Below are 57671 nucleotides of genomic sequence, written 5' to 3'. Positions count from 1 at the left end.
CGGGGTGAGGCGCAGTTCGGGATACGACGTGGACAGGAGCTGCCCGATCCGGTCGAGCCGGAAGCCGTCGACCTTCTCGGTCGACATACGGCCGCCCACAAAGGCGGCGGCCTCCAGAACTGCCGTGGTCACTCCTGCACTGGTCAGCCGGTGGGCAGCCGCGAGGCCCGCGACCCCGGCCCCCACGATGACGACGTCCGCCTGATACACGGGCTCTAACACGTGCCCCTCCTCGAGGTTGTGCGGCCGGTGGAGACGTCATGCCCCCAACGGGCGTCCGGAATACCCGAGTTCGGGTCGAGGGTAGGTCCGCGACCGGTCAAGTGAAGTCGAGCATCGCCAGAGCACGGTCGCACGACGGTCGCATGTGGTCGAAGGCGAAGGTCCCGTGCCGCGGTCCGGCCTCTCGGCTACTGCCGGAGCGCCGCCCGCAACGCGTCCTCGATCCCCGGGAAGGCGAAGGAGAACCCGGACTCCAGCAGCCGCGTGGGCACCACCCGGACACTGCCGAGCACGTCCCCGGCCATCTCGCCGAGCGCGACGCGCAGAGCCGACGCGGGTGCCGTGAAGAGCGTGGGCCGGTGCAGCACGCGCCCCATCGCAGCCGTGATCTCACGGTTGGTCAGCGGCTGCGGTGCCGTCAGATTGAACGGCCCCGACAGGTCCTCACGGTCGATGAGATGACGGATCGCCGCCACCTCGTCGTGCAGCGAGATGAACGACCAGTACTGGTCACCGTCGCCCATCCGCCCGCCGAGCCCCGCCTTGAACAGCGGGAACAGCCGCCCCCAGGCCCCGCCCTCGCGGGCCACGACCAGTCCCGTACGAGCGAACACCGTGCGGACGCCCGCCTCCTGGGCAGGGGCCGTGGCCTCCTCCCACTCCACGCACATCGAGGACAGGAAGCCGTCCCCGGGCGGCGCCTTCTCGTCCACCTCCCGGTCCCCGGTCTCGCCGTAGTAGCCGATCGCACTGCCGCTGACGAAGACGCGCGGCGGCTCGGGCAGGGACGCGACGGCCTCCGCCAGCGCCGCGGTGCCGAGCACCCGGCTGTCCCGCAGCGTCTTCTTGTACGCGTCCGTCCAGCGGTGGTCGCCCACGCCGGCCCCGGCGAGGTTCACCACGGCGTCGCACCCGAGAAGCCCCGTCGCGTCGACGTACTGCCCTTCGGGATCCCAGCAGACCTCGTTCTCCCCATGGGCCCCGCGGCGCACCAGACGCACCACCTCGTGCCCGTCGGCGGCCAGCGATCGCGTCAGGGCGCTGCCGATGAGACCGGACGCACCGGCGACGGCGATTCGGGAACGTTCCATGCGCCCATCCTGCCCGGTACCCGGCCGCAAAACCGGACGGCTCCTCGTACCCCGGCCCTACAGTGATCCTCATGCCCGTTCCGTACATACGCCAGGCCACGCCCGGCGACGAGGAGACACTCGGCCGGCTCGACCGGGACACCTGGTCCCCGCTGCACGCGGTGCAGCCGCGCCCGCAGCCGCCGTACGAGCCCTTCTACAACAAGCGTTTCGGGCCGCGGGACCATCTGGTCGCCGAACTCGACGGTACCGTCGTCGGCTACATCCGGCTGGGCTACCCGACGCCGCTCGAGTGCAACTCCCACGTCCGGCAGATCCAGGGGCTCGCGGTCGCCGACGAGGCACGCGGCGCGGGGGTCGGCCGGGCCCTGCTGCGGGCCGTGCAGGACGAGGCGCGGCGGCGCGGGGCGCGCCGCATCACGCTACGGGTCCTCGGCCACAACACCCCGGCCCGGGGGCTCTACGAGTCCGAGGGGTTCGTGGTGGAGGGGATCCTGCCCGAGGAGTTCCTGCTCGAGGGCGAGTATGTCGACGACATCCTCATGGGGCGCTCCCTGTGAGCGCCCGCACCGGCGCCGCGCGGCTCACGATCTGATGAGGTCGCCCGTGTCCACCGCCGCCGTGGCCCGCGCGGCACGCTGGGCGTCGCCCGCGACCTCGTCCGCCGTCAGCACGTACCCCGTCTCCTGGTCCGAGGTGGAGCGGGCGAAGACGACGCCGTAGACCCGGCCGTCGGTGGTCAGCAGCGGGCCGCCGGAGTTGCCCGGCAGGACCGTCGAGCGGATCGAGTAGATCTCCCGGGTCACGGTGGCGGTGCTGTAGATGTTCTGGCCCGTGGCCTGGATCCGGTTCGCGACCGTGGCTGCCCGCAGCGTCAGGTCGCCGTCCTGCGGGTAACCCGCGACGACGGCCGCGTCGCCGCGCTTCGCGCCGTCGTCGAAGCGCAGGACCGGTGCGTGCAGATCCGGTACATAGAGGACGGCCACGTCCCGGTCGGGGTCGAAGAACACTACGCGCGCCGCGTACGACGGGCCGACACCGCCGATCCGGACGGACGGGTGGTCGATGCCCGCCACCACATGGGCGTTCGTCATCACGTGCCGTGCCGCGTACACGAAACCGCTGCCCTCACGGCCCTCGGTGCCCGAGGCGCCCTCGATCTTCACCGTGCTGAGCTTGGCCGCGTTCGTCGCGCTCGCCGTGACGCTGTCCCCGGACGGCTCGGCGACGCCGGCCGTGGGCTCGTTCTCGAACGGGTTGAAGACCTGCGGAAAACCCGCCTGGGTGAGCGTGGACGTGGCGCGGGAGAACCAGGTGGGGGTGGTGTCCGGCATCGCGCTCTGCACGGCGCCCAGCAGTCTGGAGTCGCGTATCGCCCCGGTGACCAGCGGTGACGAGGAGGCGCCGAGGACGCTCGCGGCCACCCATGCCACGATCAGCACGGCCACCGTGTTGGCCGCCGCCCCACCGATCCCGTCGGCCACCCGCAGGGGCCCGCGGTCCAGCTCGCGCCGCAGCTTGAGCGCGAGACGTCCCGCCAGCTCGTGACCCACCGCCGCCGGGAGCAGCACCGTGAACACCGCGGTCACCGTCGCGGCGGAGGTGCCTCGCGTCACCAGGTTCATCACCCACGGCAGGATCCACACGCCGATCACGGCACCGCCGACGAAGCCGGCCAGGGAGACACAGCCGGCCACCAGACCGCGCCGGTAGCCGGACGCCGCATAGGCCAGGATCACCAGGATGATCAGGATGTCGAGCAGGTCCACAGAGCCGCCTTTCTCTCGGACCCCTTAGTACGCGCCGTGGAAGCACAGTGATCAGTCACTCGTGGGGATGCCCGCACACCGGCCATCCACGCGTCGAACAGTAAAAACGTCGCGGACCCGGACGATGGTTCCACCAGGTGGCACACCACACATCGCGGAGTGGACGGAGGTGACGGAAAGTGACTCCATGCCTGTCTTGCGAAGAACCCGGGAGCCGCAGAACGGGCCTGCGGCGCGGGTACGTGGTGTGGCGCGTCCGCTGGTGGGGCGTGCGGCGCGGATGCGTGGTGTGGCGCGTCCGCTGGTGGGGCGTGCGGCGCGGATGCGTGGTGTGGCGCGTCCGCTGGTGGGGCGTGCGGCGCGGGTACGTGGTGCGGCACGTCCGCTCATGGGGCGTGCGACGAAATTGCGTGGTGTCGCACTTCCGCTGCTCGGCTGTGTGCCCGGTGTCGCCGCCGTCCTCGCACTGGTGCTGTGCGCCTCCGGGGTGGAGCGGCCGGCGGTGGCACCCGCCCCGCGGCCGGTCGAGGTCAAGTCCACCGTCGTCCTGCACCTGGCGCCCAAGCCGCGCATCGTGCCGAGATCGGTGTGGGCGGACGTCAGCACCGACGGCCAGCCGCCGCCGCGCTACGACGACAAGGTCATCGCCGTCTTCGTGCACCACACCGACTCGCCGAACGGCTATAACTGCGCCAACACCCCGCGCATCATCCGCTACCTCTACTCGGGCCAGACCGGCAACCGCCACTGGGACGACATCGGCTACAACTTCCTCGTCGACCGCTGCGGCCACATCTACGAGGGCCGCGCGGGCGGCGTCGACCGTCCCGTCACCGGCGCCCACACCCAGGGCTTCAACCACCGCACCGCCGGCATCGCCGCCGTCGGCACCTTCACCGCGGGTGTGCCCGTGCCCAAGGCGATGACCGACGCGATCGCCGCCCTCGCCGCCTGGAAGCTGGGCCTCGCCAACATCGACCCGCGCAGCAAGGTCCGGCTCATCTCCAGCAACGGCCTCAGCCGCTACAAGGCGGGCACCGGCGCCCTGCTGCCCGCCCTCGCGGGCCACAACGACGGCTACATGACGAGTTGCCCGGGCGCGGCGCTCAGTGCCCTGCTCCCGTCGATCAGGGAGAAGGCGGCGCATCTGCAGGGAAGGCGGTGACGCCTCTCCCCGAGCGGTCCGCCGCCGTGCGATCCCGGCCGCCGGCGCGTGGCACGAGCGGCGGCGCGGCGCGCGCCTCAGCCCTTGAAGCGGTCCCACAGCGCGGGATAGCGGTCGGCGAGCAGGGTCTCGTTCTCCAGGTCGAACGAGCTGCCCTCGGGCTCGGAGGCGGCGGGCGCTATGCCCAGGTCGGGTGCCACGGTTCCGGTGAGCTGCTCGTACGCCTCGTCCGCCGCGTAGCCGAGCTCCTCACCGTCGCCGTCGACCTCCTCGTCGAAGTCCACCAGGAGGTCGGCGAGTGTGTCGGGGTCGTGCAGGGCTCCCTCGTAGACCTCCCGGCCCTGGCCGATCAGCCAGCACCGGAAGAAGTCGAACGCGTCGTCGCTCGCGCCGTCGAGCAGCACCCAGGCGGCGCCCCACAGGTCCCAGCGGTAGGCGCGGTTGTAGCGGGACTCGAAGTGCCGGGCGAAGTCCAGGACCGCGTCGGGATCCAGCCGCACCAGCCGCTCCACGAGCTGATCGGCCTGCTCGTCGGGGTCGCCCTCGGCGGCCGCACGACTCGCGTCCACCAGCTCCCAGAACTCCGTCTCGTCCATCACTGGACCAGCATCGGCCCTCGCCGGGTGCGACGCACGTGGAGTGCGGCGGATCGTTATCGGGCGTAGAGCGCCGCGAGACGTATCGCGTCCTCGGCGAAACGCGCGCGCAGCCCCTCGGGCGACAGCACCTCGACCTCCGGCCCCAGCGCGGTCAGTTGCGCGTACGCCACCTCCTCGGACTCCACCGGCAGGCACACCGTCACCCAGCCCCGCTCGTCCGGGGCGCCCGCGGCCGTGAGCGCCCGGCGGGCCGCGGCGGGATCGACGGCGTAGGGCAGTGTGCGTACGCCGGCCTCGGACAGCCGCACCAGGACCTCGGCCCGCAGGATGGACCGCGCGAACTGCTCCGCCTGCTCCGCCCAGAAGGCGGGCAGATCGAACTCCTCGTCGCGCCCGAACCGTTCCTCGCCGAGAGCCACGGCCGTGACGCGGTCGATGCGGTACACCCGGAACGACCCCTGCCGTGCCTCGCGCGCGCACAGGTACCAGACCCCCGCCTTGAGGACGAGCCCGTACGGCTCCAGCTTCCGCTCCACCTCGTCCTGGCCGCGCCGGTAGCGCACGGTGATCCGGCGGTCGTCCCACACCGCGTCCGCGACCGCCGGCAGCAGCGGCGGAGTGGTGGGCTCGGTGAACCAGGCGGGCGCGTCCAGATGAAACCGCTGCGCCGCCGTGCGGGAGGCGTCGCGCAGGGAGGGCAGCAGGGCCGCGGACACCTTGAGCCGGGCCGCACCGGCCGCGTCCTCGAGCCCCATCTCGCGCAGCGCTCCCGGAACCCCGCTGAGGAACAGCGCTTCGGCCTCACCGCGGGCGAGCCCCGTCAGCCGGGTGCGATAGCCGCCGACGAGCCGGTAGCCACCGCTTCGCCCCCGGTCCGCGTACACCGGGATGCCCGCCTCGGACAGTGCCTGGGCATCCCTGGTGACCGTCCGCTCGGACACCTCCAGCTCACGGGCCAGTTCGGCGGCGGTCATGGAGGACCGGGACTGGAGCAGCAGCACCATTTTGATGAGACGAGCGGCACGCATGCGTTCATGATGCCGGGCGGCACTGACAGGACACCGCTGTCGGCCCGCCCGTTCCGGCGGAGCCCGCGCCTGCCGCTACCGCGCCTCGGACCGCGTGATCAGCGACAGGTGGCCGCCCTGCGGGTCCGAGACGACCGCGAAGCGGCCCGGCGGGATCGTGGTGGGCTGGACGCGCACGGAGCCGCCCAGTTCGGTGACCCGCGCCGCGGCGGCATCGCAGTCCTCGACCGCCACGTACATCGTCCAGTGCGCCGGAAGCTCCGACGGGAAGTCCTCGTTCATGCGCTTCATGCCGCCGAACGTCTCGCCGCCGAGCTCCCACTCGGTGTACTCGGACGGGCCGAAGGGGTGGGTCTCGCCGTCCCAGCCGAGGACAGCGCGGTAGAAGTCCTTGGCCTTCTCCGGCTCCCTGGCCATCAACTCGAACCAGCACACGCTGTTCGGCCGGCCCACCACACCGAAGCCGCGGTGCTCGCGGGGCTGCCAGACGCCGAACACCGCGCCCTCGGGGTCGCTGAAGACGGCGAGCCGACCCGCGTCGAAGACGTCCATGGGCGGGGCGACCACCGCGCCTCCGTTGCCGGTGACGGCCATCGCGGTGGCATCGGCGTCCTCCACCTGGAAGTAGACCAGCCAGGACACCGGCTGCCCCTGTGCGGTACAGGGGCCGTACCCCGCGGCGTACGCACCGTCCAGGAGGAACATCCCGTACCCGCCCGCCTCCGGGTCGGGCATGTCGGCGCCGGTCCAGCCGAACAGCCGGCCGTAGAAATCCCTGGCGCCAGGGACGTCGGTGGTCGACAGATCGGCCCAGGTGGGTGCGGAGGGACGGTTGAAGATCTTCATGGTCGGCTCCGGGACTGCCGCGAGGGAATGGGACGCAGGGGTCGCCTACGGCCGCCCATTCATTCACAGGGGCACCGCCCCGGCAATCGACCGGCCGCCCCCTCACCGCATGCGTACAAATGTGCCCCGCTCCGGCGGGGCGGCCGGGGCGGGGCACACGGGTCAGGGCGTCAGAGGCCGTAGCGCTCCCGGGCCTCCTTCACGGCCGTGGCCTTGACCTCACCGCGCCGCGCGAGCTGGGCCAGGGCCGCGACGACGATGGACGGGGCGTCCACGCCGAAGTGGCGGCGGGCCGCCGCACGGGTGTCGGAGAGGCCGAAGCCGTCGGCGCCCAGCGAGGAGTAGTCCTGCTCGACCCACTGTGCGATCTGGTCCGGGACCTGGCGCATGTAGTCGGAGACCGCGAGCACCGGGCCCTCGGCGCCCTGCAGGGCCCGACGCAGATACGGAATGCGCTCCTCGCCCCGCAGCAGTGCCGCGTCCGCCTCCATGGCATCGCGCCGCAGCTCGCCCCACGAGGTCGCCGACCACACGTCCGCGGCGACGCCCCACTCCTCGGCGAGCAGCTTCTGCGCCTCGAGCGCCCAGTGGATCGCCGTGCCGGAGCCCAGCAGCTGGATGCGCGGGGCGTTCGCCGCCGGGGAAAGCCCCGCCGACTCCGCCGTGTTGAAGCGGTACAGGCCCTTGACGATGCCCTCGTCGATGCCGGTGACCGACGGCTTCACGGGCTGCGGCAGCGGCTCGTTGTAGACGGTCAGGTAGTAGAAGACGTTCTGGTCCTCACCTGGGGCCGCCTGGCCGTACATACGGCGCAGACCGTCCTTCACGATGACCGCGATCTCGTACGCGAACGCCGGGTCGTAGCTCAGCGCGGCCGGGTTGGTCGCGGCGATGACGGGGGAGTGGCCGTCGGCGTGCTGCAGGCCCTCACCGGTCAGCGTGGTGCGGCCCGCAGTGGCGCCGACCAGGAAGCCGCGGCCCAGCTGGTCGCCGAGCTGCCACATCTGGTCGGCCGTGCGCTGCCAGCCGAACATCGAGTAGAAGATGTAGAACGGGATCATCGCCTCGCCGTGCGTCGCGTACGACGTCGAAGCGGCGATGAAGTCGGCCATCGAACCGGCCTCGGTGATCCCCTCGTTGAGGATCTGGCCGTTCTTGGCCTCCTTGTAGTACATCAGCTGGTCGCGGTCGACCGGCTCGTACGTCTGGCCCTTCGGCGAGTAGATGCCGAGGGACGGGAAGAGCGACTCCATACCGAAGGTGCGCGCCTCGTCCGGGACGATCGGCACCCAGCGCCGGCCCGTCTCCTTGTCGCGGACCAGGTCCTTGACCAGGCGGACGAAGGCCATGGTAGTCGCCAGGTTCTGCGAGCCGGAGCCCTTGTCGAAGGCGGCGAAGGCCTTGTCGGCGGGCGTGGGCAGCGGCGCGAGCGGGTGGACGCGGCGCGCCGGGGCCGGACCGCCGAGGGCGGCACGGCGCTCCTGGAGGTAGCGGACCTCGGGGGAGTCGGCGCCGGGGTGGCCGTAGGGGACCTGGCCGTCGGCGAACCGGCTGTCCGGGATGGGCAGTTCGAGCAGGTCGCGCATCGTCCTGAACTCGTCCACCGTCAGCTTCTTCATCTGGTGGTTGGCGTTCTTCGACGCGAAGCCCTGGCCGAGCGTGAAGCCCTTGACCGTCTGGGCCAGGATGACCGTCGGCCCGCCCTTGTGCTCCAGGGCGGCCTTGTAGGCGGCGTAGACCTTGCGGGCCTCGTGGCCGCCGCGGGAGAGGTGGAAGCACTCGAGGATCTTGTCGTCGCTCAGCAGCTTCGCCATCTCGACGAGCGCCGGGTCCTTGCCGAAGAAGTCCTCGCGGATGTAGGCGACGTCGCGCGTCTGGTACGTCTGCACCTGCGCGTCCGGGACCTCACGCAGCCGGCGTACGAGCGCGCCGGTGGTGTCGAGCGCGAACAGCTCGTCCCAGGCCGTGCCCCACAGGGTCTTGATCACGTTCCAGCCGGCACCGCGGAACTGGGCCTCCAGCTCCTGCACGATCTTGAAGTTGGCGCGGACCGGGCCGTCGAGGCGCTGCAGGTTGCAGTTGATGACGAAGGTGAGGTTGTCCAGCTCCTCACGGGCGGCCAGCGCGAGGGCCGCCGTCGCCTCGGGCTCGTCCATCTCGCCGTCACCGAGGAACGCCCACACGTGCGAGGACGAGACGTCCTTGATGCCGCGGTTGGTGAGGTAGCGGTTGAAGCGCGCCTGGTAGATGGCCGAGAGCGGACCGAGGCCCATGGAGACCGTGGGGAACTCCCACAGCCAGGGCAGGCGGCGCGGGTGCGGGTAGGACGGCAGACCGTTGCCACCGGCCTCCTGGCGGAAGTTGTCCAGGTGGGCCTCGGTGAGGCGGCCGTCGAGGAAGGCGCGGGCGTAGATACCGGGGGAGGCGTGGCCCTGGACGTACAGCTGGTCGCCGGAGCCGTCGCTTTCCTTGCCCTTGAAGAAGTGGTTGAAGCCGGTCTCGTAGAGCCAGGCCGCGGAGGCGAAGGTGGCGATGTGGCCGCCCACGCCGTACTTGCTGCCGCGGGTCACCATCGCGGCCGCGTTCCAGCGGTTCCACGCGGTGATCCGGGCCTCCATCGCCTCGTCACCGGCCACGGTGGGCTCGGCGGCGGTCGGGATGGTGTTGACGTAGTCCGTCTCGAGGAGCTTGGGCAGCGCGACGCCGGCGCCCTCGGCACGTTCCAGGGTGCGCCGCATCAGGTACGCGGCACGGTGCGGCCCGGCCGCCTTGGCGACGGCGTCCAGGGAGGCCTGCCATTCGGCGGTCTCCTCCGGGTCGCGGTCCGGGAGCTGATCGAGCTCGCTCGGCTGGATGGCGTTGGGGTCGGTCATTACGCCGCCTTCCTCAGTCGAAGGGGGTTCCCTCATCGGTAAGGGTTCGGGGTGCCCTTGGTCTTTGGCAGGACAGGGCGAGGGCTTCGGTAGAGGCCCGACGGCGACTGTAACTCCCTGATCGATGATCGATCAAAGGTTTGAGGGTCAAAACCTCTCGATCACGAGAAAGTCGGCACGGGGTGCCTCCCGAGGAGACACCGGGTGCCGCTGAATCCAGGGGTTTTCGCAGGTGACGGCCGCGTCTGAGCGTGGACCCGCTCTGCTGCCGGAGCGCTCACCGGCGTTTCGGACCTCAGGCCCGCGGGGCGCAGCCCAGCACATGGGCCTTCACTATGTCCGCGATGCGTGGATCCCGGCGGCGGAACGCGGCCACCAGCTCCTCGTGCTCCTCCGCGTAGGACTGCTGCACCGTCCCCAGCCACCGGATCGACAGCGCCGTGAAGACCTCGATGCCAAGCCCCTCCCAGGTGTGCAGCAGCACCGAGTTGCCGGCCGCCCGCACCAGCTCCCGGTGGAAGGCCACCGTGTGCCGCACCTGCGCCGTACCGTCCGACTTGCGGTCCGCCTCGTACAGCGCGGTGACATGCGGTTCGAGGGCTGAGCAGTCCTGTGCCAGCCGCTCCGCCGCCAGCTCCGCCGCGATGGCCTCGAGACCGGCTCGTACGGGGTAGGACTCCTCCAGGTCGGCCGCGGTCAGATTCCTGACCCGGACCCCCTTGTTGGGCGCCGACTCGATCAGCCGCAGTGACTCCAGCTCCCGCAGCGCCTCACGGACCGGTGTCTGGCTGACCTCCAGCTCCGTGGCGATCCGCCGCTCCACGATCCGCTCGCCCGGCTTCCAGCGCCCGCTGACGATGCCCTCCACGATGTGCTCGCGGATCTGTTCGCGCAGCGAGTGGACGACGGGCGCGGTCATGAGGGCTCCTTAGGCGATGGCTCGGATCCGATGCTTCGGTCCGAAGGGCCTCGTGGGGGACGGTGGTAGGGCGACGGGCGGGACCCAGGGCTTTGACGTTTAGACAATAAGGCCGTATCCCCGTGCCGAAGAGGCACACGGCGGCGCTTTCGTGCAGGTGAGACGAGGCTTACACGCCCGGCCCGGAAACAAACACGGCGCCCCCGCCCGGAGAACTCCGGACGGGGGCGCCGCTGTGGTCGGTCACCTCTCGGTGGCTCAGAGGCCGAGCTCGACCTCGAACTCGCCCGCCTCGAGGATCGCCTTGACCGCGGTCAGGTAGCGGGCCGCGTCGGCGCCGTCCACCAGACGGTGGTCGTAGGAGAGCGTCAGGTACGTCATGTCGCGAACGCCGATGACCGTGCCCTCCTCCGTCTCGATGACGGCCGGGCGCTTGACCGTGGCGCCGATACCGAGGATCGCGACCTGGCCCGGGGGCACGATGATCGTGTCGAACAGCGCGCCGCGCGAACCGGTGTTGCTGATGGTGAAGGTCGCACCGGACAGCTCGTCCGGAGTGATCTTGCTGGCCCGCACCTTGCCCGCCAGGTCGGCGGTGGCCTTGGCGATACCCGCGATGTTGAGGTCACCGGCGTGCTTGATGACCGGGGTCATCAGGCCCTTCTCGGAGTCCACCGCGATACCGATGTTCTCGGTGTCGAAGTAGGTGATGGTGCCCTCGGCCTCGTTGATCTTGGCGTTGATGACCGGGTGGGCCTTCAGCGCCTGGGCCGCCGCCTTCACGAAGAACGGCATCGGGGAGAGCTTGACGCCCTCGCGGGCCGCGAACGCGTCCTTGGCCTGGGCGCGCAGGCGCATCAGGCGGGTCACGTCGACCTCGACCACCGAGGACAGCTGGGCCTGCTCGTGCAGGGCCTTGACCATGTTGTCGCCGATGACCTTGCGGATCCGCGGCATCTTCACGGTCTGGCCGCGCAGCGGGGAGACCTCCAGGACGGGGGCCTTCTTCGCGGCCGGAGCGGGGGCGCCCGGAGCCGGGGCGGCCTTCGCGGCCTCGGCGGCGGCGAGGACGTCCTGCTTGCGGATACGGCCGCCGACGCCGGTGCCCTTGACGGTGGACAGGTCGACACCGTTCTCGGCGGCGAGCTTGCGCACCAGAGGGGTGACGTACGCGCCCTCGTCGGTCGGCTGGGCGGCGGCCGGAGCGGCCGGCGCCGGGGTGACCGGGGCGGGGGCGGGAGCCGGCGCGGCGGGCCGGGCCGGAGCCGGGGCGGCCGCGGCGGGGGCCGGGGCGGCGGCGGGCGCCGGAGCCGGCGGGGCCGCCGGAGCGGGGGCCGGGGCGGGGGCGACAGGGGCCGGGGCGGCCGCCGGAGCGGCACCCGGCGCGCCGATGACGGCCAGCTTGGCGCCGACCTCGGCGGTCTCGTCCTCGCCGACGACGATCTCCAGGAGCACGCCGGAGGCGGGCGCCGGGATCTCGGTGTCGACCTTGTCTGTGGAGACCTCGAGCAGCGGCTCGTCGGCGTCGACGGAGTCGCCGACCGCCTTCAGCCAGCGGGTGACGGTGCCCTCGGTGACCGACTCGCCGAGCGCGGGCAGGACCACGTCGGTGCCCTGGGCGGCACCGGCCGGGGCGGCCGGAGCGGCGGCGGGGGCCGGGGCGGCCGGAGCCGGCGCGGCAGCGACGGGCGCGGGCTCGGGGGCCGGGGCGGGAGCCTCTGCGGCGGCCGGAGCCGGGGCGGCGGCGGGCGCGCCCGTGCCGTCGTCGATGACGGCCAGCTCGGCGCCGACCTCGACGGTCTCGTCCTCGGCGACCTTGATGGAGGTGAGCACGCCGGAGGCCGGCGCGGGGATCTCGGTGTCGACCTTGTCGGTCGAGACCTCGAGCAGCGGCTCGTCGGCCTCGACACGTTCGCCCTCGGCCTTCAGCCAGCGGGTGACGGTGCCCTCGGTGACGCTCTCGCCGAGCGCCGGAAGGGTTACGGAAACCGGCATGGTTTCGGTTGCTCCTTACGGAAGTGCGGAAGTCTGTGTCGTCGCGTTCGTCGACCGAGGGTCAGTCGTGCATGTGGAGAGGCTTGCCGGCCAGGGCCAGGTGGGCCTCGCCGAGCGCCTCGTTCTGCGTCGGGTGGGCGTGGATCAGCTGGGCCACCTCGGACGGCAGAGCCTCCCAGTTGTAGATCAGCTGGGCCTCGCCCACCTGCTCGCCCATGCGGTCGCCGACCATGTGGACGCCGACCACGGCACCGTCCTTGACCTGGACGAGCTTGATCTCGCCCGCGGTCTTCAGGATCCGGCTCTTGCCGTTGCCACCGAGGGGGAACTTGATGGAGACGACCTTGTCCGCGCCGTAGATCTCCTTGGCCTTGGCCTCGGTGATGCCGACGGAGGCGACCTCGGGGTGGCAGTACGTCACCCGCGGCACGCCGTCGTAGTCGATCGGGACGGTCTTCAGGCCGGCCAGACGCTCCGCCACCAGGATGCCCTCGGCGAAGCCGACGTGCGCGAGCTGGAGCGTGGGGACCAGGTCGCCGACGGCGGAGATGGTCGGAACGTTCGTCCGCATGTACTCGTCGACGAGGACGTAGCCGCGGTCCATGGCGACCCCGGCCTCCTCGTAGCCGAGGCCCTGGGAGACCGGGCCGCGGCCGACGGCGACGAGGAGGACCTCGGCCTCGAACTCCTTGCCGTCGGCGAGGGTGACCTTGACACCGTTCTGGGTGTACTCGGCCTTCTGGAAGAAGGTGCCCAGGTTGAACTTGATGCCGCGCTTGCGGAAGGCGCGCTCGAGAAGCTTGGAGGAGTTCTCGTCCTCGACCGGGACGAGGTGCTTGAGGCCCTCGATGACGGTGACGTCGGAACCGAACGACTTCCACGCGGAGGCGAACTCGACGCCGATGACGCCGCCGCCCAGGATGATCGCGGACTGGGGCACGCGGTCCAGGACGAGGGCGTGGTCCGAGGAGATGATGCGGTTGCCGTCGATCTGGAGGCCCGGCAGCGACTTCGGCACGGAACCGGTCGCCAGGAGGACGTGACGGCCCTGGATCCGCTGACCGTTGACGTCGACGGAGGTGGGGGAGGACAGCCGGCCCTCACCCTCGATGTAGGTCACCTTGCGCGAGGCGATCAGGCCCTGCAGACCCTTGTACAGGCCCGAGATGACCTCGTCCTTGTACTTGTGGACGGCCGGGACGTCGATGCCCTCGAAGGTGGACTTGACACCGAACTGCTCGCTCTCGCGGGCCTGGTCGGCGATCTCGCCCGCGTGGAGCAGAGCCTTGGTGGGGATGCAACCCTTGTGCAGGCAGGTGCCGCCGACCTTGTCCTTCTCGATCAGGGCGACGTCCAGGCCCAGCTGCGCCCCGCGCAGGGCCGCGGCGTAACCACCGCTACCACCGCCGAGGATCACTAGGTCGAAAACGGTGCTGGCGTCGTTCGCCACGTCACGTCCTCCATGCATGTGCGCCGTACGCCGGTCTCCGATGACCGGCAGGCGGCTGGTGTCCGGCCGCTTGAGCTTCGGCCCTTCGGTGGGGCCCTGTCCTGCCGTGCCCCATCTTCGCACTTGTCGGCGGTACGGGAAGCGGCGGGCCCGGGTGTGGGGCGTCTGATCCGTCACGTCGGGAGGGCGCGGCGGCGCGGCCCGAAGGGATTTCGTCGAGGGCGTAACGCCGGTACGTCCATGAGGGCGGCCCGGGCTCGGCAGGAGCCCGGGCCGCCCTCATGCGCGGGTCGGTTCAGCCCAGATCGCCCGCAGCCGCCACTTCCGCGAGCCGGACCAGCGTGCGCACCGCCGAGCCGGTGCCGCCCTTGGGGGTGTAGCCGAAGGGACCCTGCTCGTTGAAGGCCGGACCGGCGATGTCGAGGTGCGCCCAGACGATGCCGTCGCCGATGAACTCCTTCAGGAACAGGCCGGCGACCAGGCCGCCGCCCATCCGCTCGCCCATGTTGGCGATGTCGGCCGTCGGGGAGTCCATGCCCTTGCGCAGGTGCTCCGGCAGCGGCATCGGCCAGGACTCCTCGCCGACCTCCTCGGCGACCGCGTGGACCGCGGCGCGGAACGCGTCGTCGTTCGACATGATCCCGAAGGTGCGGCTGCCGAGCGCCAGCACCATCGCGCCGGTCAGGGTCGCCACGTCCACGATCGCGTCGGGCTGCTCCTGGGAGGCCGCCCACAGCGCGTCGGCGAGGACCAGCCGGCCCTCGGCGTCCGTGTTGAGGACCTCGACGGTCTTGCCGCTGTACATGCGCAGCACGTCACCCGGGCGGGTGGCCGAGCCGGACGGCATGTTCTCCGCGAGGGCGAGCCAGCCGGTCACGTTGACCTCGAGGCCCAGGCGGGCGGCGGCCACGACCGTGGCGAAGACCGCCGCGGCGCCGCTCATGTCGCACTTCATGGTCTCGTTGTGGCCGGCCGGCTTGAGCGAGATGCCGCCCGAGTCGTAGGTGATGCCCTTGCCGACCAGGGCCAGGTGCTTGTCGGCCTTTGCATGCGTGTACGAAAGCTTCACCAGGCGCGGCGGGGAGGCCGAGCCCACGCCGACGCCGAGGATGCCGCCGTATCCGCCCTTGGCCAGTGCCTTTTCGTCCAGCACCTGCACCTTGAGGCCGTGCTCCTTGGCCGCGGTCTGCGCGATGGCGGCGAAGGCGGCCGGGGTCAGGTCGTTCGGCGGGGTGTTGATCAGGTCGCGGGCGCGGTTGAGCTCCTCGGCGACGGCCACGGCGCGCTCGACGGCCGCCTTGTACGCCTTGTCGCGGGGCTTGGCACCGAGCAGGGCGACCTCGCCGAGCGGGGCCTTGCCGTTCTTCCCGTTCTTGCCGTTGTCCTTGTACGTGTCGAACGAGTACGCGCCGAGCAGAGCGCCCTCGCCGATGGCGGCGGCGGCGTCGGCGTCCGTCATCGGCAGCGCGAAGACGGCCTTCTTGGAACCGGCGAGCGCACGGGTGGCGGAGCCGGCGGCGCGGCGCAGCGACTCGGCGGCGAAGGACGCCTCCTTGCCGTCGGCGTTCTCCGGGTCTTCGGAGTCGGCACCGAGGCCCACCGCCACCACGACGGGCGCCTTGAAGCCGGAGGGCGCGGGCAGCTTCGTCACCTCGCCCTCGGCGCCCGTGGCGCCCAGGGTCTCCAGTATGGCGGCGAGCTTGCCGTCGTACGCCTGGTCCACGGCCTCGGCGCCCGGTGCGACGACCGGGCCCTCCGCGCCCTTCGCGACACCGACCACGATCGCGTCGGCCCGCTGGCCGGCCGCCGCGGCGGTGCTGAGAGTGAGAGCAGTCACGGTGGTGAAATCTCGCTTCCGATTGAGTTTCGGCCGAACGGATGGGGTCGACCGGCCCGGGCCCCGGCCCGGATCGCTCGATTCGTTCGGTCTTCACCAGGGCAGGGACACCCGGCATGAGCCTACGCTCGGGGGCGGCGTTCGCTCATTCCCCCCGGTGTTCATCTCTCGGTGGCGCACCCGCAACATCCGGCACGCGCTCCTCGCGGTACGGGCCGCACCCTCGTGTCCGGCGAGGCGCGCGGCCGTGTGCGCGGCGCGGAACGCCCGGTCAGGCCACGCGTCCGCGGAGCGTTCTGCGCCTCGGGGCCCGGGACGTCGGCGATCATCTTGGGGGTACGTTGCCGCACGCCCTGGAGAGCCCGCCCCGTGAAGCGTCCGAACCCGCTCGTCGCCCTGCTCCTGCTGCTCGCCGGATGCACCACCGTCACCGAGGACAGTGAGCCGGGCAGGGCCCGCTGGCAGCCGCGCCCCGGGGTCGCCTGGCAGTGGCAGCTCAGCGGGCGCCTCGACACCTCCGTCGACGTACCGGTCTACGACATCGACGGCTTCGACCACTCGAGGGCGACCGTCACCGCGCTGCACCGCGAGGGCCGCAAGGTCGTCTGCTATGTGTCGACCGGTGCCTGGGAGGGCTTCCGTCCGGACGCCAAGAAGTTCCCGAAATCCGTGCTCGGCAAGGGCAACGGCTGGAAGGGCGAGCGCTGGTTCGACATCCGCCGCACCGACGTCCTTGAACCTCTCATGGCGAACCGCTTCGACATGTGCCGCAGGAAGGGCTTCGACGCGGTGGAGCCCGACAACATGGACGGCTACCGCAACCACACCGGATTCCCCCTCAAGGCCTCCGACCAGCTCCGCTACAACCGCCTCGTGGCCAGGCTGGCCCACGAGCGGGGGATGGCCGTCGGCCTGAAGAACGACCTCGACCAGATCCCCCGGCTGGTACGCGACTTCGACTTCGCGGTCAACGAGCAGTGCGCCCAGTACGGCGAGTGCGGACGGCTGGAACCGTTCACCGCCGCCGGCAAGGCCGTCTTCCACGTCGAGTACGAACTGCCCACCAGGCGTTTCTGCGCCGAATCCCGGCGGCTGAGGCTGAGTTCGATGCTGAAGAAGTACGCATTGGGGGCATGGCGGCGCCCCTGCTGAACCACGGCGCTGGGCACCGCGTGGACCGGGCCCTCAGGGCCGCGGGAGCCGACGCGCTCCTCGCCGCACCGTCCGCGCGGAGGCCCCCGAGGCCGGCTCCGCGGGCGGCGGCTCCGCGGGGCGGGCGGGGGAGGTCACCCCAGGGCCAGCACCACCAGCGCGGTCGTCGCCGCGGTCTCCGCGAGCCCGCCGAACACATCGCCCGTCACGCCGCCGAAGCGACGGACGCAGTGCCGCAGCAGCAACTCCGAGGCGGCCACGGCAAGGAGCACGGCGGCCGCCGTACGGACGGCGCCGCCCGCCCCCCACAGCGCACCCCCGGCGGCCGCCGCGGCGGTGACGGCGAGGGCCATCGCCAGCGCGCCGCCGGCCGGGACCACTCCCGCGACCGCGGCGCCCAGGCCTTCCGGCCGCGCCGCTGGTATCCCGCGGCGCGCGGCCAGCGTGAGCGCCAGCCGGGCGGCGGTCGCCGAGACGACGGCGGCCAGCGCCCCCCGCGCCCAGGAGCCGCTGTACGCGTCGGCGAGGGCCGCCACCTGGGCCAGCAGGGCGAAGACCAGCGTGACCACACCGAACGGTCCGATGTCCGACTGCTTCATGATCCGCTGCGCCTCCTCGGCGGGCTTCCCGCTGCCCAGTCCGTCGGCGGTGTCGGCGAGCCCGTCCAGATGGAGTCCCCGGGTGAGCACGGCCGGTACGGCGGCGGCGGAGACGGCGGCGAGCAGCGAACCGGCCCCCGCGACGGCCAGCACAGCGCCGAGCAGCCCGGCGAGCGCGCCGACCACGAGTCCGACGAGGGACGCCCACACCATTCCGCCGCGTGCGGCGTCCCGGTCCCAGCGCGTCACCCGGACGGGCAGGACGGTGAGAGTACCGAAGGCGAAGCGGAGGCCGTGGAGCGGCGGGATCTTGAGCACCGGCGCAGAGTAGGCGTCACCCCCCGGCCTCGCGCAAGCAGGCGGCGGTGCGGGCCCGCGGGCACACTGCACCCATGGGCCACTGGCTGCAGCGCAACATCCTTGAGCCGGGCAAACTACCCCTGCTGCTGGCGCTGAGCGCCTTTGTGCTGACCTTCGTGATCACCCGCACCGTCACCCGCCTCATCCGCGCCGGCAAGGGACCGTTCGGCAACGTCGAGGCGGGTGGGCTGCACATCCACCATGTCGTGCCCGGTGTCGTGCTGACCGTCGTCGGCGGCTTCGGTGCCGTGGCCAGCCGCCAGGGGCCGGGCTCCGGCCTCTTCGCGGTCGTCTTCGGCGTGGGCGCGGGCCTCGTCCTGGACGAGTTCGCGCTGATCCTCCACCTGGCGGACGTCTACTGGACCGAGCAGGGTCGTCAGAGCGTCGAGGTCGTCGTGGTCACCGCGGCCTTGGTCGCCCTGGTCCTCGCCGGCTTCGTGCCGTTCGGTGTCGACAACCTCTCCCAGGACGAGCTGCAGGACCGCGGCACCGTCATCGTGACCGTGGGTGTGAACTTCCTTCTCTCTCTGCTGGCCCTGAGCAAGGGCAAGGCCCGCACCGCGATCTTCGGGGTGATCGTCCCGGTGGTCGCTCTGGTCGGCGCCGTCCGCCTGGCCCGACCAGGCTCGCCATGGGCGAGGCGGTTCTACCGCCGGCGGCCGCACACCCGGGCCAGGGCCGGGCTGCGGGCGTACCGCCACGACCGTCGTTGGACCGCTCCGAGCCGCAGACTGCAGGACTGGATCGGCGGCAAACCCGATCCGCAGCCGGCCCGGCTGCCCGGCCGCCGTCCCTGAACGCAGCGCCGACAGCCCGCACAGCGTCAGGACCGCGCCGATCGCGGCGATGTGCTCCTTGCCCGCCAGGTTGTCCTTCACCACGAGCTCCGCGGTCATCGCCGCGATCACCGCCCCCGACGTGATGTGCGCGCGGTAGCGCCAGCACAGGAAGAGGGCGAGCCCGATCACCGCCGCGGACGGACCGGTGTCGACGACCCGGGCGTTCGCCGCGGGCAGCCCCAGCGGATGGTGCGGACCGAGGGCGATACCCACGCGCGCGTACAGCGTGCCGGCCAGTGTGGCGACGTACGCGATGCCGAGCGTGCGCCACCAGCCCAGGCAGATCTCGGCGAACCCGAACACGATGAGGATCTGCAGCAGGGCGCCCCAGACCGGCAGGTCGAGGGCCGGGACGAAGAGCGAGGACGGAGTCCGCAGCAGGGCCACCCACAGCGGATCCTCGGCCCGCACGGACCCGATGCCCTGCACGAGCCCGAAGCCCCACGGCTGGTTCTGCACGAACTGCAGCAGGGACGTCAGGCACACGGCCGCCCAGGTCATCGGGATGGCCCGCAGGCGCCGCCGCGCGAGGGCCTGCCGCACGGTCGCGTACAGCAGTCCCCACTCGGCCCGGGCCAGGCGGGCGAGGGCGTTCATCCGGCGGTCCTCATCTGTCCGGCGCCTCTCATCGGTGTGACTGCAGGTGCTTGCGGTGCACCCACTTCGGCAGTCCCGGAGCCTCCAGGAACCCCTCGGCGCGGGCTGAGGCCAGGCCGATGCGCAGCAGGTCCGCGCTCTTCTCGAAGAGCAGGAACCGGGGCTCCCAGATGGGCCGGTACTTGGCGTTGGCCCGGTACAGCGACTCGATCTGCCACCAGCGTGAGAAGAAGCTGAGCAGCGAACGCCACAGTCGCAGCACCGGTCCCGCACCAAGGCGAGCACCACGTTCGAAGACGGAACGGAACATGGCGAAGTTGAGCGATACCTGGGTGATCCCGATCTCCCGGGCGCGTTGCAGCAGTTCGATGACCATGAACTCCATCAGCCCGTTCTCGGAGTCCCGGTCACGCCGCATCAGGTCGAGCGAGAGACCGTGCGGCCCCCACGGCACGAAGGACAGCAGGGCGCGCAACTCGCCCGCCCCTTCGCCGGCTCGGCTGTCCGTGCACTCGATCATCACGCACTGCCCGTCCTCGGGGTCGCCGAGCCGTCCCAGGGCCATGCTGAACCCGCGCTCGGTGGCCCCGTCCCGCCAGTCGTCGGCCTTCTTCAGCAGGAACGCCATCTCGTCGGCGGGGATGTCCGCGTGGCGCCGGATGCGGACCGTGTAACCGGCCCGCTTCACGCGGTTGTAGGCCTGGCGGACGGTGCGCATGGCGCGTCCTTCGAGGGTGAACTCGGCGACGTCCACGATCGCTTCGTCACCGAGTTCGAGCGCGTCCATTCCGTGCCGCGCGTACACGGTCCCCGCCTCCTCGCTCGCGCCCATCACGGCGGGGATCCAGCCGTGCTCACGTGCCTCGGCGAGCCAGGGCTCGATGGCGCCGGGCCATGCCTCCGGGTCGCCGATCGGGTCGCCGGAGGCGAGCGAGACCCCGCCGACGACGCGATAGGCGACCGCCGCCTTGCCGGTGGGCGACCAGATCACGCTTTTCTCCCGGCGCAGGGCGAAGTAGCCGAGCGAGTCGCGGTCACCGTGCCGGTCGAGCAGCACCCGCAGTCGCTTCTCGTCGTCCTCGCTGATCGCGTCGACGGCGCGCCGGGAGCGGAAGGCGGCGTACAGGACGGCGAGGACCAGCAGCGTGCTGCAGACGTTGATGGCGACGTTGACCCAGTTGGGCGGGGAGATGCCCGGGTAGTGCGTGCCGTCGACGGAGACGGAGACCAGCCGCAGGGTGCCGTAGCGCCACCGTTCCAGGAAGGTCGAACGAGGGGCCTCGTGCGCGGTGTTGGTGACGGTGACCAGCAGGGCGGCGAGCAGCGAGGAGGCGAGCAGGCCGCCGACGGCGACCACGGCGGCGAGCCGGGGGTTGGACCGGTCGCCCTTGGCGTAGAACTCCCGCCGTCCGGCGAGCAGCGAGCCCACGAAGGCCGTCGTGAGCACCAGCGAGACCCAGTTCTGCGCGTACTGGCGGATCTCCGGGAAGGCCATGGAGAAGGCGAACAGCAGCAGGAACGGCCCGCTGAGCGCGAGGTTGAGGATCCACGCCGCCCGCTTGCGCCGGCGCATGGTGACGGCGAGGAACATCGTGAACACGCCGGAGGCGAAACCGGCGGTCAGCAGGTACGGAGTGAAGAAGTTCTGCTGGTTGTGCCGCCGCACGTCCTGCCCGAGAGAGACCCACACGGCGGAGAGGAAGTTGATGAAGGTGACGGCGCGCAGATACCAGACGGCGAACGCGGCGGCCCGCCGGGAGGCCGGACCGGACCGCCGCGCCCCGTCCCCCGGCCGAACCGTGCGTTCCTGTTCCGCATGAAAACGGGCATCTCCCATGAAGGGTGATGATATGGGGCGCCTGCGGGTGCGTGGGGGATCGGTACGAGCCGGAATGCGCCGGTCGCGAGTGGGAGGACCGGCCTTCTTCTACTCCTGGTCCTCGTCGCCGTCGGTCTGCTCCGGCTCGACCGGAAGCTCCGCCGACAGTGCCGCGGCCGCCTGGACCAGCGGCAGCGCCAGCAGTGCGCCGGTGCCCTCGCCGACCGTCACACCGTGGTCGAGCAGCGGCTCGAGCGCCATCCGGTCCAGCGCCTTCGCCTGTGCCGGCTCCCCGCTGTTCTGCCCGGCCAGCCACCAGTCCGGCGCCCGGAACGCGACCCGCTGGGCGACCAGCGCGCACGCCGCCGAGACGACCCCGTCCAGGATCACCGGGGTCTTGCGCGCGGCACATTGGAGCAGGAAGCCCGTCATCGCGGCCAGATCGGCACCGCCCACCGTCGCCAGCAGCTGCAATTGGTCGCCCAGCACCGGCCGGGCCCGCCGCAGCGCGTCGCGCACGGCGGCGCACTTGCGCATCCAGGCCAGGTCGTCGATGGGGAGGCCCCCGCGCCCGGTCACCACCGACGCGTCCGTCCCGCACAGCGCGGCGACCAGCACGGCCGCCGGGGTCGTCCCGCCGACGCTCACATCGCCGAGGACCACCAGATCGGTACCGGCGTCCGCCTCCTCGTCCGCGACCGCGACCCCCGCCCGGAACGCCGCCTCCGCCTCCTCGGGCGTCAGCGCGTCCTCGACGTCGATGCGCCCGCTGCCGCGCCGCACCCGGTGCCGTACGACCTCGGCCGGCAGTTCGTCAGGCTCGCAGTCGAGTGCCATGTCGACCACGCGCACGGGCACGTTCAGCTGCCGCGCCAGGATCGACGCCGGGCTGCCGCCCTCCAGCACCGCCCGCACCAACTGGTCCGCGCTGCCGGCGGGGCGTGCGGACACGCCGAGCGTGGCGATCCCGTGGTCGCCCGCGAACAGCACCACGCGCGGTCGCTCGATCGGCCGCACCGGTACGGCGGACTGCGCCGCCGCCAGCCACTCACCCAGTTCGTCGAGGCGGCCCAGCGCCCCGGGCGGCACGATCTGGCGCTCCCGGCGCGCCTCCGCGTCGCGGCGGACCCCGCCGTCGGGGCGCTCGATCAGATCGGTGAAGTCGTCGAGATTAAGCGAGCTCATTGGCCGAACAGTACCGGCAGCGATCGAACGCGGAGGCGCCACGTCGACGGCACGTCATTGCGTCCCTGAGTGGTATCCCGTACGTACCGTTTAGAGGCGTAATGTCGTGGGCCCGCGTGGCCTCTCGCGTCGCCACAGCCGTACGCCGTCCACGCCGCCCACAGGAGCCGCCCATGCCCGCCACCCCGCAGCCGGCCGCCGAGTCCGGTGCCGAGTCCGCCGGTGAACTCGTCCGGGGGACCGAGCGGTTGCACGAGCCGCGCCGCGAGGACTGCCCGTGGTGCGGTTCGGTGCGGCTGCACACCCGGCTGCGCACCCCGGACCCCGTGCGGTGCGAGCCGGGCACGTTCGTCGTCGACGAGTGCCGGGACTGCGGCCACGCCTTCCAGAACCCCCGGCTGACCGCCGTGGGGCTCGCCTTCCATCACCGCGACTTCCACGGCGGCCACCCCGGACTCGACGGACTCGCCGACCGTCTGCTCACCGCCCGCGGCAGCGCGGGCCGCCACCGGGCCGCGGCCCGCGCCATGCTGCCCTTCCCGGAGCCGGAGAGCTGGCTCGACGTCGGCACGGGCCTTGGCCACTTCCCAGAAGCGGCCAAGGAGGTCCATCCGTACACGTCCTTCGACGGCCTCGACCCCAGCGGGCGCGTCGAGCAGGCGCGGGCCGCCGGCCGCGTCGAGGAGGCCCACCGCGGGCACCTCACCGATCCGCGGATGCTGGCACGCCTGCGTTCCCGCTACGACGTCGTCAGCATGTTCCACCATCTGGAGCACACCCCTGATCCGCGTGCCGAACTGCGCGCCGCCCTGACCATGCTGCGCCCCGGCGGCCATCTGCTCCTCGAAGTCCCCGACCCCCAGAGCGCGTTCGGCACCCTCCTCGGAAAGTGGTGGGTGCCGTACGGCTGGCCGCGCCATCTGCATCTGATGCCGGCCGCCAACCTGCTGACCGAACTGGAGGCGCTGGGCTGCGCGATCGTCGCCACGGACCGCCGTGAGCCGCACACCCCGTACGACATCGCGGGCGCCCTGGCGCTGGCCCTGGCCCGTGTCGTGCCGGCGGCGGACGCCCCGTGGCGGGCCGAACCGCCGTCGCGCGTCGAGAGCACGCTGCGCACGGCCCTGGTCGGGGTCACCGCACCGCTGATGGCGACGGCCACGGTCCTGGACCACGCGCTGGCCCCGCTGCTGCGGCGCACCCGCTTCTCCAACGCTTACCGGATCATCGCGCGCAGCGGCGCCTCACCCGCGTAGCGTCAGCGCCTGCCCGGCCACGATCAGCAGCACATGCTCGCACTCGCCCGCGAACGCCGCGTTCAGACGGCCGAGTTCGTCGCGGTAGCGGCGGCCGGACGCGGTCGACGGAACGATGCCGGAGCCGACCTCGTTCGTGACGGCGACGACCGTCCGGCGGGTCTCCCGCACCGCCCTCGTGAGCTCCCTGACGCGCGCCCGCAGCGCCCGTTCACCACCGCCCGCCCACTCCGCGTCGTCCCAGGCGTTCACCGTGTCCATCGCGTCGGTCAGCCACAGCGACAGGCAGTCGATCAGCAGCGGAGGCCCCTCGTCCTTGAGCAGCGGCACAAGGTCGCAGGTCTCGGCGGTGCGCCAGGACCCCGGCCGCCGCTCGCGATGTGCGGCCACCCGCGCCGCCCACTCCGTGTCCCCGTTCCGTGAGCCGCCCGTGGCCACGTACAGCACGTCGGGGAACGCCTCGAGGCGCCGCTCGGCCTCCACCGACTTGCCCGAGCGCGCCCCGCCCAGCACGAGCGTGCGCTGCGGCACCTCCGGCACGTCCTCGTAGGCGCCGACGGCCAGCGTGGTCCCGTCCGGCACCGCCCGTGCTCCTGCCGCCGCGAGCCGCCGTCGCTGCTCCGCACCCGGCGGCACGTCATGGTCGAGATGGACGGCGACGACGTCTGTGGCCGGGCCGAGGGCCCCCACCGCCCGCAGCTTCGCCAGCGCGTCCGGCCGTCCCACGGCATCGGCGATCACCATGTCGTACGACTCCGCCGGCTCCCCGAGGCCGGCCGGCGCCGCTCCCGGCGGCAGATACAGCAGCCGCAGCCCTTCCGGGCCGGTCACCACGTAGCCGGTACCCGGCGAGTCCATCGCGAGGGCCCGCACCCGGTGCCCGGTCAGCAGGGCCAACTCCCGCCCGTCCGGCACCCGTACCGGCTGCGGCAGGCCCGCGGCCACCTCGATGGGCGGCCCCTCGTGAGGGTGCGTCAGCAGCACCTGGCGGACCCCCGACAGCGACTGCCCGGCGCGCGCGGCGGCGAACGCCGCACCCGGCGTCAGATCCAGCAGCAGCGTCCCGTCCACGAGCACCGCGGTAGCCGCGCGGGCCTCAGGACCCAGCGCACGCGCGCAGGCCGCGCAGGGACAGTCGGGGCGGGGCAGTCCCGCGGGGGCACCGGTACCGAGCAGCGTCACTTCCACGCACCCGATTTTCCCGGGTCGTCGCAGGTGTTGCGCGTCCGGCTAGGCTCATGGCAGCAGCCGGACCAAGATCCGGCCTCTGCTCTGCATGTGCTCATATCTGGGAGGCGTACATGGCGGCATGGACGTGGCGGTTCGAAAAGGCCGACGGGGCGGAGGTGCAGCCCGCGGTCGTGCCCGAGGAGTTCACCACCCAGGGGGATGCCGAGTCCTGGATCGGGGAGCACTGGCGGGACCTGCGCGACGGCGGCGCCGACCAGGTACGGCTGTTCGAGGACACGACGGAGATCTACGGGCCGATGAGTCTGCACGCCGAGTGAGGCACCCGGCCGGCGGACGGGCCGTGAGCGAGGCGTAGCCGCCCGGGCGAGGGCCGCACGGTCCTCGCCCGGGGCCGCTACTGCTCGCCGAGGGTGATGTCGGTCGTCTTCCGGTTTCCGTTCCGCGAGTACGTGATCGTCGTCGTCTGCCCCGGCCGGTCACCGGCGAGCGCTTCGGCGAGGGACGTGATCGTGGTGATCGCCGTGTCACCCAACCCGGTGATGATGTCCCCGCTCCGGAGCCCCGCCTTGTCGGCCGGCCCGCCGCTCTTGACATCGACCACCGCGACTCCGACCGGCCGCAGGCCGCCGTTCACCACCGTGCGGCCGGTGATGCCGAGCGCGGCCCGCCCCGAGGTGGTCACCCGGCCGCTCTTGATGATCTGGTCGGCGATCGCCTTCACCGTGGAGGCCGGGATGGCGAATCCGATCCCGGGCGCCGCGCCGCCTCCCAGATCGGGATCGATCGCGGCGAGCGTGGGGATGCCGATGACCTGGCTGTTCAGGTCGACGAGCGCGCCACCGCTGTTGCCCGGGTTGATCGCCGCCGAGGTCTGCACCATGTTCGCGATGGTGGCGCCCGTGCCACCGCTTTCCGACGTTCCCTCACTGACGGTCCGTCCGGTCGCCGACACGATCCCCTGCGTCACGCTCGAGGACAGACCGAGCGGCGAGCCCATGGCGAGCACGATCTGCCCCACCTCGACCTTGGCCGAGTCCCCGAAGACGGCCGCCTTCAGCCCGGCCGGCACCTTGTCCAGTTTGACGACGGCGAGATCCTGCGCCGGGTACGAGTACACGAGGGACGCCGTGTGCGTGGCCTCGCTGTTGGCCGTGGTCACCTGGAACGTCTTCTCGTTCCCGACCACATGGGCGTTGGTGACGATGTGCCCTTTGTCGTCGTACACCACCCCGGACCCCAGCGAGTTGCCGGCCTGGATCTGCACGACGGACGGCAGCACGTCCTTGATGACCCTCTGGTATTCCTGCTCCAGGTCGTCACCCGCCGAGGCGCGAGTGGTCGCCGGGCTCGCCGGGGTCTCCCTCCTGGCCGCCGGGCCGGACCCGGTACAGCCGCCGAGCAGGAGCACCAGAGCGCAGATCAGGAGCGGCGCCGACGGCCGCCGGAGGACACGGGTACGGGAAGGGTCCATGTCCCGAGTCTCGATTCGGGGCGGTCGTTCCGCTTCCTCGATACGCCCGAACGGCGGTGCCCGGCCACGGCGGCGGTGCCCCGAGCCGTCCTCAGCCCCGCACTCCGCACAGATGCAGCAACGCGGCGACCCCTCGATAGGGGTCCGTCCTGCCGGCCCGTTCCTCCACCGCCAGCAGCGTCTCGGCATCGGGGGGCAGCTGGGCCTCGTCCGGCGCGGTGTCGGTGAAGACCCGCACCCCGTACCAGGCGTGCAGCGGCGCTCCGATGCCCGCGAGCGTGGCGGTCAGCGTCTCCAGCCGGTCCGCGCGCGCATCGAGCCCGAGCCGGTTCCGGTAGGTCGCCGCGTCGAACGCGACCAGCGCCTCCGCCCAGTCACCGGACAGCCCCGGCCGCATCGCCAGCGCGTTCCCGTTGCGCACGAGCAGCGACAGCAGGCCACCGGGCGCGAGCATCCGGGCCAGCCCCGCCACCAGCGCATCGGGCTCCTCGACGTACATGAGCACCCCGTGACACAGCACCAGGTCGAAGCTGCCCGGCAGGAAGTGCACCCCGGTGTCCCGGCCGTCGCCCTCGATGATCCGCACGCGCTCCCGGATGCCCTCCGGTTCGCCGGACAGGGCCTCGCGGGCCACGGAGATCATCTTTGGATCCTGCTCGAGCCCTGTGATCCGGTGCCCGGCGCGGGCCAGGCGTAGCGCCTGGGTGCCCTGGCCCATGCCCACGTCCAGCACCCGCAGCCGCTGTCCGACCGGGAACCGCCCGGCTATCTGCTCGTCCAGCTGCCGGGCCACCAGCTCCTGGCGTACGACGTCGCGCAGTCCGCCCAGCTTGCTCAGCCAGGCATCAGCCGCCCGCCCCGAGAAGGAATCGGCGCTCAGGGCCGCTCTCCGCGCTTGACCTGTGGCTTGGGCAGCCGGAGGCGGCGCATCTGGAGGGAGCGCATCAGCGCGTAGGGGACGGCGCCCCGCGTGTTCTGGCCGCTGAAGCGTTCGGCGAGCCGCTTCCTCAGCCGGATGGCGGAGAAGATCGAGTCGATCACGATCAGGACGATCACGATGAGCCACAGCAGCAGCGCGATGTTCTGCAGCGACGCCACCCGCACCACGCTCAGCACGAGGATGACCACGGCCAATGGCAGGAAGAACTCGGCGACGTTGAAGCGGGCGTCGACGAAGTCGCGCGCGAACTTGCGGACCGGACCCCTGTCTCGCGCCGGCAGGTAGCGCTCGTCGCCACCGGCCAGAGCCTGGCGCTGCCGCTCCATGGCGGCGCGCCGCTCGTCGCGCTGCCGCTTGGCGGCGTCCTTGCGCGTCGTCGGCGTGTTGGCGACGCTGCGCCGCTGGGACTGGGCCTCACTGCGCTTGGGCGTGGGCCTGCCCTTCGGGGCCTGCGGGTCACGGGTCTGCTTGGAGTCGGTCACCGGCGCCTTGTCGGCGGGGGCCTTCTCATCCTTGGCACGGCTACGGAACACAAAACCCAAGGGTACGGGGTACACCCGCATGGACCCCAGCCCCCCGGGGAACGATCCGGCAACACCGGTCGTCTGTACTGGGACAGAGGGGCCTCAAAAGGAAGACAGCCGACGTTCTCCCGAAAGGCGGCCGAGGGAATCCAGGAGTCACCCCGTACGTAACCTCGGGGGACCACTACTCCCTACGCCGGACCGGGAAAGGTAAGCAGTCGTCCTTGGGGATGACCGCATCCGTCCCCGGACAGTGCGGTAATGGAGGCAGGGCCCGTACTGTGGGTTCTGTCGCAGATCTGTGAGCTGGAGTCCGTCAGAAGGGGGCGCGCGAAGCCCATGAGCGGTGTCATGAAGCGTATGGGGATGATCTTCCGCGCGAAGGCGAACAAGGCCCTGGACCGGGCCGAGGACCCGCGCGAGACCCTCGATTACTCGTACCAGAAGCAGCTGGAGCTGCTGCAGAAGGTGCGGCGCGGCGTCGCGGACGTGGCGACCAGCCGCAAGCGCCTGGAGCTGCAGCTCAACCAGCTGCAGAGTCAGTCCACCAAGCTCGAGGACCAGGGGCGCAAGGCGCTCGCCCTCGGCCGCGAGGACCTGGCGCGCGAGGCCCTGTCCCGGCGCGCCGCGCTCCAGCAGCAGGTGACGGATCTGGAGAGCCAGCACCAGACCCTGCAGGGCGAGGAGGAGAAGCTCACGCTCGCGGCCCAGCGCCTCCAGGCCAAGGTGGACGCCTTCCGCACGAAGAAGGAGACCATCAAGGCCACGTACACGGCCGCCCAGGCCCAGACCCGCATCGGCGAGGCCTTCTCCGGCATCTCCGAGGAGATGGGCGACGTCGGTCTGGCCATCCAGCGGGCCGAGGACAAGACCGCGCAGCTCCAGGCCCGCGCCGGCGCGATCGACGAGCTCCTGGCCTCCGGTGCCCTGGACGACCCCTCCGGCATGGCCAAGGACGACATCCAGGCGGAACTGGACCGGCTCTCCGGCGGTACTGACGTGGAGCTGGAACTGCAGCGCATGAAGGCGGAGCTGGCCGGCGGCTCCTCGCAGCAGCAGGCCATCGAGGGCGGCACGGGACAGGGCCAGAACCAGTCCCAGCCCCAGGACACCCCGCGCTTCGACAAGCAGTGACCCGCTACCACCGGTCCCACGCCTGAGGAGGGCGACATGATCGTACGGATCATGGGGGAGGGGCAGGTGAAGCTGGACGACAACCACTTCACCGAGCTCAACAAGCTGGACGACGAACTGCTCCGGGAGATGGAGAGCGGTGACGAACAGGGCTTCCGCCGCACTCTGCACGCCCTCCTGGACGAGGTCCGCCGTCTTGGCACCCCGCTGCCCGACGACTCCCTGGAACCGTCGGAACTGATCCTGCCGTCACCGGACGCGAGCCTCGCGGAGGTCCGCAAAATGCTGAACGAGGACGGCCTGATCCCGGGCTGAGCAAGCGGACGAGGCCGTTCGGGCCGAAGCGGGGGCTCGGGGCGGCAGCCCCCGGAGGGCAAGCGTGCCCCCGGGTCCTGTGCGTGGCACCGGCCGGCTGAGGCGACTCGGCCGGCCGGCGCTTGAGGACGAGGCCGTTCAGGCCGAAGCGGCGCCCGGGGCGGCGGCCCTCGGAGGCCGAGCCCGTTTCCGGGCCCCGTTCCGGCCACCGCACGGCACCCGTTCCGCCCCGTACCTTTGCTGAGGTGAGCACCCTGGAACGTACCTGGGACGGCCTCCGCGCCCATCCGCTCGCCGTGGACGCCCTCCTCGCCCTCGGCGTCCTCGTCTGCATGGTGGCCGGTTCCTTCGTGGACCCCCACGGCGAGACCGGCCCCACCTGGTCCGCCCACACCCCGGCCGCCCTCAGCCTCACGCTCATGGTGCTCTCCGCGGGAGCCCTGGTGCTGCGCCGCCGCAACCCCATGGCGGTCCTCGCCGCGACGGCCGCCCTCTCCCTCGTGGAACTCGTCACCGCCGACCCTCGCGCCCCCGTCGCCATGTCCGCCGTGGTGGCTCTCTACACCGTCGCCTCCACCACCGATCGCCCCACCACCTGGCGTGTCGGGCTGCTCACCATGACTGTGCTGACGGGCGCCGCCATGCACGCCGGCCCGCTGCCCTGGTACGCCCAGGAGAACCTCGGCCTCTTCGCCTGGACGGGCATGGCCGCGGCCGCCGGCGACGCCGTGCGCAGCCGTCGCGCCTTCGTGCACGCCATCAGGGAGCGCGCCGAGCGGGCCGAGCGGACCCGTGAGGAGGAGGCCCGGCGCCGGGTCGCCGAGGAGCGGCTGCGCATCGCCCGCGACCTGCACGACGTCGTCGCCCACCACATCGCCCTGGTCAATGTGCAGGCCGGGGTCGCCGCTCACGTCATGGACAAACGGCCCGACCAGGCACGGGAGGCCCTCGCCCACGTCCGCGAGGCCAGCCGCTCGGCGCTCAACGAACTACGGGCCACCGTGGGGCTGCTCAGACAGTCGGGCGACCCCGAGGCCCCGACCGAGCCCGCCCCCGGCCTCGCCCGCCTCGAGGATCTCGCCGACACCTTCCGCCACGCGGGCCTCCCCGTCGAGGTCGCCCGCGCCGACCACGGCGCCGCTCTGCCCGCCGCCGTCGACCTGGCCGCCTACCGCGTCATCCAAGAGGCCCTCACCAATGTGCAGAAGCACGCGGGCCACGAGGCGAAGGCCGAGGTCAGCGTCGTCCGCGTGGGACAGAACATGGAGATCACGGTCCTCGACGACGGCACCGGCGAGGACGCCGCACCCGACGACGGCCACGGCGGGCACGGGCTGCTCGGTATGCGCGAGCGTGTCACCGCGCTCGGCGGCGCCCTCACCGCCGGTCCCCGCTACGGAGGGGGCTTCCGGGTCCATGCGATGCTGCCGGTCAGGAATTAGGTGACGACCGCGGCAGGGGAGAGCGCATGACCGCCGTCCAGGGAGGGCCCGTATGACCATCCGTGTCCTGCTCGCCGACGACCAGGCGCTGCTGCGCAGCGCCTTTCGCGTGCTGGTCGACTCGGAGCCGGACATGGAGGTGGTGGGCGAGGCGTCCGACGGCGCCGAGGCGGTCCGGCTGGCCAAGGAGCGGCGCGCCGACGTGGTCCTGATGGACATCCGGATGCCCGGCACGGACGGTCTGGCCGCCACCCGCCTGATCAGCGCCGATCCAGCCCTCGCCGACGTCCGCGTGGTCATCCTGACGACTTTCGAGGTCGACGACTACGTCGTGCAGTCGCTGCGCGCCGGGGCGTCCGGATTCCTCGGCAAGGGCTCCGAGCCCGAGGAACTGCTGAACGCCATCCGGGTCGCGAACGGCGGCGAGGCGCTGCTGTCGCCCGCCGCCACCAAGGGGCTCATCGCCCGCTTCCTCGCCCAGGGCGACGGCGACGACGGGCGCGACGCGGCCCGCTCGGACCGGCTGGACACGCTCACCGGGCGCGAGCGCGAGGTGCTCGTCCAGGTGGCGGGCGGCCACTCCAACGACGAGATCGCCGAACGCCTCGAGGTCAGCCCGCTGACGGTCAAGACACACGTCAACCGGGCCATGGCCAAGCTGGGCGCGCGCGACCGGGCACAACTGGTGGTCATCGCCTACGAGTCGGGGCTGGTGCGTCCGAGGTCGGAGTGAGCGGGCCGCGGCCCGGTGAGTCCACGGGTGGAGTGCCGCTCTTCCGGCCGTACTGCGGTCGCAGTAGGCGCGCCGTAAGGAAATGGACCTGGGGGCGACGGAAGCGCATCGTCCGATGGTGCAGGGTGTAGGGGGTTGGGCGCTCCTCTGCGCCCGTCCTTCCGCTCAGCCACAGAGAGAGACCGCCGACCCATGTCCTGGCTGTCACGATTCAGCCTCGCGCAACGGGCCCTGATAGCGCTGATGTCCATCGTCGCGCTCGTCTTCGGGGCGATCGCGATCCCGCAGCTCAAACAGCAACTCCTGCCCACCATCAACCTTCCCGTCGTGTCCGTCCTGGCGCCGTACCAGGGGGCGTCCCCCGACGTGGTCGAAAAGCAGGTCGTCGAGCCGATCGAGAACAATCTCAAGGCCGTCGACGGCATCAAGGGCGTCACCTCCACGGCGAGCGAGGGCAACGCCGTCCTCATGGCGTCCTTCGACTACGGCAACGACGCCAAGCAGCTCGTCGCCGATGTCCAGCAGGCCGTGAACCGGGCCCGGGTCCAGCTCCCGGACTCGGTCGACCCGCAGGTCATCGCCGGTTCGACGGACGACATCCCCGCCGTCGTCCTGGCCGTCACCTCGGACAAGGACCAGCAGGCCCTGTCCGACCAACTCGACAAGACCGTCGTACCCGCTCTGAAGGACATCTCCGGCGTCGGCCAGGTGACCGTCAACGGCGTACGGGACCTCCAGGTCACCGTCACACCCGACGACGCGAAGCTCGCCCGGGCCGGGCTGACCGCGGCCACGCTCGGCCAGGCCCTGCAGGCGGGCGGCGCCACGGTCCCCGCGGGCTCCTTCGACGAGAACGGCAGCAACCGCACGGTCCAGGTCGGCGGAGGCTTCACCTCGCTCCAGCAGATCGAGGACCTGATGGTCGCGGGCGCTCCCGGCCAGAAGCCCGTGCGCCTCGGTGACGTGGCCACGGTCGAGCAGCAGGAGGCCACCGCCGACTCCATCACCCGCACGGACGGCAAGCCGAGCCTCGCCGTGGCCGTCACCATGGACCACGACGGCAGCGCGGTAGCCATCTCCAACGCGGTCAAGGACAAGCTGCCGGACCTGCGCAAGCAGCTCGGTTCCGGCGCCGCGATCACCGTGGTCAGTGACCAGGGCCCGGCGGTCTCCAAGTCCATCCACGGTCTGACGACCGAGGGCGCGCTGGGTCTGCTCTTCGCGGTCCTGGTGATCCTCGTCTTCCTGGCGTCGGTCCGCTCGACCCTCGTCACGGCGGTCTCGATCCCGCTGTCGGTGGTCCTGGCCCTGATCGTTCTGTGGACGCGCGACGTGTCGCTGAACGTGCTCACGCTCGGCGCGCTGACCATCGCCATCGGCCGTGTCGTCGACGACTCGATCGTGGTCCTCGAGAACATCAAGCGGCACCTCGGCTACGGGGAGGAGCGCCGGTCGGCCATCCTCACCGCGGTCCGCGAGGTGTCCGGAGCGGTGACCTCGTCCACGCTGACGACGGTGGCGGTCTTCCTGCCCATCGGCCTGGTCGGCGGGATGGTGGGCGAGCTGTTCGGCCCGTTCTCCCTCACCGTGACGGCGGCCCTGCTGGCCTCGCTTCTGGTGTCGCTGACGGTCGTTCCCGTGCTGTCGTACTGGTTCCTGCGTGCCCCGAAGATCGGGGCCGAGGACGCCGCCGAGGCGCGCCGCGTGGCGGAGGAGAAGGAGGCGAAGAGCCGGCTGCAGCGCTTCTACGTGCCGGTGCTGCGTTTCGCGACCCGCCGCCGCATCACCAGCGTGGCGATCGCGGTGGTCGTGCTGGTCGGGAGCTTCGGCATGGCGCCTCTGCTGAAGACCAACTTCTTCGACCAGGGCGAGCAGGAAGTCCTCACGGTCAAGCAGAAGTTGAAGCCGGGCACAAGCCTCGCGGCCACGGACGAGCAGGCCAAGAAGGTCGAGAAGATGATCGCCGGGGTCAAGGGCGTCAAGGACTACCAGGTCACGATCGGCTCGTCGGGCTTCATGGCGGCGTTCGGTGGCGGCACCGATACCAACCAGGCCTCGTACACGGTCATGCTGGACGGCTCGGCGAAGTACGCGGACGTCCAGAGCGGTATCGAGGACGGGCTGGCACGGCTGTCCGGGATCGGTACGACGACCGTCTCGGCGGGCGACGGCTTCGGCAGCCAGGACCTGAGCGTGGTCGTGAAGGCGGCCGACGGGGACGTGCTGCGCAAGGCGTCCGAGCAGGTCCGCGCGGAGGTGGCGAAGCTCAAGGACGTCACCGACGTCTCGAGCGATCTGGCGCAGAGCGTGCCGCGTATCTCGGTCAAGGCCAACTCCCGTGCGGCCGCGGCCGGTTTCAACGACCAGACGCTCGGCGCGGCCGTCGCCGAGGCGGTCAAGGGCACCACCGCCGGCAAGGCGGTCCTGGACGACACCGAACGGGACGTCGTCATCAGGGCGGCGAAGCCGGCGCAGACCCTGGACCAGCTGAAGAACCTCCGGCTGGGCGAGGTGAAGCTGAGCGACATCGCAACGGTGGAACTCGTGGACGGTCCGGTGTCCATGACCCGTATCGACGGTCAGCGGGCCGCGACGATCACGGCGCGCCCGACCGGTGACAACACGGGCGCGGTGAGCGCGGACCTCCAGTCGAAGATCAAGGCCCTGAAGCTGCCCGCGGGCGCGACGGCGGAGATCGGCGGTGTCTCGTCCGACCAGAGCGACGCGTTCAAGAACCTGGGTCTGGCGATGCTGGCCGCGGTGGCGATCGTGTTCATGCTGCTGGTCGCGACGTTCCGCAGCCTGGCCCAGCCGCTGATCCTGCTGGTCTCCATCCCGTTCGCGGGGACCGGCGCGATCGGTCTGCTGATCGCCACGGGCACCCCGATGGGTGTCCCGGCGATGATCGGCATGCTGATGCTGATCGGCATCGTGGTGACGAACGCGATCGTGCTGATCGACCTCATCAACCAGTACCGCAGGCAGGGGTACGGCGTTGTGGAGGCCGTGGTCGAGGGCGGACGCCACCGTCTGCGCCCGATCCTGATGACGGCCATGGCCACCATCTTCGCGCTGCTGCCGATGGCCCTGGGCGTCACGGGCGAGGGCGGCTTCATCGCCCAGCCGCTCGCGGTGGTGGTGATCGGCGGTCTGATCACCTCGACCCTGCTGACCCTCCTGCTGGTCCCGACCCTCTACGCGATGCTGGAGCTCCGCAAGGAGCGCCGCGCGAAGAAGAAGGCGGCGAAGCGGGCGAAGAAGGCGGGGACCGCCGTCGAGCCGGCGGAGTCCGAGGAACCGGAGCCCGCGGGGGTGTAGCCACCCGGGTATGACAGAGGCCCGGCCCGCACATCAATGCGGGCCGGGCCTCACCATTCACGGACCGGCCACAAGAGCCCGCACCTTGATGGGGGCGCGGGGAACGGCGCAGAACCCCGCCACAACCCAGCGGTAAGCGCTATGGCGCAGAACCCCGCCACAACCCAGCGGTAAGCGCTACGGCAGGGCCAGCATCCGCTCCAGCGCCAGCTTGGCGAAGGCCTCGGTCTCCTTGTCCACCTCGATGCGGTTGACCAGGTTGCCCTCGGCCAGCGACTCGAGCGTCCACACCAGGTGCGGCAGGTCGATGCGGTTCATCGTCGAGCAGAAGCACACCGTCTTGTCGAGGAAGACGATCTCCTTGCCCTCCGGCGCGAAACGGTTGGCCAGCCGGCGTACGAGGTTCAGCTCCGTACCGATGGCCCACTTGGAGCCGGCCGGCGCCGCCTCGAGCGCCTTGATGATGTACTCCGTCGAACCGACGTAGTCCGCGGCGGCGACGACCTCGTGCTTGCACTCGGGGTGAACCAGCACGTTCACGCCGGGGATCCGCTCCCGTACGTCGTTGACCGAGTCGAGGCTGAAGCGGCCGTGCACCGAGCAGTGGCCGCGCCACAGGATCATCTTCGCGGCGCGCAGTTCCTCGGCGGTGAGCCCGCCGTTCGGCTTGTGCGGGTTGTAGACGACGCAGTCGTCCAGCGACATCCCCATGTCCCGCACCGCGGTGTTGCGGCCCAGGTGCTGGTCCGGCAGGAACAGGACCTTCTCTCCCTGCTGGAACGCCCACTCCAGGGCCCGCTTGGCGTTCGACGACGTGCAGATGGTGCCGCCGTGCTTGCCCGTGAACGCCTTGATGTCGGCGGAGGAGTTCATGTACGAGACCGGCACGACCTGCTCGGCGACGCCCGCCTCGGTCAGCACGTCCCAGCACTCGGCGACCTGCTCGGCCGTCGCCATGTCCGCCATGGAGCATCCGGCGGCCAGGTCCGGCAGCACCACCTTCTGGTCGTTGGACGTGAGGATGTCCGCCGACTCGGCCATGAAGTGCACACCGCAGAAGACGATGTACTCCGCCTCCGGGCGGGCCGCGGCGTCTCGCGCCAGCTTGAAGGAGTCGCCCGTGACATCGGCGAACTGGATGACCTCGTCGCGCTGGTAGTGGTGGCCGAGCACGAAGACCTTGTCCCCGAGCTTCTCCTTGGCCGCGCGGGCGCGCTCCACCAGGTCCGGGTCGGACGGCGACGGCAGGTCACCGGGGCACTCGACGCCCCGTTCGCTCCTCGGGTCGGCCTCGCGGCCGAGCAACAGGAGGGCGAGAGGCGTCGGCTGTACGTCGAGCTCCTGGGTCTGGGCGGTGGTCACGTCACGCACCCTTTCTGTTCTGCGGCTCGCCGGCCCTGGGGCCGGCGGGACATGCCTTTTCGTCGAATTGACGTTATCTATCATAACCGGTTCACGTCAGTTTGACGATGCCGATAGCGTCGATGTGACGTGAATCCCGGCATGTATCGGTCGACCCTACGGAGTGCGAAGCCCGGTGGTCTGCCAGTCGTACGCCGGGCGGCATATCGGTGTCCCCCGCCTTGTCCACAGGCCGCTGTGCGTGTTCCGCCGTGTATGCGAGCATGAAGGAGGGAGCGCAAGAAACGCGCTCGGCCCGGAATGAATCCGCGGCCACGCCGGTTGCACTCGTCGGCAAGCAGTCTCCGTACAACCCGGGAGAGATGTAGATGTCCGTACAGGACGAGACCACCACCGTCACCGACGGCATCATCCTGACCGACGCCGCCGCGGCCAAGGTCAAGGCCCTGCTCGACCAGGAAGGCCGTGACGACCTGGCGCTGCGCGTCGCAGTCCAGCCCGGCGGCTGCTCCGGCCTGCGCTACCAGCTCTTCTTCGACGAGCGTTCCCTCGACGGCGACGTGGAGAAGGACTTCGGTGGGGTCAAGGTCGTCACCGACCGCATGAGCGCTCCGTACCTGGGCGGTGCCACCATCGACTTCGTCGACACCATCGAGAAGCAGGGCTTCACGATCGACAACCCGAACGCGACGGGCTCCTGCGCCTGCGGTGACTCCTTCAGCTGAGTCTTGACCGGGCTTCAGTACGCGTAAGAAGGCGGCGTCCCTCTCGACGGGGGCGCCGCCTTCGCGTGCCGGTGGGCCGGGGCCGTCCTAGCGCGACCCGTTCGGTCCAGCCCCGCCCACGGACGCGTGCGGCAGCGTGCTCGCCGTCTCCTTCGGGATCGGCCTGCCGTCCGAGCCCACCACCTCGCGGTCCCCGAGCGGCGCCTTCAGGCGCAGCGTGTCGTGGTAGATCTTGGCGATCATGATGCAGACCTTGCCCTGCCAGGGCGTCTCGGTCACGGTCACGGTCACCTTGCCGGAACTCTCGCTCACCGACGCCGCGTAGTCGCCGCAGACCCCGCCCTCGTAGGTGATGGTGAGATCCTGGCCCTCGGCGGTATAGCCCATCACTTTCACATCACGCGTGGCAGGCGCCGACGTCGGCTCGTCGCCCGGTCCGCTCGGCCGGGGGCTCGGTGTCTCGCGCGGCTGCCCCGGCGGCTGCGGTGCGCTCAGATATCGCGGGTCGACCGCCGCACGGGTCACTGTGAAGTCGTCCCCGGTCCCGGCCGGACGCACCGTGAACAGCCACGACGGCACCAGCACCGGCTTTCCGGCCATCGAGTGCGCGGCCAGCCCGAACACCGCGTCCCGCACGGTCGCCGAGTTCCGCTCCGGCATCCCGGTGGGCGCCTTGCAAGGCGCCTCGTCCCGGTCCTTGAGCGGCACCGGGCTGGCGCAGCCGCCGATGCCCTTGCGGCCGTACGACGTGGTCGCGCCGTTCATCAGCTCCAGGGTCTTCTTCGCGCCGACGACCGGGTAGTCGGCACCCTTCACCGGCGCCGAGAGGTTGCCGCTGCCACCCGTCACCTGGCCGTCGGCGGCGACCTGGATGCCGGTCGACCAGCCGTACGTGGGCAGTCCGCCGACCTTCGGATCGGCGTTCACCACACGGACCGATCCCATGAGCTGGTGCGCGTCCAGGCGGGCGTCCTCCTGGCCCAGTGCCTTCAGCACCGGCGCGGCGGCCTGCTTCGCGGCGGCCTCGCTCACCGGTCCAGGGATGTCCTGGCGGGACGAGCACGTCGTGACGCTCTTGCAGAAGTTGTCGGACCCGGCCGCGTACCGGCTGAACGTCCAGGTCCCGGGCGCCTCCCCGGCCACCCGCAGGAGCGGTCCCGAACCGTCCTTCGCGGCGCCGACCGTCCAGGCCCCCGCGACCAGCTTCGGTGTGCCGCTCAGATCCAGTGCCCCGGCGAGCCGGGCCACCTCGGCCCGCGTCACCGCGCCCTTCGCCCAATACACGGGCGCCGACTCCGGGCCGTCGGGCAGTTCGCCCCGGGCGGTGTAGGTCGTGCCGTACGGATTGGGCTCGCCCACCGCGATCCCGGATGTGCCGCCGCCCTCGCTGAACCCGTCGAGAGCCAGCGCCGGGGGAGTGCCGTCCCCGCCCGGCGTAGTGGAGCCGCCGGTGCCGCCGGACGCGGTGGCCGCGAGGTAGGCCCCGCCGCCCCCGACGAGCAGGACGGCGGCCACGACTGAGGCGACGACCGCCGGGGACGGTCGCCGGCGCGGCACGGTCCCGTCGGTGCCCCCGGTGACTTCGGTACCGTCACTCGCGTCGTCGGGTCGCTCGGTGTTCACCGCATCGCTCCTTCGGCTGCACTGCTGTCCCAGGAGACCCCGCCGTGCCGTGGAACGCCACAGGAAGGTCGTACACCGCCTCCCCCGGACGGGGGGCGGCAATGGGACGCAGCGGGGGAGCGCACGGTTCCCGGGAGCGCGCCGACGCTCGTCCGGCGCGCCGCGTCCGAGGCGCCCCCGGTCAGTCCCCGTAGTCGGACATCGCGTCCAGGAGGCGGGCCGAGGCGGGCGGCACGCTGACCCCGTGGATCGAGGACGGGGAGACGTGCGGCGGGGTGGACTTCACGGGTGCGGCCCAGTGCGGAACCATCCGGGCGCAGTCGCCGCGCAGTGACGCCAGATCCGTATCCGGATCGACCAGGGCGGTGCCGGGACCCTCGAGCTTCGTCATGACGGAACCGTAAGCACGTCCGGGGTCGCCGAGAAAGATCTACTATCGGGTAGTTTTGCCTGCTTCGAAGCGCCGGGCTTACCGGGTAGCGTGAACTGTCAATCCCCTCCTCCACAGGAGCGTGTCCTCGCCGTGCGTATCGCAGTCACCGGCTCCATCGCCACCGACCACCTCATGACCTTCCCCGGCCGCTTCGCCGACCAGCTCGTCGCGGATCAGCTGCACACGGTCTCCCTCTCCTTCCTGGTGGACCGTCTCGACGTTCGCCGCGGCGGGGTGGGCGCGAACATCGCCTTCGGCATGGGGCAGCTCGGCACCCAGCCCATCCTGGTCGGCGCGGCCGGCTCGGACTTCGACGACTACCGAGCGTGGCTGGAGCGGCACGGGGTGGACACGGACTCCGTACGCATTTCCGAGACCCAGCACACCGCCCGCTTCGTGTGCACCACGGACGCCGACCACAACCAGATCGGCTCCTTCTACACCGGCGCCATGAGCGAGGCCCGGCTGATCGAGCTCAAGACGGTCGCCGACCGCGTGGACGGGCTCGACCTGGTGCTGATCGGTGCCGACGACCCGGAGGCGATGCTCCGCCACACGGAGGAGTGCCGCACCCGGTCCATCCCGTTCGCCGCCGACTTCTCGCAGCAGATCGCGCGCATGAACGGCGACGAGATCCGGATACTGCTGGACGGGGCGACCTTCCTCTTCTCCAACGAGTACGAGAAGGGGCTCATCGAGACCAAGACCGGCTGGACCGACACCGAGATCCTGAGCCGGGTCGGCCACCGGGTGACCACGCTCGGCTCGCGGGGCGTGCGCATCGAGCGTTCCGGTGCGGACCCGATCGAGGTCGGCGTGCCCGAGGAGATGGCCAAGGTCGACCCGACGGGCGTCGGCGACGCCTTCCGCGCGGGATTCCTGTCCGGCCTGGCGTGGGGTGTTCCGCTGGAGCGCGCGGCCCAGGTCGGCTGCATGCTCGCCACCCTGGTCATCGAGACGGTGGGCACCCAGGAGTACCAGCTGCGCCGCGCCCACTTCATGGAACGCTTCACCAAGGCGTACGGCGACGAGGCGGCGGCACAGGTCCAGAAGCACCTGGGCTGACCGCGGGCGGGCGGCGCCCCGGGCGCAGGTCTAGGAGAGCCGGCGGACCACATAGGCGGAGCCTCGCTCCGCCGGCTCCTCCCCGACGTACTCCTGCTCCCGCATCTCGCACCACGCCGGGATGTCCAGGCGCGCCGCCTCGTCGTCCGACAGGACCCGCACCGTCCCGCCCACCGGCACGTCCCCGATGACCTTCGCCAGCTCGATCACCGGGATGGGGCAGCGTTTGCCGAGGGTGTCCACGACCAGGGCGTCCTCGCGCGTAAGAGTCCGCGGGGACGGTGCGCCGAGCTTTTCGCGCACCGCCGCCACCGCACCGGGCAGCACCGAAAGGAACCGGTCGACTTCCTCCGCCGGCGTATCGGTCGGCAGGGAGACGCGGACATTGCCCTCGCTCAGCACGCCCATCGCCTTGAGCACATGGCTCGGCGTCAGCGTGCTGCTCGTGCAGGACGACCCGGACGAGACCGAGAAACCCTCGCGGTCCAGTGCGTGCAGCAATGTCTCCCCGTCGACATAGAGACAGGAGAAGGTGACGATCCCGGGCAGTCGGCGGTCCGGGTCGCCCACCACCTCCACATCGGGGACCGACTCCGGCACTCGCGCCCGGATCCGCTCCGTCAGTTCCCGCAGCCGTGCCGCCTCTCCGGCCGCCTCCGCCCGCACCGCCCGCAGCGACGCCGCGGCCGCCACGACGGCCGGGATGTTCTCGAACCCCGGGGCCCGTCCCGACTCCCGCTCGTCCAGCGGTCCTTGAGGCGCGAACCGTACTCCCTTGCGCACGACCAGCAGCCCCACACCTGACGGCCCGCCCCACTTGTGGGCGCTGGCCGTGAGGATCGACCAGTCGCCCTCGACCGGCCCCCAGGCCAGCGACTGCGCCGCGTCCACCAGCAACGGCACGCCGGCCGCACGGCACACGGCGGCCACCTCGGCGACCGGCTGCACCGTGCCCACCTCGTGGTTGGCCGACTGCAGGCAGGCCAGCGCGGTGTCGGAGCGCAGCGCCGCCGCGTACGCCTTGGGGGTGACCGCTCCCACGCGGGAGACCGGCACCCGGGTCACCGTGCCGCCGTCCGCCTCGAACACCTCCGCCGCATGGAGGACCGAGGAGTGTTCGACCGATGACACGATCAGGTGGCGTCCGGCCCGGCGGCGGCCCGCCAGCGCTCCCTCGACGCCGGAGTGCACCGCCCGTGTACCGGACGTGGTGAACACCAACTCGTCCGGGCGGCACCCCACCGCCTCGGCGGCCGCCTCGCGCGCGGCGTCCAGCAGGAGCCGGGCCCGCCGCCCCTCGCGGTACAGCCGGGCGGGATCGGCCCACCCCTCGTCCAGCGAGGCCTGCAGCGCCTGGCGGGCGACGGGGTGGAGGGGAGCGGCGGAGGCGGCGTCGAAGTAGGACACACCGCAACGCTAACTCTTGCGAAGCGCGCGGCTCGGCGAAGGATCCCGGTCACCGGGGAGCCGCCTTCGAGCCCCCGTCAGATGGTGGCCAGAAGCGGTCATTCCACCCCTTCGGGGTGACCGGCGGCGCGTTGGGCACCCTCCCCGCGCAGCCCCAAATAGCGTCCAGTAGGGTTTGGTCCGCATAAACATCAAACCCTGCCCGACGCAGGACGGCGACCGACCAGCGAGAAGGCCGCAGCCAACCGCGCGGGCGAGACTCTCGGGAAGGCGCTACGTGAGTCCCAACGGCTCCGACCGCTCGCCGCGGCGCCCGATGCGGCGGAAGCTGCTGCAGGCACTGACCGCGGGCCTGGTCCTGGCGACCGCAACCGGTTGCACATACAAGGACTTCCCCCGCCTTGGTATGCCCACCCCGACCACGGAAGAGGCTCCGCGGATCCTCTCCCTGTGGCAGGGCTCCTGGGCTGCCGCGCTCGCCGTCGGCGTGCTGGTGTGGGGCCTGATCCTGTGGAGCGCCATGTTCCACAGGCGCAGCCGCACCAAGGTCGAGGTTCCTCCGCAGACCCGGTACAACATGCCGATCGAGGCGCTGTACACGGTCGTGCCGCTCATCATCGTCTCGGTGCTCTTCTACTTCACGGCCCGCGACGAGTCGAAGCTCCTCGACCTCTCCAAGAAGCCGGACGTCACCGTCAACGTGGTCGGCTACCAGTGGAGCTGGGGCTTCAACTACGTCACTCCGGTCTCCGGGGTGACGGGTGACGCGAAGACCGATGCGAACCTGGACGCGATTCCGAACCGGTACAAGAACGACTTCCCGGCGAACGCCGGCGGTGTCTACGACTTCGGCACGCCCGCCACGCGCAACCCGCAGACGGGCAACCCCGGTCCGACGCTCTGGCTGCCGAAGGGCAAGACGGTCCGCTTCATCCTCACTTCGCGCGACGTCATCCACTCCTTCTGGGTGCTGCCGTTCCTGATGAAGCAGGACGTCATCCCGGGCCACACCAACGCCTTCCAGGTGACCCCCAACCAGGAGGGCACCTTCCGGGGCAAGTGCGCCGAGCTCTGCGGCGTCGACCACTCCCGGATGCTGTTCAACGTGAAGGTGGTCTCGCCCGACCGCTACGAGCAGCACCTCAAGGACCTCGCCAAGAAGGGGCAGACCGGTTACATTCCCGCCGGCATCGCGCAGACGAGCCACGAGAAGAACCGGGAGACGAACAACCTGTGAGCATCCTCAACGAACCCCAGGGTGCCGCCGCAGCTGAGGACTCGTACGAGAACGAGCTGCCGGTACGGCGCAGGCGACCCGGCAACGTCGTCGTCAAGTGGTTGACCACCACCGACCACAAGACGATCGGCACGCTGTATCTGGTCACGTCGTTCGCGTTCTTCCTCATCGGCGGCGTCATGGCCCTGCTCATGCGCGCCGAGCTGGCCCGTCCGGGCCTGCAGATCATGTCGAACGAGCAGTTCAACCAGGCGTTCACGATGCACGGCACGATCATGCTGCTGATGTTCGCGACGCCGCTGTTCGCCGGTTTCGCGAACTGGATCATGCCGCTGCAGATCGGCGCGCCCGACGTGGCGTTCCCCCGGCTGAACATGTTCGCCTACTGGCTCTACCTGTTCGGTTCGACGATCGCGGTCGGCGGCTTCCTCACTCCGCAGGGCGCGGCCGACTTCGGTTGGTTCGCCTACAGCCCGCTGTCGGACGCGGTCCGCTCCCCGGGCATCGGCGCCGACATGTGGATCATGGGTCTGGCCTTCTCCGGCTTCGGCACCATCCTCGGCTCGGTCAACTTCATCACCACGATCATCTGCATGCGCGCACCCGGCATGACCATGTTCCGCATGCCGATCTTCGTGTGGAACGTGCTGCTGACCGCTGTGCTCGTGCTGCTGGCCTTCCCGGTCCTCGCGGCCGCGCTGTTCGCTCTGGAGGCGGACCGCAAGTTCGGTGCGCACGTCTTCGACGCGACCAACGGCGGCGCCTTGCTATGGCAACACCTCTTCTGGTTCTTCGGCCATCCAGAGGTGTACATCATCGCGCTACCGTTCTTCGGCATCATCTCCGAAGTCATCCCGGTCTTCAGCCGTAAGCCGATGTTCGGCTACATGGGTCTCGTCGGCGCCACCATCGCCATCGCCGGTCTCTCCGTGACCGTGTGGGCGCACCACATGTACGTCACCGGCGGCGTGCTGCTTCCGTTCTTCTCCTTCATGACGTTCCTCATCGCCGTACCCACCGGCGTGAAGTTCTTCAACTGGATCGGAACGATGTGGAAGGGCTCGCTGTCCTTCGAGACACCGATGCTCTGGGCCACCGGCTTCCTGATCACCTTCACCTTCGGTGGTCTGACCGGTGTCATCCTGGCCTCGCCGCCGATGGACTTCCACATCTCGGACTCCTACTTCGTGGTGGCGCACTTCCACTACGTGGTGTTCGGCACCGTCGTCTTCGCGATGTTCGCCGGCTTCCACTTCTGGTGGCCGAAGATGACGGGCAAGATGCTCGACGAGCGGCTCGGCAAGATCACGTTCTGGACGCTGTTCATCGGCTTCCACGGCACCTTCCTGGTGCAGCACTGGCTGGGTGCCGAGGGCATGCCGCGTCGTTACGCGGACTACCTCGCGGCCGACGGCTTCACCGCCCTGAACACGATCTCGACGATCTCCTCGTTCCTGCTCGGCCTGTCGATCCTGCCGTTCCTCTACAACGTGTGGAAGACGGCCAAGTACGGCAAGCCGGTCGGCGTCGACGACCCGTGGGGCTACGGCCGTTCGCTCGAATGGGCCACCTCCTGCCCGCCGCCGCGGCACAACTTCCTCACCCTGCCGCGGATCCGCAGTGAATCCCCCGCCTTCGACCTGCACCACCCGGAGATCGCCGCGCTCGAGCAGCTCGAGCACGCGGGTGCCGGTACCAAGGCCGTCTCCGGTGGCAAGGAGGCCGGCAAGTGAAGATCCAGGGCAAGATGTTCATCTGGCTGGCAGTCTTCCTGCTCGCCGTGGCCATCACCTATGGCCTGTGGTCCAAGGAGCCGGCCGGTACCACCGCGCTCTTCCTGGCCTTCGGCCTGAGCATCATGATCGGCTACTACTTGGCCTTCACGGCCCGGCGGGTCGACACGGGCGCCCAGGACAATCTTGAGGCCGACGTCGCGGACGATGCCGGCGAGGTCGGCTTCTTCAGCCCGCACAGCTGGCAGCCGCTCGCCCTCGGCGTCGGTGGCGCGCTCGCCTTCCTGAGCATCGCGATCGGCTGGTGGCTGATGTACTTCTCGGCCCCGCTGATCCTGGTGGGCCTGTGGGGCTGGGTCTTCGAGTACTACCGCGGCGAGAACCGCACCCAGTAGCACGCGCCCAGCGCTACGGGAGCCCGGACACTCCGTCAGGAGTGTCCGGGCTCCCTCTTTTGCCGTACCGTGCGTCCCCCGCACGGATCTCTCGGCGCGCCATAGTTGACAGGCCTCCATAGCGTGAGGTCATGAGTCACAAAGTGTTCTTCCGGAGCGCGCGCCCGCGACACCGCACGGTCGTCGGCTGCACCCTGTCGGTGCTCGCCCTCGGCGCGGGACTCGTCGGCTGCGGGGCCGACGGGAACCCGCTGGCGGCAAGGCCGTACGACGCGGCGGACCAGATCGCCTACAACGCGCCTGCCGGCAAAGCCAAGAAGGTCGACCCCGACAAGCCCCTGGAGATCACCGCCCCGGATGAGGACGGGCGCATCACGGACGTCACGGTCACCGACGCCCGGGGACGCTACGTGGCCGGTGAGCTCTCCGCCGACGGCCGCCGCTGGCACAACACCTCACCGCTGGCCGCGGGCACCCACTACACGGTCACGGTGAGCACGGAGGACGAGGACGGCGCACCCGGCCGCAAGGTCATCGAGTTCGACACCAGCACCCCCAAGAGCAAGACGCTGAAGGTCACCTTCGGACCCAACAGTGGGACCTACGGTGTCGGACAGCCCGTCACAGCCGAACTCAGCGAGCCCGTCAAGGACAAGACGTCCCGGGCGGTGGTGGAGCGCGCCCTCAAGGTGGACTCGGCGCCCGTGGTCGAGGGCTCCTGGTACTGGGTGAACGACAAAGAGCTGCACTACCGGCCCCAGACCTACTGGCCCACGCACGCCACCATCACCGCCCACAGCGACCTCGAGGGCGTGAAGGTGGCGGACCGCCTCTGGGGCGGCAAGTCGAAGCCCGTGAAGCTCACCACGGGAGACCGCATAGTCGCCGTCACGGACGCCGCCGCGCACCAGATGACGGTCTACAAGAACGACGAGGTGATCAATCAGATACCCATCACCACCGGCAGGCCCGGCTTCGAGACCCGAAACGGCGTCAAGGTGGTGCTGGGCAAGCAGTACGTCGTACGGATGCGCGGAACCACGATCGGCATCTCGAGCAACTCGAGCGACGGCTACGACTTGAACGTCTACTGGGCGGCCCGGGTCACCTGGAGCGGCGAGTACGTGCACGCCGCGCCCTGGTCCGTCGGCAGCCAGGGGTCCGCCAACGTCAGCCACGGCTGCACCGGTATGAGCAACGCTTACGCCAGATGGTTCTTCAACACCGTCCGGGAGGGCGACATCGTGAAGGTCGTCAACTCCAACGGCAAGCAGATGGAGCCGTTCGGCAACGGCTTCGGCGACTGGAACGTCGACTGGTCGAAATGGCACAAGGGCAGTGCCCTGGTGGCGGACGACTCCGACGGCCGCAACCTGAGCAGCGCGAGACTGCGCCCCGAGTCCGCGTGAGGACGAGCGCCCCGCGCCCCGTCAGGGGTGCGGGGCCATGACGTCGTACGGCCGCGACAGGACATGACGCCCCCGCAGGCGCCTCCGTACCGGCCGGCGGTCCCCGTACCGGACGGACGGGCCGTCAGGCGCTCAGGAGGGCCTTGCGGCGCATCAGGGCGGCCAGGGCGGAGGCGAACTCGACCGGCTCCACCGGCAGTGCCACCGCCGCGTCGGCCCGGCTCCACGTGGCCAGCCACGCGTCCTGCGGGCGCGCGATCAGCACGAGCACCGGCGGGCAGTTGAAGATCTCGTCCTTGATCTGCCGGCAGACGCCCATCCCGCCCATCGGAACGGCCTCGCCGTCCAGGACGCACACGTCGATGCCGCCCCGGTCCAGCTCCTTGACGACGGCGGCCGGTGTCGCGCACTCCACGAACCGGACCTCGGGAACGTCCGGAGCGGGCCTGCGCCCGGCCGCGAGCCGCACCTGCTCTCGGGTGTTGGAGTCGTCGCTGTAGACCAGCACCGTGGCGGTCGGCTGCATGGCTTCCTCCGGTACGCAGTGGTGTCTGCCGTCGTACGGAACGGAACGTTGGGGCGGATGCTACTCCCTTGAACTCGTGGTCAACAGCGGTTCGGACAGGGCTTCGATCCGCCATCCGGGCAGTACAGAGGGTGCGGACACTCCGAACGGCACCCCCCGGAGTGAGGGCGGGATAAGCGACCGACATAATGTCGGTCGTGGCGACAGCAACGACAGTAGAAACCGGGCACGCGCACCCGTCGGTCAACCGACCGAACCTCACCAGCGTCGGAACCATCATCTGGTTGAGTTCCGAGCTGATGTTCTTCGCGGCCCTCTTCGCGATGTACTTCACCCTGCGATCGGTGACAGGGCCGACTCACTGGAAGGAGATGGCGAGCCATCTCAACTTCCCGTTCTCGGCGACGAACACCACGATCCTGGTGCTCTCCTCCCTCACCTGCCAGCTCGGCGTGTTCGCCGCCGAGCGCGGTGATGTGAAGAAGCTCCGGGGATGGTTCATCGTCACCTTCATCATGGGTGCGATCTTCGTCGGCGGGCAGATCTTCGAGTACACCGAGCTGGTCAAGAAGGACGGCCTCTCGCTGTCCTCGGACCCGTACGGCTCGGTGTTCTACCTGACCACCGGCTTCCACGGCCTGCACGTGACGGGTGGTCTCATCGCCTTCCTGCTGGTCCTCGGCCGCACCTACGCGGCGCGGAGGTTCACACACGAGCAGGCGACCGCCGCCATCGTCGTGTCCTACTACTGGCACTTCGTCGATGTCGTCTGGATCGGCCTCTTCGCCACGATCTACATGATCAAGTAGTCGGCCGTCGGCCGCGGCGGACGTTCACCCGATCGGGGAGAACCGAACGCCCGAGACGATCCGATCCTTTTCCAGAAGCATCGACGCAGAAGATCCTGACACCGGGGTAATCCGTGAAAAAGCTCTCCGCACGACGACGCCATCCGATGGCGGCGCTCGTCGTCCTACTCATCGCGCTGACGCTCTCCGGGGGGCTGTACGCCGCGTTCGCGCCCGCCGGCAAGGCGCAGGCCGATGACACCGCCCAGTCCCTCGCCATCGAGGAGGGCAAGAAGCTCTACCAGGTGGGCTGTGCCAGCTGCCACGGCACCGGCGGTCAGGGCTCCTCCGACGGCCCGAGCTTGATCGGCGTGGGCGCGGCGGCGGTCGACTTCCAGGTCGGCACCGGCCGTATGCCCGCTGCGACCTCGCAGGGCCCCCAGGTGCCGGCGAAGAAGAACATCTACTCGCAGACCCAGATCGACCAGCTCGCCGCGTACATCGCCTCTCTCGGCGCCGGCCCGGCCGTGCCGACGAAGAACGACTACAGCCCCGAGGGTGCCGACATCGCCCGGGGTGGCGAGCTCTTCCGCACCAACTGCGCGCAGTGCCACAACACCGGCGGCAAGGGCGGTGCGCTGACGCACGGCAAGTTCGCGCCGACCCTTGAGGGCGTCGCCCCGAAGCACATCTACGAGGCCATGCAGACCGGCCCGCAGAACATGCCGTCCTTCCCGGACACCACGCTGTCGCAGCAGAACAAGAAGGACATCATCGCGTACCTCCACGCGGTCGACGGCGACCAGACCGTGAACCCCGGCGGCCTCGAGCTGGGCGGCCTCGGACCGGTCTCCGAGGGCCTGTTCGCCTGGATCTTCGGCCTCGGCGCGCTGATCGCGGTCGCCGTCTGGGTCGCCGCTCGGACCGCAAAGGCCAAGAAGTCATGAGTAGCCAAGACATTCCAGAAGAGAACCTGCCCGCTGAGCAGGACACCGCGCACGGTGCAGTGACGGTGGCGGACGAGCAGAACCCGTTCGCCGACCCGGGCCTGCCGCCCCACGAGCACCGCATCCAGGACATCGACGAGCGGGCCGCCAAGCGGTCCGAGCGCACGGTGGCCATGCTGTTCACCGTGTCGATGCTGGCCACCCTCGGCTTCATCGCCGCGTACGTGACGATCCCGAACGACAGGTCGATCTTCGTCTTCCCGATCGGGCACATCAGCGCGATGAACTTCGCGCTGGGTCTGACGCTGGGCGTGGCGTTGTTCACGATCGGCGCAGGCGCGGTCCACTGGGCCCGCACCCTGATGTCCGACATGGAGATCGCCGACGAGCGTCACCCGATCGAGGCGCCCCCCGAGGTCAAGTCGAAGGTCGTCGCGGACTTCCAGCAGGGTGCCAAGGAGTCGCAGTTCGGCCGGCGCAAGCTGATCCGCAACACGATGTTCGGCGCGCTGGCCCTGTTCCCGCTCTCCGGCGTCATGCTGCTGCGCGACCTGGGTCCGCTGCCCGGGACCAAGCTCCGCCACACGATGTGGTCCAAGGGCAAGCTCCTCGTCAACATGAACACGAACCAGCCGCTGCGTCCCTCGGACGTCGCGGTGGGCTCGCTCACCTTCGCCAAGCCTGAGGGCCTGGAGGAGGCCAACGAGGACTTCCAGGTCCAGATCGCGAAGGCCGCCCTGATGATCGTCCGGCTCCAGCCGGAGAACATCAAGGACAAGAAGGAACTCGAGTGGTCCCACGAGGGCATCGTGGCCTACTCGAAGATCTGCACCCACGTCGGTTGCCCGATCTCCCTGTACGAGCAGCAGACGCACCACGTCCTCTGCCCGTGCCACCAGTCCACCTTCGACCTCTCCGACGGTGCCCGAGTCATCTTCGGCCCGGCCGGTCACGCCCTGCCGCAGCTGCGCATCGGCGTCAACGCGGACGGCTACCTCGAGGCGCTCGGCGACTTCGAGGAGCCCGTCGGTCCTGCATTCTGGGAGCGCGGATGAGTACTACATCGAGCAACACGAATCCGTCTGCCGCCGGCACGGCGGACAGCTCGCGCGGACGGGCACCGGCCGGCGAGCGCATCGCGGACTGGGCCGACGGCCGCCTGGGGATCTACTCCCTGGCGAAGTCCAACATGCGCAAGATCTTCCCCGACCACTGGTCGTTCATGTTGGGCGAGGTCTGCCTCTACAGCTTCATCGTCATCATCCTCACGGGTGTGTACCTGACGCTGTTCTTCCACCCCTCGATGAACGAGGTCGTGTACCACGGCAGCTATGTGCCGCTGCAGGGTCAGACCATGAGCGAGGCCTTCAACTCCACGATGCACATCAGCTTCGATGTGCGTGGCGGCCTGCTCATCCGTCAGATCCACCACTGGGCCGCGCTGATCTTCCTCGCTGGCATGTTCGTGCACATGATGCGCGTGTTCTTCACGGGCGCGTTCCGCAAGCCGCGTGAGATCAACTGGCTGTTCGGCTTCCTGCTGTTCGTCCTCGGCATGTTCACCGGCTTCACCGGTTACTCGCTTCCGGACGACCTGCTCTCCGGCACCGGTGTCCGCTTCATGGAGGGCGCGATCCTGTCCGTGCCGATCGTCGGCACGTACCTGTCGTTCTTCCTCTTCGGCGGAGAGTTCCCGGGCGGCGACTTCGTGGCCCGCTTCTACTCGATCCACATCCTGCTGCTGCCGGGCATCATGCTCGGCCTGGTGGTCGGCCACCTGATCCTGGTCTTCTACCACAAGCACACGCAGTTCGCGGGTCCCGGAAAGACGAACAACAACGTCGTCGGCATGCCGCTGCTGCCGGTGTACATGGCCAAGGCCGGAGGCTTCTTCTTCCTGGTCTTCGGTGTCATCGCGGCCATCGCGGCGCTCGCCACGATCAACCCGATCTGGGTCTTCGGGCCCTACCGTCCGGACCAGGTGTCCACGGGTGCCCAGCCCGACTGGTACATGGGCTTCTCCGAGGGCCTGATCCGTGCGATGCCGGGCTGGGAGGTCAACGTCTGGGGCCACACGCTCGTCCTGGGCGTGTTCATCCCGCTGATGATCTTCCCGCTGGTCCTGGTGTCGATCGCGGTCTACCCGTTCATCGAGTCCTGGGTCACCGGGGACAGGCGCGAGCACCACATCCTGGACCGCCCGCGCAACGCCCCGACGCGTACGGCCTTCGGTGCCGCGTGGATCGCCTGGTACTTCGTGCTGCTGATGGCTGGTGGCAACGACATCTGGGCCACGCACTTGCACCTGTCGATCAACGCGATCACCTGGTTCGTCCGCATCGCCTTCTTCGTGGTGCCGGTCCTCGTGTTCGTGGTCACCAAGCGGGTCTGCCTCGGCCTCCAGCGCCGCGACCGCGACAAGGTGCTGCACGGCCGCGAGTCGGGCATCATCAAGCGGCTGCCGCACGGTGAGTTCATCGAGGTCCACGAGCCGCTCAGCCAGGAGCAGCTGCACACGCTCACGGCGCACGAGCAGTACAAGCCAGCCGAGATCGGCCCGACGGTCGACGAGAACGGCGTCGAGCGGAAGATCAAGGCCACGGACAAGCTGCGCTCCAAGCTGAGCTACGGCTACTACGGGGACACCAACCAGATCCCCAAGCCCACGGTCGAGGAGTACAAGGAGATCACGAGCGGCCACGGCCACCACTGATCGCTGCGCACGCCACAGTCGAAGGGCCCCGTCCGGTGTTCGGACGGGGCCCTTCGCCGTCTGCCGGGCTGGATAGGGTGGACCTGTTCGAGATATGCGTCCCGTGGTCCGGGACAACGACCCAGGAGCGGCTTATGAGCGCTGTGACCCCCGCTGGAGGCGACACCGCGGCGGGCCGTTCCTGGCCCCAGGTGCTGAACGGGCTGCTGGACGGCCGTGACCAGAGCGCGGACGACACCGCCTGGGCGATGGACCGCATCATGCGCGGCGAGGCGACGGACGCGCAGATCGCCGGGTTCGCGGTGGCACTGCGGGCCAAGGGCGAGACGGTGGAGGAGATCACCGGCCTTGTCCGTGCGATGTACGAGCACGCGAACGTCATCGAGGTGCCGGGGCCGACGGTCGACATCGTCGGTACGGGCGGTGACGGCGCGAAGACGGTGAACATCTCCACGATGTCGTCGATCGTGGTGGCCGGCACCGGAGCCAAGGTCGTCAAGCACGGCAACCGGGCCGCGTCCTCCGCGTCCGGGGCCTCGGACGTGCTGGAGAAGCTCGGGGTCAATCTGGAGCTGCCGGTGTACCGGGTGGCCGAGGTGGCCGAGGAGGCCGGGATCACCTTCTGCTTCGCGGTGAAGTTCCACCCGGCGCTGCGGCACGTGGCGGCGGCGCGCGGGCAACTGGGAATCCGTACGACGTTCAACATCCTGGGCCCGCTGACGAACCCGGCGCGGGTGAAGGCCCAGGCCGTCGGTGTCGCGGACCCGCGGATGGCGCCGATCGTGGCGGGGGTCCTCGCCGAGCGCGGCAACTCCTCGCTGGTGTTCCGGGGCGACGACGGCCTGGACGAGCTGACGACCACATCGACCTCCCGGGTCTGGATCGTCCGCGACGGCAAGGTCACCGAGGAAGCCTTCGACCCCCGGGACGTGGGGATCGACCTGGTCCCGGTGGAGGCCTTGCGCGGTGCCGACGCCTCTTACAACGCCGATGTGGCGCGACGGGTGCTGACCGGTGAGACGGGCCCGGTACGGGACGCCGTACTGCTGAACTCGGCGGCGGCGCTGGTGGCGCTGGAGCCGGGTTCCGGGTCGCTCGCGGAGCAGATCCGGGCCGGGATGGAGAAGGCCGTGGAGTCCATCGACTCGGGGGCGGCCAAGCGGACGCTGGACCACTGGGTGGCGGCGACCCACGCCTGACATCCGCGGGGCCTGGGGCGCGGGCTCCTCGGCTCCGCTCCAAGCTGTTCCGGGTGTGCCTGAGAGGGGTGCCCCCACAGGCTCAGGGCCGATGGGGCCCACCAGGCATCTCCGGCCCGGCCTTCGCCCGTCCGGCACTCCCACGCCTTCGCGGCCGTGCGCGCATCCCCGGCTGTGGACGGTCCTTGGCGGCGGTGTGTGGGTCGCGGTCTGCGGATCAGCCTTTGTAACCGCGCGCGTCCCCGTCTCCGGTGCGGCCTTCGTGGTCGTGTGCGGGTCGCGGTCTGCGGTGCGGCCGTCGTGGTGGTGCGTGGGTCGCGGTCTGCGGTGCGGCCGTCGTGGCCGTGTTCGCGTCCCCGTCTCCGGCCCGGCCTCCACAGCCGTGCGCGCGGCCCCGTCTCCGGACCGGGCCTTCGCAACCCTGTGTGCATCCCGGCATCCGGACAGAAGTTGCGGCCGGGCGATCACGTCCCGTAGCGTCCTGTACAGGTCATGAGCGACAGCCATTCGGCCCCGGCCGGCTGTCCGGCAACCCTCCGTCCGTGGCGGGGTGCCCCGGGTGAGGACCAGGCCGTAGGCAGCGAGGTCTGCGGCAAGCGCGGACCCCTCGCATCACCAGGGGTCCTGGTCGTTCGAGGGAGCCTTCCGTGAGCAAGCGAATGCGATAGGGCCGCAGAGCCCCGCCTCCGCATCCCCTTTCACCCCTTTTCACCTTTTCGCGTGCCGCTGACGCAGCCTCGCGCCGTCGTGCGCGCCGTCCGGCACGGCGATCCCACCTGCTTACACGGGAGTGCACCCATGTCCGTTTCCACCCTTGCTGCCGACCCGTCCATTTGTGCCCCGCTGCCCGTTCTAGGCCGGGATGTCACCGTCCCGCTCGTCACGGGCGGCGAGGTCACCTACGCCGCGCTCGACTACGCGGCCAGCGCCCCGGCACTTCAGCGCGTCTGGGACGACGTGGCGGCCTACGCCCCGTACTACGGCAGCGTCCACCGCGGTGCCGGGTACCTCTCGCAGCTGTCCACCGACCTGTTCGAGAACGCCCGCCGGACCGTCGCAGCGTTCCTCGACTGCCGCGAAGAGGACGAGGTGATCTTCACCCGGTCCACCACCGACTCGCTCAACCTCCTCGCCGCCGCCCTTCCGGCCGACTGCCAGGTCTTCGTCTTCGAGACGGAACACCACGCCTCCCTGCTGCCCTGGCGGGGTGCGCGCGTCACCTGCCTGGACGCCCCGCGCACTCCGCAGCAGGCCGTCGCGACCCTGGAGCGCGCCCTTGCGGACCGCGATCCCCACGGCCCGGCCTTGGTCTGTGTCACCGGCGCCTCGAACGTCACCGGCGAGCTGTGGCCGGTGCGCGATCTCGCGGCGGCCGCCCATGCGCACGGCGCCCGTATCGTGCTGGACGCCGCCCAGCTGGCCCCGCACCACCGGGTGTCGGTCAAGGACCTGGACGTCGACTGGGTCGCGTTCTCCGGGCACAAGCTGTACGCGCCGTTCGGTTCCGGAGTCCTGGCCGGCCGCGCCGACTGGCTGCGTGCGGCCGAGCCCTACCTCGCGGGCGGAGGCGCCAGCCGCAAGGTCACCCGGCGCACCGACGGAGGAGTGGACGTCGAGTGGCACGAGAGCGCCGCACGGCACGAGGCGGGCTCGCCCAATGTCATCGGCGCCTACTCCATCGCCTCGGCCTGCAAGGCCCTCACCGAGGCCGGCTTCGACGCCCTTGTTGCCCGCGAGCAGTACCTGATCGGCAAGGTCCGGGAAGGGCTGGCCGGGGTCCCGGAGGTCAAGGTGCTCTCCCTCTTCGGCGACGACTCGCCCCGCGTCGGGGTCATCTCCTTCGTCGTCGAGGGCTGGAACAGCTCCCACTTCGCCGCCGCGCTCTCCGCGGAGTACGGCATCGGCGTCCGCGACGGCCTCTTCTGTGCCCACCCGCTGGTGCGCACACTTCTGGGCGCCGACCCGCAGACCCAGGGGGAGTGCGGCGCCCCCGAGGCGGCGCCCGGTGAGAAGACGCTGAACGCGATCCGCGTCAGCTTCGGCGCGGGCACGCCCGACGAGCACGTGGAGCGTTTCCTCGGTGCGGTCAAGGAGCTGGTCCGCGACGGTGCGAAGTGGAACTACCGCACGGAGGACGGCCGTTGCGTGCCGGCGGTCTGAGCCACCGGGGCACGGCCAGGTGGTCTCCCTCCCGTCCGCCCCGCAGCGGACGGGGGAGCGGCCCCGGCGGCCGGGGCCGCTAAGAGTTATCCCGTCATGCGGAGCGGGCCGTGTCTCCTTGCCGGGGTGACCCCCCGGTTACCGGACTTCCAGCTTCAGGTTGTGGAGTGCTGCGACTCCTGCGACGGCGTGGTTGATGCCGTCGCCTTTGCGTCGGCACTGGCGCAGGACCTGGTGGTCTTTGAGGTGGGCGATGGTGTGTTCGGCGACAGCGCGGCGCCGGCGGAACCGGCGGTAGTTGCGGTCTTTGATGATGCGGCCGACCCTGTTGCCCATTGGCAGTTGAGGGCCGACAGCGACTTGGTGGTACTGGCAGGGTTGGTGGTGCGGCCGGTTCTTTCCTGATCCCCGGTCGGGGGGTGGGATGGGAGTGTCGATGGAGCCGCAGTCGTGGCCGGAGCCGGATCCCGTGGTGGCGCGGGCGGTGCGGGCGAAGAATTTCGGGCGGCAGGTGCCGTTGCCGGTGGCGGTGCGGGACCGGCTGGGGGAACTGTTTCCGGACGAGGAGTTCGCGGAGGCTTTCGGCGCGACGGGGCCGGCGGGCTGGTCCCCGGGTCGGCTCGCGTTGGTGACGGTGTTCCAGATGACGGAGAACCTGACGGACCGCCAGGCTGCGGAGGCGGTGCGTGACCGGCTCTCGTGGGCCTACGCGCTCGGGTTGGAGCTGACCGACACCGGCTTCGACTTCACTGTGCTGTCGCAGTTCCGTACCCGGGTGGTCGGGCACCATCTGGAGGAGAAGGGTCCTGGACCTGCTGCTGGAGAGGCTGACGGAGCAGGGTCTGGTCGGAGCTGGGGGCAAGCAGCGCACCGACTCCACCCACGTCGTCTCCGCGGTGCGGGATCTGAACCGCCTGGAGCTGGCCGGGGAGAGCGTGCGGGCGGCGGTAGAGGCGTTGACGGCGGCCGCGCCGCACTGGGTCGCCGGCGTGCTGGACGTGCCCGGCTGGTCGCGCCGCTACGACACCCGGATCGACACCTGGCGCATGCCCTCCTCCGCCACCAAGCGCGACCAGCTCGCGCTGACCTACGCCCGCGACGGCTTCGCCCTGCTCAGCGCCGTCTACGATCCGCGCTCCGAACCCTGGCTGCGCGAGCTGCCCGCGGTGCAGACCCTGCGTACCGTGCTGCTGCAGAACTACACCCGCACCACCGCACGGGGCGGGCGCGAGGTGGTGGCCCGCCGCACCAAGGCCGAGGAGGGCGGTGACGGGCTGCCGCCCGGCCATCTGCGCATCGCTTCCCCCTACGACCCCGACACCCGCTGGTCCGCCAAGCGCGACACCTTCTGGAACGGGTTCAAGCTGCACGTGAGCGAGAGCTGCACGGACGCGCCCGAAAAGGAGCGCACCGCCCCGAACCTGATCACGAACGTGGCCACCACCGCCTCCACCGTCCCCGACACCAAGGCCCTGGACGGCATCCACCAGCAGTTGCAGCACCGCGCCCTGCTCCCGGGCGAGCACTACCTCGACTCCGGCTACCCCAGCGCCGACCTGATCGTGAAGTCCCGCCAGACCTACGGCATCGCACTGATCACCCCGGTCCTGCTCGACCAGTCCCGCCAGGCCCGCGAGAACGCGGGCTTCCAGGCCGACGCGTTCACCATCGACTGGAAGTACCAGCAGGTCACCTGCCCCCAGGGACAGACCAGCTCCTCCTGGAGCCCGTGCACCCAGCACGGCTATCCGATGATCGTGGTCGCTTTCACCAAGCCGACCTGCGGCCCCTGCCCGGTCCGCGAGTTGTGCACCACCAGCCGCCGGGGCTTCCGGCAGCTCACCTTGAACCCACGCCCGCTGACCGAGGCGTTACGGACCGCCCGCGCCGAGCAGGCCGACCGGGACTGGCAGGACGCATACGCCCTACGCTCCGGCGTCGAGGGAACCATCCGCCAGGCCCTCGCCGTCACCGACAGCCGCCGTGCCCGCTACCGCGGCCTGGCCAAGACCCACCTCGAACACGTCCACAGCGCCGTCGCCCTCAACCTCATCCGTCTCAACGCCTGGTGGAACGGCAAACCACTCGACCGCCGCCACACCAGCCACCTCGCCCGACTCGAACTCAGCCTCGCCGCGTAGCTGAATGGGCAACAGGGTCGCGGCCGTCGGGTCCACGTCGGGTGCGGATGCGGTCGGATCCGCGATACCCGCCGTCGCCGGAGAGCCTGGGGTGGTCGGGCAGGGTTTTCCCGACGGTTTCCCGGAAGACGACGATGTCGTTGCGGTTTCCTGGCCGCGCGTCCCCGACCGCGACGACCCTGCCCTCGCGGGCCCGGCAGAGGACCTGCACGTTGACGCTGCGCCGGTAGTTCTTCGACTTTGCGGTCTTCTTCTTGTCGTGGACCGGGATCAAAGTCCCGTCGATGACCCACAGTTCCCTGCGGTCGGTGGGTGGCGGGCCGAGGAGCTCGGCGAGCGGTTCGGCGAGAGGGTCGAGGACTGGGTGGACTGCGGAGTCGGAGATGCCGAACAGGGAGCCGAGTTGCTGCATGGTGAGGTTGGTCCGGTAGGCGAGGACGAGCAGCAGGACCCGGTCGGTGAACGACAGCGCCCAGGGCCGGCCGCGGCCCATGTCGGGCGTTTTCTCCCACAGTTGCCTCACGAGCCGGTGCATCTGCGGCCCGGTCAGCCCGGTCCAGGCCCGCAGGTCGGCAGCGGTGCAGGAGGCGAGAGGCAGGCGCATAACCGACAGCAAACGAAGTCAAGCTGACCGGCTGCAGGGGGCGTTGTCAGTGACGGCAGGTAGCTTTGATGTGATTGCCGAGCCTGAGCATGCCCGGACAGATCTGCACACGCTGCGAGTCAAGAAGGAGGTGGGAACATCCGTGACCACGAGCCTGCTTGATGCGGCGCCCGCCTCCGATGCCGCGCCCGTTCGCCGGTTCCGGGGTAAGAACAAAGGCGAACGCTGGAAGCGCGGCGAGGACACCGAGCTGGCGGTGATCCGTCTGCCCCTGGACGTCCACCGCCTTGACGACGTGCAGCGTGTGGAGAACCTGTACTGGGCGATGTGGGCGGTCAAGCGTGCCCTGCAACGCGACGCTCGCGCCGCAGTCGACGCGTACTGGGTCGGCGACGTGCGCCGGGAAACGGACGCGAAAGCGTGGCGGCAGGCGTTGGGCTTGTCCCGGGAGGGGATGGAACGCCGCGGCTACCAGCACATGGAGAGATCCAAACACCTGGGCCACCACGTGACGAAAGCGCTGGTGATGCATCAG

The 57671-nt window shown here is 70.5% G+C and carries 49 protein-coding genes, 2 pseudogenes and 1 riboswitch (1 of these 52 running past the window's edge); of the genes and pseudogenes, 27 read left to right on the top strand and 24 right to left on the bottom strand.

Annotation, left to right across the window (positions count from 1 at the left end):
- Both ACWDA7_RS00255 and ACWDA7_RS00250 read right to left on the bottom strand, forming a co-directional pair.
- On the bottom strand, positions 1-222 hold the 5' portion of the coding sequence (locus ACWDA7_RS00255) for an NAD(P)/FAD-dependent oxidoreductase (RefSeq protein ID WP_450601960.1). 1188 nt of this gene lie to the left of the window's left edge; only the first 222 of its 1410 coding nucleotides appear in the window; it begins with the start codon at positions 220-222; the stop codon falls past the left edge of the window.
- 188 nt (positions 223-410) lie between these two features.
- Positions 411-1313, bottom strand: coding sequence for a TIGR01777 family oxidoreductase (locus ACWDA7_RS00250; protein ID WP_450601959.1), 903 nt, complete (start codon positions 1311-1313; stop codon positions 411-413).
- Positions 1314-1384: 71 nt separating this feature from the next.
- Between ACWDA7_RS00250 and ACWDA7_RS00245 the strand changes: the two genes are divergently transcribed.
- The gene (locus tag ACWDA7_RS00245) at positions 1385-1873 is read left to right on the top strand and encodes an N-acetyltransferase family protein (protein WP_450601958.1); all 489 of its coding nucleotides are present in this window, start codon (positions 1385-1387) and stop codon (positions 1871-1873) included.
- A gap of 24 nt (positions 1874-1897) precedes the next feature.
- Here the strand turns inward: ACWDA7_RS00245 and ACWDA7_RS00240 are convergent, their stop codons facing one another.
- Entirely contained in the window at positions 1898-3082 is a 1185-nt protein-coding gene (locus ACWDA7_RS00240) for a MarP family serine protease (RefSeq protein ID WP_450601957.1), read from the bottom strand.
- A 388-nt stretch (positions 3083-3470) separates the two neighbouring features.
- Here ACWDA7_RS00240 and ACWDA7_RS00235 point away from each other — a divergent pair, with 388 nt between their 5' ends.
- Positions 3471-4247, top strand: coding sequence for a peptidoglycan recognition protein family protein (locus ACWDA7_RS00235; RefSeq protein ID WP_450601956.1), 777 nt, complete (start codon positions 3471-3473; stop codon positions 4245-4247).
- Between the two features lie 77 nt (positions 4248-4324).
- On the opposite strand, the gene ACWDA7_RS00230 is transcribed toward ACWDA7_RS00235, so the two are convergent.
- The 8 genes from ACWDA7_RS00230 to ACWDA7_RS00195 form a co-directional block, all read right to left on the bottom strand.
- A complete protein-coding gene (locus ACWDA7_RS00230; RefSeq protein ID WP_359389516.1) occupies positions 4325-4843 on the bottom strand; it encodes a DUF4240 domain-containing protein in 519 nt (172 codons plus the stop codon).
- A gap of 56 nt (positions 4844-4899) precedes the next feature.
- A complete protein-coding gene (locus ACWDA7_RS00225) occupies positions 4900-5874 on the bottom strand; it encodes a helix-turn-helix transcriptional regulator (protein ID WP_450601955.1) in 975 nt (324 codons plus the stop codon).
- Between the two features lie 75 nt (positions 5875-5949).
- Entirely contained in the window at positions 5950-6720 is a 771-nt protein-coding gene (locus ACWDA7_RS00220) for a VOC family protein (protein ID WP_450601953.1), read from the bottom strand.
- 170 nt (positions 6721-6890) lie between these two features.
- Positions 6891-9593, bottom strand: coding sequence for a pyruvate dehydrogenase (acetyl-transferring), homodimeric type (gene aceE / locus ACWDA7_RS00215; RefSeq protein ID WP_450601952.1), 2703 nt, complete (start codon positions 9591-9593; stop codon positions 6891-6893).
- 295 nt (positions 9594-9888) lie between these two features.
- On the bottom strand, positions 9889-10512 hold the full coding sequence (locus tag ACWDA7_RS00210; RefSeq protein ID WP_359388896.1) for a GntR family transcriptional regulator: 624 nt from the start codon (positions 10510-10512) through the stop codon (positions 9889-9891).
- Between the two features lie 258 nt (positions 10513-10770).
- Positions 10771-12507: a 2-oxoglutarate dehydrogenase, E2 component, dihydrolipoamide succinyltransferase gene (sucB, locus tag ACWDA7_RS00205; RefSeq protein WP_450601951.1), complete on the bottom strand. Its 1737-nt coding sequence runs from the start codon at positions 12505-12507 to the stop codon at positions 10771-10773.
- A gap of 61 nt (positions 12508-12568) precedes the next feature.
- Positions 12569-13957, bottom strand: coding sequence for a dihydrolipoyl dehydrogenase (gene lpdA / locus ACWDA7_RS00200; RefSeq protein ID WP_432926825.1), 1389 nt, complete (start codon positions 13955-13957; stop codon positions 12569-12571).
- Positions 13958-14252: 295 nt separating this feature from the next.
- Positions 14253-15794 carry a leucyl aminopeptidase gene (locus tag ACWDA7_RS00195; protein WP_359388905.1) on the bottom strand — a complete coding sequence of 514 codons (1542 nt, stop codon included), beginning with the start codon at positions 15792-15794 and terminating at the stop codon, positions 14253-14255.
- A gap of 369 nt (positions 15795-16163) precedes the next feature.
- On the opposite strand from ACWDA7_RS00195, the gene ACWDA7_RS00190 reads away from it, so the two are divergent.
- Positions 16164-16946: an endo alpha-1,4 polygalactosaminidase gene (locus ACWDA7_RS00190; RefSeq protein ID WP_450601950.1), complete on the top strand. Its 783-nt coding sequence runs from the start codon at positions 16164-16166 to the stop codon at positions 16944-16946.
- A gap of 134 nt (positions 16947-17080) precedes the next feature.
- Here ACWDA7_RS00190 and ACWDA7_RS00185 read toward each other — a convergent pair whose 3' ends face one another.
- Positions 17081-17863, bottom strand: a complete 783-nt coding sequence (locus ACWDA7_RS00185) for an adenosylcobinamide-GDP ribazoletransferase (protein WP_450601949.1) — start codon at positions 17861-17863, stop codon at positions 17081-17083.
- Positions 17864-17937: 74 nt separating this feature from the next.
- On the opposite strand from ACWDA7_RS00185, the gene ACWDA7_RS00180 reads away from it, so the two are divergent.
- Positions 17938-18702, top strand: coding sequence for a hypothetical protein (locus ACWDA7_RS00180; protein ID WP_450601948.1), 765 nt, complete (start codon positions 17938-17940; stop codon positions 18700-18702).
- Positions 18703-19369: 667 nt separating this feature from the next.
- On the opposite strand, the gene ACWDA7_RS00175 is transcribed toward ACWDA7_RS00180, so the two are convergent.
- Together ACWDA7_RS00175 and cobT are read right to left on the bottom strand one after the other, a co-directional pair.
- On the bottom strand, positions 19370-21178 hold the full coding sequence (locus ACWDA7_RS00175; RefSeq protein WP_450601947.1) for a phosphatidylglycerol lysyltransferase domain-containing protein: 1809 nt from the start codon (positions 21176-21178) through the stop codon (positions 19370-19372).
- 90 nt (positions 21179-21268) lie between these two features.
- Positions 21269-22345, bottom strand: a complete 1077-nt coding sequence (gene cobT, locus ACWDA7_RS00170; protein WP_450601946.1) for a nicotinate-nucleotide--dimethylbenzimidazole phosphoribosyltransferase — start codon at positions 22343-22345, stop codon at positions 21269-21271.
- 173 nt (positions 22346-22518) lie between these two features.
- Between cobT and ACWDA7_RS00165 the strand changes: the two genes are divergently transcribed.
- Complete coding sequence (locus ACWDA7_RS00165; protein WP_450601945.1) at positions 22519-23601, top strand: class I SAM-dependent methyltransferase; 1083 nt, start codon at positions 22519-22521, stop codon at positions 23599-23601.
- Here the strand turns inward: ACWDA7_RS00165 and ACWDA7_RS00160 are convergent.
- Positions 23590-24789 carry a bifunctional adenosylcobinamide kinase/adenosylcobinamide-phosphate guanylyltransferase gene (locus tag ACWDA7_RS00160; protein WP_450601944.1) on the bottom strand — a complete coding sequence of 400 codons (1200 nt, stop codon included), beginning with the start codon at positions 24787-24789 and terminating at the stop codon, positions 23590-23592. The two genes, ACWDA7_RS00165 and ACWDA7_RS00160, sit on opposite strands and share 12 nt — an antisense overlap.
- 113 nt (positions 24790-24902) lie before the next feature.
- Here ACWDA7_RS00160 and ACWDA7_RS00155 point away from each other — a divergent pair, with 113 nt between their 5' ends.
- The gene (locus ACWDA7_RS00155) at positions 24903-25109 is read left to right on the top strand and encodes a hypothetical protein (RefSeq protein ID WP_450601943.1); all 207 of its coding nucleotides are present in this window, start codon (positions 24903-24905) and stop codon (positions 25107-25109) included.
- A gap of 77 nt (positions 25110-25186) precedes the next feature.
- On the opposite strand, the gene ACWDA7_RS00150 is transcribed toward ACWDA7_RS00155, so the two are convergent.
- The 3 genes from ACWDA7_RS00150 to ACWDA7_RS00140 form a co-directional block, all read right to left on the bottom strand.
- Positions 25187-26263 (bottom strand): S1C family serine protease, encoded by a 1077-nt coding sequence (locus tag ACWDA7_RS00150; RefSeq protein WP_450601942.1) that lies wholly within the window; start codon positions 26261-26263, stop codon positions 25187-25189.
- 91 nt (positions 26264-26354) lie between these two features.
- On the bottom strand, positions 26355-27056 hold the full coding sequence (locus ACWDA7_RS00145) for a class I SAM-dependent methyltransferase (RefSeq protein ID WP_450601941.1): 702 nt from the start codon (positions 27054-27056) through the stop codon (positions 26355-26357).
- Positions 27057-27139: 83 nt separating this feature from the next.
- Positions 27140-27766, bottom strand: a complete 627-nt coding sequence (locus ACWDA7_RS00140) for a DUF3043 domain-containing protein (RefSeq protein ID WP_359388936.1) — start codon at positions 27764-27766, stop codon at positions 27140-27142.
- 300 nt (positions 27767-28066) lie between these two features.
- Here ACWDA7_RS00140 and ACWDA7_RS00135 point away from each other — a divergent pair, with 300 nt between their 5' ends.
- The 5 genes from ACWDA7_RS00135 to ACWDA7_RS00115 all read left to right on the top strand — a co-directional run bounded on the left by ACWDA7_RS00135 (position 28067) and on the right by ACWDA7_RS00115 (position 34669).
- A complete protein-coding gene (locus tag ACWDA7_RS00135; protein WP_359388939.1) occupies positions 28067-28861 on the top strand; it encodes a PspA/IM30 family protein in 795 nt (264 codons plus the stop codon).
- A gap of 36 nt (positions 28862-28897) precedes the next feature.
- Positions 28898-29176, top strand: coding sequence for a PspA-associated protein PspAA (gene pspAA, locus ACWDA7_RS00130; protein ID WP_359388942.1), 279 nt, complete (start codon positions 28898-28900; stop codon positions 29174-29176).
- 245 nt (positions 29177-29421) lie between these two features.
- Positions 29422-30618 carry a sensor histidine kinase gene (locus ACWDA7_RS00125; RefSeq protein WP_450601940.1) on the top strand — a complete coding sequence of 399 codons (1197 nt, stop codon included), beginning with the start codon at positions 29422-29424 and terminating at the stop codon, positions 30616-30618.
- Positions 30619-30670: 52 nt separating this feature from the next.
- Entirely contained in the window at positions 30671-31351 is a 681-nt protein-coding gene (locus tag ACWDA7_RS00120) for a response regulator (protein ID WP_450601939.1), read from the top strand.
- A 192-nt stretch (positions 31352-31543) separates the two neighbouring features.
- A complete protein-coding gene (locus ACWDA7_RS00115; RefSeq protein WP_450601938.1) occupies positions 31544-34669 on the top strand; it encodes an efflux RND transporter permease subunit in 3126 nt (1041 codons plus the stop codon).
- 177 nt (positions 34670-34846) lie between these two features.
- Here the strand turns inward: ACWDA7_RS00115 and nadA are convergent, their stop codons facing one another.
- Positions 34847-36031, bottom strand: a complete 1185-nt coding sequence (gene nadA / locus ACWDA7_RS00110) for a quinolinate synthase NadA (RefSeq protein ID WP_450601937.1) — start codon at positions 36029-36031, stop codon at positions 34847-34849.
- Between the two features lie 368 nt (positions 36032-36399).
- Here nadA and ACWDA7_RS00105 point away from each other — a divergent pair, with 368 nt between their 5' ends.
- On the top strand, positions 36400-36756 hold the full coding sequence (locus tag ACWDA7_RS00105) for an iron-sulfur cluster assembly accessory protein (RefSeq protein WP_055491910.1): 357 nt from the start codon (positions 36400-36402) through the stop codon (positions 36754-36756).
- A gap of 87 nt (positions 36757-36843) precedes the next feature.
- On the opposite strand, the gene ACWDA7_RS00100 is transcribed toward ACWDA7_RS00105, so the two are convergent.
- Together ACWDA7_RS00100 and ACWDA7_RS00095 are read right to left on the bottom strand one after the other, a co-directional pair.
- On the bottom strand, positions 36844-38379 hold the full coding sequence (locus ACWDA7_RS00100; RefSeq protein ID WP_450601936.1) for a hypothetical protein: 1536 nt from the start codon (positions 38377-38379) through the stop codon (positions 36844-36846).
- A gap of 181 nt (positions 38380-38560) precedes the next feature.
- Complete coding sequence (locus ACWDA7_RS00095) at positions 38561-38770, bottom strand: hypothetical protein (RefSeq protein WP_450601935.1); 210 nt, start codon at positions 38768-38770, stop codon at positions 38561-38563.
- Positions 38771-38902: 132 nt separating this feature from the next.
- Between ACWDA7_RS00095 and ACWDA7_RS00090 the strand changes: the two genes are divergently transcribed.
- Positions 38903-39877, top strand: a complete 975-nt coding sequence (locus ACWDA7_RS00090; protein WP_450601934.1) for a carbohydrate kinase family protein — start codon at positions 38903-38905, stop codon at positions 39875-39877.
- A gap of 30 nt (positions 39878-39907) precedes the next feature.
- On the opposite strand, the gene ACWDA7_RS00085 is transcribed toward ACWDA7_RS00090, so the two are convergent.
- Entirely contained in the window at positions 39908-41284 is a 1377-nt protein-coding gene (locus ACWDA7_RS00085) for an aminotransferase class V-fold PLP-dependent enzyme (RefSeq protein ID WP_450601933.1), read from the bottom strand.
- 277 nt (positions 41285-41561) lie between these two features.
- Between ACWDA7_RS00085 and ctaC the strand changes: the two genes are divergently transcribed.
- From ctaC to ACWDA7_RS00065, 4 genes are all read left to right on the top strand, one after another.
- On the top strand, positions 41562-42521 hold the full coding sequence (gene ctaC / locus ACWDA7_RS00080; protein WP_359388971.1) for an aa3-type cytochrome oxidase subunit II: 960 nt from the start codon (positions 41562-41564) through the stop codon (positions 42519-42521).
- Complete coding sequence (ctaD, locus tag ACWDA7_RS00075) at positions 42518-44254, top strand: aa3-type cytochrome oxidase subunit I (protein ID WP_450601932.1); 1737 nt, start codon at positions 42518-42520, stop codon at positions 44252-44254. Before ctaC ends, ctaD begins: the two co-directional genes overlap by 4 nt.
- On the top strand, positions 44251-44649 hold the full coding sequence (locus ACWDA7_RS00070; protein WP_359388978.1) for a cytochrome c oxidase subunit 4: 399 nt from the start codon (positions 44251-44253) through the stop codon (positions 44647-44649). The genes ctaD and ACWDA7_RS00070 overlap by 4 nt, the downstream gene beginning before the upstream one ends.
- A 131-nt stretch (positions 44650-44780) precedes the next feature.
- Positions 44781-46058: an Ig-like domain-containing protein gene (locus ACWDA7_RS00065; RefSeq protein WP_450601931.1), complete on the top strand. Its 1278-nt coding sequence runs from the start codon at positions 44781-44783 to the stop codon at positions 46056-46058.
- 124 nt (positions 46059-46182) lie between these two features.
- Here ACWDA7_RS00065 and ACWDA7_RS00060 read toward each other — a convergent pair whose 3' ends face one another.
- Positions 46183-46584 (bottom strand): response regulator, encoded by a 402-nt coding sequence (locus ACWDA7_RS00060; protein WP_359388984.1) that lies wholly within the window; start codon positions 46582-46584, stop codon positions 46183-46185.
- Between the two features lie 188 nt (positions 46585-46772).
- Between ACWDA7_RS00060 and ctaE the strand changes: the two genes are divergently transcribed.
- The 9 genes and pseudogenes from ctaE (at position 46773) to ACWDA7_RS00015 (ending at position 56532) form a co-directional block, all read left to right on the top strand.
- On the top strand, positions 46773-47393 hold the full coding sequence (ctaE, locus tag ACWDA7_RS00055; protein ID WP_059133825.1) for an aa3-type cytochrome oxidase subunit III: 621 nt from the start codon (positions 46773-46775) through the stop codon (positions 47391-47393).
- A gap of 113 nt (positions 47394-47506) precedes the next feature.
- The gene (gene qcrC, locus ACWDA7_RS00050; protein ID WP_432926784.1) at positions 47507-48319 is read left to right on the top strand and encodes a cytochrome bc1 complex diheme cytochrome c subunit; all 813 of its coding nucleotides are present in this window, start codon (positions 47507-47509) and stop codon (positions 48317-48319) included.
- Entirely contained in the window at positions 48316-49374 is a 1059-nt protein-coding gene (gene qcrA, locus ACWDA7_RS00045) for a cytochrome bc1 complex Rieske iron-sulfur subunit (RefSeq protein WP_450601930.1), read from the top strand. Before qcrC ends, qcrA begins: the two co-directional genes overlap by 4 nt.
- A complete protein-coding gene (gene qcrB, locus ACWDA7_RS00040; protein ID WP_450601929.1) occupies positions 49371-51032 on the top strand; it encodes a cytochrome bc1 complex cytochrome b subunit in 1662 nt (553 codons plus the stop codon). The genes qcrA and qcrB overlap by 4 nt, the downstream gene beginning before the upstream one ends.
- 134 nt (positions 51033-51166) lie before the next feature.
- A complete protein-coding gene (gene trpD, locus ACWDA7_RS00035) occupies positions 51167-52231 on the top strand; it encodes an anthranilate phosphoribosyltransferase (protein ID WP_450601928.1) in 1065 nt (354 codons plus the stop codon).
- A 488-nt stretch (positions 52232-52719) separates the two neighbouring features.
- Positions 52720-52836: riboswitch (SAM riboswitch) on the top strand.
- Positions 52837-53029: 193 nt separating this feature from the next.
- On the top strand, positions 53030-54391 hold the full coding sequence (locus ACWDA7_RS00030; protein WP_450601927.1) for an aminotransferase class V-fold PLP-dependent enzyme: 1362 nt from the start codon (positions 53030-53032) through the stop codon (positions 54389-54391).
- Between the two features lie 126 nt (positions 54392-54517).
- Positions 54518-54796, top strand: a complete 279-nt coding sequence (locus ACWDA7_RS00025; protein ID WP_450601926.1) for a hypothetical protein — start codon at positions 54518-54520, stop codon at positions 54794-54796.
- Positions 54797-54815: 19 nt separating this feature from the next.
- Positions 54816-55112 (top strand): annotated as a pseudogene (locus ACWDA7_RS00020) (transposase); the annotation flags it as partial.
- Positions 55113-55287: 175 nt separating this feature from the next.
- Positions 55288-56532, top strand: coding sequence for a transposase (locus tag ACWDA7_RS00015; protein ID WP_450601925.1), 1245 nt, complete (start codon positions 55288-55290; stop codon positions 56530-56532).
- Here ACWDA7_RS00015 and ACWDA7_RS00010 read toward each other — a convergent pair.
- Positions 56516-57136, bottom strand: coding sequence for a transposase (locus ACWDA7_RS00010; RefSeq protein ID WP_450601924.1), 621 nt, complete (start codon positions 57134-57136; stop codon positions 56516-56518). The two genes, ACWDA7_RS00015 and ACWDA7_RS00010, sit on opposite strands and share 17 nt — an antisense overlap.
- 142 nt (positions 57137-57278) lie before the next feature.
- On the opposite strand from ACWDA7_RS00010, the pseudogene ACWDA7_RS00005 reads away from it, so the two are divergent.
- Positions 57279-57671, top strand: a pseudogene (locus ACWDA7_RS00005) (hypothetical protein); the annotation flags it as partial.

The organism is Streptomyces sp. NPDC001156, from assembly GCF_053598275.1.
The sequence above is the reverse complement of the archived record's forward strand: the minus strand, read 5'-3'. Positions and strand labels throughout refer to the sequence as shown.

Bases quoted from the DNA above. Each gene is read 5' to 3' on its own strand.
- qcrB (WP_450601929.1), top strand. From the start codon at position 49,371: ATGAGTACTACATCGAGCAACACGAATCCGTCTGCCGCCGGCACGGCG.
- pspAA (WP_359388942.1), top strand. From the start codon at position 28,898: ATGATCGTACGGATCATGGGGGAGGGGCAGGTGAAGCTGGACGACAAC.
- ACWDA7_RS00115 (WP_450601938.1), top strand. From the start codon at position 31,544: ATGTCCTGGCTGTCACGATTCAGCCTCGCGCAACGGGCCCTGATAGCG.
- ACWDA7_RS00220 (WP_450601953.1), bottom strand. From the start codon at position 6,720: ATGAAGATCTTCAACCGTCCCTCCGCACCCACCTGGGCCGATCTGTCG.
- ACWDA7_RS00235 (WP_450601956.1), top strand. From the start codon at position 3,471: ATGGGGCGTGCGACGAAATTGCGTGGTGTCGCACTTCCGCTGCTCGGC.
- ACWDA7_RS00140 (WP_359388936.1), bottom strand. From the start codon at position 27,766: ATGCGGGTGTACCCCGTACCCTTGGGTTTTGTGTTCCGTAGCCGTGCC.
- sucB (WP_450601951.1), bottom strand. From the start codon at position 12,507: ATGCCGGTTTCCGTAACCCTTCCGGCGCTCGGCGAGAGCGTCACCGAG.
- ACWDA7_RS00155 (WP_450601943.1), top strand. From the start codon at position 24,903: ATGGCGGCATGGACGTGGCGGTTCGAAAAGGCCGACGGGGCGGAGGTG.
- ACWDA7_RS00120 (WP_450601939.1), top strand. From the start codon at position 30,671: ATGACCATCCGTGTCCTGCTCGCCGACGACCAGGCGCTGCTGCGCAGC.
- ACWDA7_RS00175 (WP_450601947.1), bottom strand. From the start codon at position 21,178: ATGGGAGATGCCCGTTTTCATGCGGAACAGGAACGCACGGTTCGGCCG.
- ctaE (WP_059133825.1), top strand. From the start codon at position 46,773: ATGTCGGTCGTGGCGACAGCAACGACAGTAGAAACCGGGCACGCGCAC.
- ACWDA7_RS00150 (WP_450601942.1), bottom strand. From the start codon at position 26,263: ATGGACCCTTCCCGTACCCGTGTCCTCCGGCGGCCGTCGGCGCCGCTC.
- ACWDA7_RS00210 (WP_359388896.1), bottom strand. From the start codon at position 10,512: ATGACCGCGCCCGTCGTCCACTCGCTGCGCGAACAGATCCGCGAGCAC.
- ACWDA7_RS00010 (WP_450601924.1), bottom strand. From the start codon at position 57,136: ATGCGCCTGCCTCTCGCCTCCTGCACCGCTGCCGACCTGCGGGCCTGG.
- ACWDA7_RS00095 (WP_450601935.1), bottom strand. From the start codon at position 38,770: ATGACGAAGCTCGAGGGTCCCGGCACCGCCCTGGTCGATCCGGATACG.
- ACWDA7_RS00135 (WP_359388939.1), top strand. From the start codon at position 28,067: ATGAGCGGTGTCATGAAGCGTATGGGGATGATCTTCCGCGCGAAGGCG.
- ACWDA7_RS00165 (WP_450601945.1), top strand. From the start codon at position 22,519: ATGCCCGCCACCCCGCAGCCGGCCGCCGAGTCCGGTGCCGAGTCCGCC.
- ACWDA7_RS00180 (WP_450601948.1), top strand. From the start codon at position 17,938: ATGGGCCACTGGCTGCAGCGCAACATCCTTGAGCCGGGCAAACTACCC.
- ACWDA7_RS00060 (WP_359388984.1), bottom strand. From the start codon at position 46,584: ATGCAGCCGACCGCCACGGTGCTGGTCTACAGCGACGACTCCAACACC.
- qcrA (WP_450601930.1), top strand. From the start codon at position 48,316: ATGAGTAGCCAAGACATTCCAGAAGAGAACCTGCCCGCTGAGCAGGAC.
- ACWDA7_RS00030 (WP_450601927.1), top strand. From the start codon at position 53,030: ATGTCCGTTTCCACCCTTGCTGCCGACCCGTCCATTTGTGCCCCGCTG.
- cobT (WP_450601946.1), bottom strand. From the start codon at position 22,345: ATGAGCTCGCTTAATCTCGACGACTTCACCGATCTGATCGAGCGCCCC.
- ACWDA7_RS00245 (WP_450601958.1), top strand. From the start codon at position 1,385: ATGCCCGTTCCGTACATACGCCAGGCCACGCCCGGCGACGAGGAGACA.
- ACWDA7_RS00225 (WP_450601955.1), bottom strand. From the start codon at position 5,874: ATGCGTGCCGCTCGTCTCATCAAAATGGTGCTGCTGCTCCAGTCCCGG.
- ACWDA7_RS00250 (WP_450601959.1), bottom strand. From the start codon at position 1,313: ATGGAACGTTCCCGAATCGCCGTCGCCGGTGCGTCCGGTCTCATCGGC.
- ACWDA7_RS00065 (WP_450601931.1), top strand. From the start codon at position 44,781: ATGAGTCACAAAGTGTTCTTCCGGAGCGCGCGCCCGCGACACCGCACG.
- ACWDA7_RS00230 (WP_359389516.1), bottom strand. From the start codon at position 4,843: ATGGACGAGACGGAGTTCTGGGAGCTGGTGGACGCGAGTCGTGCGGCC.
- aceE (WP_450601952.1), bottom strand. From the start codon at position 9,593: ATGACCGACCCCAACGCCATCCAGCCGAGCGAGCTCGATCAGCTCCCG.
- ACWDA7_RS00105 (WP_055491910.1), top strand. From the start codon at position 36,400: ATGTCCGTACAGGACGAGACCACCACCGTCACCGACGGCATCATCCTG.
- trpD (WP_450601928.1), top strand. From the start codon at position 51,167: ATGAGCGCTGTGACCCCCGCTGGAGGCGACACCGCGGCGGGCCGTTCC.